General features: G+C 46.3%; 44 protein-coding genes and 1 pseudogene (1 of these 45 only partly in view). 34 read left to right on the forward strand and 11 right to left on the reverse strand.

The annotated features are described in order from the left end of the window. The first annotated feature begins 98 nt into the window (after positions 1-98). Positions 99-1,133, forward strand: a complete 1,035-nt coding sequence (locus tag QUB56_RS08185) for a class I SAM-dependent methyltransferase (protein ID WP_332954641.1) — start codon at positions 99-101, stop codon at positions 1,131-1,133. 503 nt (positions 1,134-1,636) lie between these two features. Here the strand turns inward: QUB56_RS08185 and QUB56_RS08190 are convergent. Continuing rightward, positions 1,637-3,748, reverse strand: a complete 2,112-nt coding sequence (locus QUB56_RS08190; protein ID WP_332954643.1) for a cytochrome c peroxidase — start codon at positions 3,746-3,748, stop codon at positions 1,637-1,639. Between the two features lie 723 nt (positions 3,749-4,471). Here QUB56_RS08190 and QUB56_RS08195 point away from each other — a divergent pair. After that, positions 4,472-4,868: pseudogene (locus QUB56_RS08195) on the forward strand (transposase); the annotation flags it as partial. Positions 4,869-5,373: 505 nt separating this feature from the next. Next, the gene (locus QUB56_RS08200) at positions 5,374-11,283 is read left to right on the forward strand and encodes a Calx-beta domain-containing protein (RefSeq protein ID WP_332954644.1); all 5,910 of its coding nucleotides are present in this window, start codon (positions 5,374-5,376) and stop codon (positions 11,281-11,283) included. Positions 11,284-11,539: 256 nt separating this feature from the next. Here QUB56_RS08200 and rlmN read toward each other — a convergent pair whose 3' ends face one another. Then, a complete protein-coding gene (rlmN, locus tag QUB56_RS08205) occupies positions 11,540-12,649 on the reverse strand; it encodes a 23S rRNA (adenine(2503)-C(2))-methyltransferase RlmN (protein ID WP_332954645.1) in 1,110 nt (369 codons plus the stop codon). A gap of 111 nt (positions 12,650-12,760) precedes the next feature. Further along, entirely contained in the window at positions 12,761-13,828 is a 1,068-nt protein-coding gene (locus QUB56_RS08210) for an acyltransferase (protein WP_332954647.1), read from the reverse strand. 169 nt (positions 13,829-13,997) lie between these two features. Between QUB56_RS08210 and QUB56_RS08215 the strand changes: the two genes are divergently transcribed. From QUB56_RS08215 to QUB56_RS08270, 12 genes are all read left to right on the forward strand, one after another. After that, on the forward strand, positions 13,998-14,249 hold the full coding sequence (locus tag QUB56_RS08215) for a hypothetical protein (protein WP_332954648.1): 252 nt from the start codon (positions 13,998-14,000) through the stop codon (positions 14,247-14,249). A 1,201-nt stretch (positions 14,250-15,450) separates the two neighbouring features. Continuing rightward, positions 15,451-16,344, forward strand: a complete 894-nt coding sequence (gene lgt, locus QUB56_RS08220) for a prolipoprotein diacylglyceryl transferase (protein WP_332954699.1) — start codon at positions 15,451-15,453, stop codon at positions 16,342-16,344. Positions 16,345-16,463: 119 nt separating this feature from the next. Beyond that, on the forward strand, positions 16,464-17,264 hold the full coding sequence (cobM, locus tag QUB56_RS08225; RefSeq protein ID WP_332954649.1) for a precorrin-4 C(11)-methyltransferase: 801 nt from the start codon (positions 16,464-16,466) through the stop codon (positions 17,262-17,264). Positions 17,265-17,672: 408 nt separating this feature from the next. Next, positions 17,673-18,509: a dienelactone hydrolase family protein gene (locus QUB56_RS08230; protein ID WP_332954650.1), complete on the forward strand. Its 837-nt coding sequence runs from the start codon at positions 17,673-17,675 to the stop codon at positions 18,507-18,509. A gap of 329 nt (positions 18,510-18,838) precedes the next feature. After that, positions 18,839-19,321, forward strand: coding sequence for a flavin reductase family protein (locus tag QUB56_RS08235; protein WP_332954651.1), 483 nt, complete (start codon positions 18,839-18,841; stop codon positions 19,319-19,321). A 505-nt stretch (positions 19,322-19,826) separates the two neighbouring features. Then, positions 19,827-20,417, forward strand: a complete 591-nt coding sequence (locus tag QUB56_RS08240) for a DUF4347 domain-containing protein (RefSeq protein WP_332954652.1) — start codon at positions 19,827-19,829, stop codon at positions 20,415-20,417. Between the two features lie 194 nt (positions 20,418-20,611). Further along, a complete protein-coding gene (locus QUB56_RS08245; protein ID WP_332954653.1) occupies positions 20,612-22,636 on the forward strand; it encodes a HEAT repeat domain-containing protein in 2,025 nt (674 codons plus the stop codon). Next, a complete protein-coding gene (locus QUB56_RS08250; protein WP_332954655.1) occupies positions 22,633-23,634 on the forward strand; it encodes a MoxR family ATPase in 1,002 nt (333 codons plus the stop codon). The genes QUB56_RS08245 and QUB56_RS08250 overlap by 4 nt, the downstream gene beginning before the upstream one ends. After that, the gene (locus QUB56_RS08255; protein WP_332954656.1) at positions 23,631-24,875 is read left to right on the forward strand and encodes a DUF2201 family putative metallopeptidase; all 1,245 of its coding nucleotides are present in this window, start codon (positions 23,631-23,633) and stop codon (positions 24,873-24,875) included. The genes QUB56_RS08250 and QUB56_RS08255 overlap by 4 nt, the downstream gene beginning before the upstream one ends. Before the next feature lie 47 nt (positions 24,876-24,922). Then, positions 24,923-26,251 (forward strand): tetratricopeptide repeat protein, encoded by a 1,329-nt coding sequence (locus QUB56_RS08260; RefSeq protein ID WP_332954657.1) that lies wholly within the window; start codon positions 24,923-24,925, stop codon positions 26,249-26,251. Between the two features lie 37 nt (positions 26,252-26,288). Next, the gene (locus QUB56_RS08265) at positions 26,289-27,704 is read left to right on the forward strand and encodes a tetratricopeptide repeat protein (RefSeq protein ID WP_332954658.1); all 1,416 of its coding nucleotides are present in this window, start codon (positions 26,289-26,291) and stop codon (positions 27,702-27,704) included. Between the two features lie 19 nt (positions 27,705-27,723). Further along, positions 27,724-29,028: a tetratricopeptide repeat protein gene (locus QUB56_RS08270; protein WP_332954659.1), complete on the forward strand. Its 1,305-nt coding sequence runs from the start codon at positions 27,724-27,726 to the stop codon at positions 29,026-29,028. 154 nt (positions 29,029-29,182) lie between these two features. On the opposite strand, the gene QUB56_RS08275 is transcribed toward QUB56_RS08270, so the two are convergent. Continuing rightward, positions 29,183-29,710 (reverse strand): pyroglutamyl-peptidase I family protein, encoded by a 528-nt coding sequence (locus tag QUB56_RS08275; protein ID WP_332954660.1) that lies wholly within the window; start codon positions 29,708-29,710, stop codon positions 29,183-29,185. Between the two features lie 46 nt (positions 29,711-29,756). On the opposite strand from QUB56_RS08275, the gene hisH reads away from it, so the two are divergent. The 11 genes from hisH (at position 29,757) to QUB56_RS08330 (ending at position 43,524) form a co-directional block, all read left to right on the forward strand. Next, entirely contained in the window at positions 29,757-30,392 is a 636-nt protein-coding gene (gene hisH / locus QUB56_RS08280) for an imidazole glycerol phosphate synthase subunit HisH (protein ID WP_332954662.1), read from the forward strand. A 150-nt stretch (positions 30,393-30,542) separates the two neighbouring features. Continuing rightward, complete coding sequence (gene rsmD / locus QUB56_RS08285; RefSeq protein WP_332954663.1) at positions 30,543-31,085, forward strand: 16S rRNA (guanine(966)-N(2))-methyltransferase RsmD; 543 nt, start codon at positions 30,543-30,545, stop codon at positions 31,083-31,085. A gap of 255 nt (positions 31,086-31,340) precedes the next feature. After that, complete coding sequence (glmM, locus tag QUB56_RS08290) at positions 31,341-32,801, forward strand: phosphoglucosamine mutase (RefSeq protein WP_332954665.1); 1,461 nt, start codon at positions 31,341-31,343, stop codon at positions 32,799-32,801. Between the two features lie 449 nt (positions 32,802-33,250). Next, on the forward strand, positions 33,251-33,913 hold the full coding sequence (locus QUB56_RS08295; RefSeq protein ID WP_332954667.1) for a hypothetical protein: 663 nt from the start codon (positions 33,251-33,253) through the stop codon (positions 33,911-33,913). A 371-nt stretch (positions 33,914-34,284) separates the two neighbouring features. Beyond that, the gene (locus QUB56_RS08300; RefSeq protein ID WP_332954700.1) at positions 34,285-34,359 is read left to right on the forward strand and encodes a DUF3574 domain-containing protein; all 75 of its coding nucleotides are present in this window, start codon (positions 34,285-34,287) and stop codon (positions 34,357-34,359) included. After that, positions 34,356-34,550, forward strand: a complete 195-nt coding sequence (locus QUB56_RS08305; protein WP_332954701.1) for a DUF3574 domain-containing protein — start codon at positions 34,356-34,358, stop codon at positions 34,548-34,550. The genes QUB56_RS08300 and QUB56_RS08305 overlap by 4 nt, the downstream gene beginning before the upstream one ends. 24 nt (positions 34,551-34,574) lie before the next feature. Beyond that, on the forward strand, positions 34,575-34,928 hold the full coding sequence (locus QUB56_RS08310) for a hypothetical protein (protein WP_332954668.1): 354 nt from the start codon (positions 34,575-34,577) through the stop codon (positions 34,926-34,928). A 324-nt stretch (positions 34,929-35,252) separates the two neighbouring features. Next, positions 35,253-35,762, forward strand: coding sequence for a hypothetical protein (locus tag QUB56_RS08315; RefSeq protein WP_332954669.1), 510 nt, complete (start codon positions 35,253-35,255; stop codon positions 35,760-35,762). Positions 35,763-35,932: 170 nt separating this feature from the next. Then, positions 35,933-37,954 carry an ABC transporter ATP-binding protein gene (locus tag QUB56_RS08320; RefSeq protein WP_332954670.1) on the forward strand — a complete coding sequence of 674 codons (2,022 nt, stop codon included), beginning with the start codon at positions 35,933-35,935 and terminating at the stop codon, positions 37,952-37,954. Between the two features lie 650 nt (positions 37,955-38,604). Continuing rightward, positions 38,605-42,018, forward strand: a complete 3,414-nt coding sequence (locus QUB56_RS08325) for a PAS domain S-box protein (RefSeq protein WP_332954671.1) — start codon at positions 38,605-38,607, stop codon at positions 42,016-42,018. 201 nt (positions 42,019-42,219) lie between these two features. Beyond that, entirely contained in the window at positions 42,220-43,524 is a 1,305-nt protein-coding gene (locus QUB56_RS08330) for a cytochrome P450 (RefSeq protein WP_332954672.1), read from the forward strand. A gap of 328 nt (positions 43,525-43,852) precedes the next feature. Here QUB56_RS08330 and QUB56_RS08335 read toward each other — a convergent pair whose 3' ends face one another. Further along, positions 43,853-44,458 carry a chorismate lyase gene (locus QUB56_RS08335; RefSeq protein WP_332954673.1) on the reverse strand — a complete coding sequence of 202 codons (606 nt, stop codon included), beginning with the start codon at positions 44,456-44,458 and terminating at the stop codon, positions 43,853-43,855. Positions 44,459-44,501: 43 nt separating this feature from the next. Then, entirely contained in the window at positions 44,502-44,654 is a 153-nt protein-coding gene (locus tag QUB56_RS08340) for a hypothetical protein (RefSeq protein WP_332954675.1), read from the reverse strand. A 6-nt stretch (positions 44,655-44,660) separates the two neighbouring features. On the opposite strand from QUB56_RS08340, the gene QUB56_RS08345 reads away from it, so the two are divergent. Continuing rightward, complete coding sequence (locus tag QUB56_RS08345; protein ID WP_332954676.1) at positions 44,661-46,265, forward strand: NAD(P)/FAD-dependent oxidoreductase; 1,605 nt, start codon at positions 44,661-44,663, stop codon at positions 46,263-46,265. 108 nt (positions 46,266-46,373) lie between these two features. Here QUB56_RS08345 and QUB56_RS08350 read toward each other — a convergent pair whose 3' ends face one another. Genes QUB56_RS08350 through QUB56_RS08360 form a run of 3 tightly spaced genes read right to left on the reverse strand, consistent with a single transcriptional unit; the run spans position 46,374 to position 48,727 of the window. Then, complete coding sequence (locus QUB56_RS08350) at positions 46,374-47,525, reverse strand: transposase (RefSeq protein WP_332954677.1); 1,152 nt, start codon at positions 47,523-47,525, stop codon at positions 46,374-46,376. Between the two features lie 58 nt (positions 47,526-47,583). Continuing rightward, on the reverse strand, positions 47,584-47,730 hold the full coding sequence (locus QUB56_RS08355) for a hypothetical protein (protein ID WP_445243320.1): 147 nt from the start codon (positions 47,728-47,730) through the stop codon (positions 47,584-47,586). Between the two features lie 7 nt (positions 47,731-47,737). Further along, the gene (locus QUB56_RS08360) at positions 47,738-48,727 is read right to left on the reverse strand and encodes a transposase (protein WP_332954678.1); all 990 of its coding nucleotides are present in this window, start codon (positions 48,725-48,727) and stop codon (positions 47,738-47,740) included. A 51-nt stretch (positions 48,728-48,778) separates the two neighbouring features. Here QUB56_RS08360 and tnpA point away from each other — a divergent pair, with 51 nt between their 5' ends. Further along, a complete protein-coding gene (tnpA, locus tag QUB56_RS08365; protein WP_332954679.1) occupies positions 48,779-49,177 on the forward strand; it encodes an IS200/IS605 family transposase in 399 nt (132 codons plus the stop codon). Between the two features lie 212 nt (positions 49,178-49,389). Here tnpA and QUB56_RS08370 read toward each other — a convergent pair whose 3' ends face one another. Continuing rightward, complete coding sequence (locus QUB56_RS08370; protein ID WP_332954680.1) at positions 49,390-49,941, reverse strand: acireductone dioxygenase; 552 nt, start codon at positions 49,939-49,941, stop codon at positions 49,390-49,392. A 319-nt stretch (positions 49,942-50,260) separates the two neighbouring features. Here QUB56_RS08370 and QUB56_RS08375 point away from each other — a divergent pair, with 319 nt between their 5' ends. From QUB56_RS08375 to QUB56_RS08395, 5 genes are all read left to right on the forward strand, one after another. Beyond that, positions 50,261-51,226, forward strand: a complete 966-nt coding sequence (locus QUB56_RS08375; RefSeq protein ID WP_332954681.1) for a M48 family metallopeptidase — start codon at positions 50,261-50,263, stop codon at positions 51,224-51,226. A gap of 488 nt (positions 51,227-51,714) precedes the next feature. Next, on the forward strand, positions 51,715-52,140 hold the full coding sequence (locus QUB56_RS08380; protein WP_332954682.1) for a DUF4359 domain-containing protein: 426 nt from the start codon (positions 51,715-51,717) through the stop codon (positions 52,138-52,140). 227 nt (positions 52,141-52,367) lie between these two features. After that, positions 52,368-52,934, forward strand: a complete 567-nt coding sequence (locus QUB56_RS08385; protein ID WP_332954683.1) for a TerD family protein — start codon at positions 52,368-52,370, stop codon at positions 52,932-52,934. Between the two features lie 33 nt (positions 52,935-52,967). After that, positions 52,968-53,168, forward strand: coding sequence for a hypothetical protein (locus tag QUB56_RS08390; RefSeq protein ID WP_332954684.1), 201 nt, complete (start codon positions 52,968-52,970; stop codon positions 53,166-53,168). A 658-nt stretch (positions 53,169-53,826) separates the two neighbouring features. Then, entirely contained in the window at positions 53,827-55,794 is a 1,968-nt protein-coding gene (locus QUB56_RS08395) for a TerD family protein (RefSeq protein ID WP_332954685.1), read from the forward strand. A gap of 73 nt (positions 55,795-55,867) precedes the next feature. Here QUB56_RS08395 and hpsP read toward each other — a convergent pair whose 3' ends face one another. Then, positions 55,868-57,088 (reverse strand): hormogonium polysaccharide biosynthesis glycosyltransferase HpsP, encoded by a 1,221-nt coding sequence (gene hpsP / locus QUB56_RS08400; protein ID WP_332954686.1) that lies wholly within the window; start codon positions 57,086-57,088, stop codon positions 55,868-55,870. Between the two features lie 9 nt (positions 57,089-57,097). Between hpsP and QUB56_RS08405 the strand changes: the two genes are divergently transcribed. Next, positions 57,098-57,671 carry the 5' end (the start) of an ATP-binding protein gene (locus QUB56_RS08405; RefSeq protein WP_332954687.1) on the forward strand. The gene runs 761 nt beyond the window's last position, so 574 of the gene's 1,335 nt are visible here — the first part of the coding sequence; its start codon is at positions 57,098-57,100; its stop codon lies beyond the right edge, outside the window.

The following is a 57,671-nucleotide window of genomic DNA, read 5'->3' on the forward strand; positions in this document are numbered from 1 at the left end:
TAAGTGGTGAAGAGATCAAAATTTTAGAGTCTGGTTCAAGCTCCCAGATTCAATGCTGCAAGTCAATCTAAAATCTAAAATCTAAAATCTAAAATCGAATGAGTGACTCCAATCGCCTGAAATTAATTCTCAAAGAAAGGCTCAAAAAGAGCATCGGCATCAAGGGAGAATTCTATCTGCCTTGCTTGCCATCAATGCTAGACGACTATCTTAAATTTCTCTCAGACTTCTTAAAACTTCTCGGGCAAAACCTCGAGGCTGCCCAAATCGAAAACTTGCGAACATTAATTGCCAACGCCTTAGCAGAAGGATTCAAAAATTCTCCCCACTCTAATCTAATAGTCTCATACTTTCCCGCCAATTCCCAAATCGGTTTAGCCGGCGGCATTACTCTGGATACCAAGATTCAAGTCGAATCAATAGCCCAGAAATATCATAGCTGGCCCGAGATTCGCCCCGAACCTTTATTCGGCAGCCATCCCGATGCCAAAGTCATCGCCATTGCCGCCGAATTAGGTGAACCCCCAAAAGTACCTATTTTAGATGTGGGTGCCGGTCCTGGGCGCAATAGTTTGCCCTTAGCAAGGTTAGGGCATCCCGTAGATGCGATCGAACTAACACCCATATTTGCCGAGAAACTATCATCCGCAGCCACCGCCGAAAACTTGCCGATAAATGTCACCCAAGGCGACGTTTTAGACCCATTATTGAGGATGAAAACTTATCGGTACAAATTAGCCATTGCTACCGAAGTTCTCTCTCATTTCCGCTACCCCGAACAAGTCCGCCTGTTCCTCGGCAAAATGTCCGATGCCGTTTTAAGCGGCGGGTTTATCTTATTCAGTGCTTTCTTAGCTGTAGATGGGTACGAACCCGACGAGATGGCAAAACAAATGTCTGAATTGTGTTGGTCTTATCTGATTACCAGACAAGAATTGCAAGCAGCAATAGAGGGTTTGCCGTTAGAAATTATTTCCGATCAATCGGTGATTGACTACGAACAAAAACATTTGCCTGATTCGGCGTGGCCGCCGACACCTTGGTTTGTCAGTTGGGCCAGCGGCCGGGATTTATTTCCGGTGGAACAAACACCACCGTTAGAGTTGCGGTGGATACTTGTTAAACGCTTGTAGAGTTTATTGTTTTGGCTCAACTTTTAGGTAAAAATTGTCTAAATTTGTCCGATGTTTGGGCGAGGATACTTTTGTTTGGGAAATGGGGGAGGATTTGATATTATCTCTAATTTTGTTAAAGATCAGAATTTTATATACGGCTTGCTGAATAAAGTAAAAAAGGAGCTGCTAATTTGGTTGTCTGACCGAAAAAAGGTGGGGGAGTACAAAAAAAATAGCGATATAATGCCTCAAAACCCTTGCATCATCGGCGATCGTGTACCGAAAAGTTGAGCAAGCTCTTTGTGGCTCCTGCTCTGGCTCCTTGGAGCTCCACACTCAAGCGATGAATACAAAATCCCCAACCTCTTTAAGAAGTTGGGGATTTTAACGGTTAAGTTCACGACTCAAAGGGGATTACGATAGATTTGACGTCGCGGCATGGGTTTGGTTTTCTCCGGCTTCAACCGCGAAAATCGCCTGCTAATCCCCTTTAAAGCGGTGTTCAATACCGCAGGAAATCATTACTTGCAGATATATCCTCCCTTCACAAACTTAAGTTTTGAGCCTGGTGGACAGTCTTGGTCAGTAATGCTTCCCTTAAGTGGAGTCGCTGATGATGGCGCAGGAGATGGCGGAGTAATCGCTGACGGCGATAGCTGCGAGGAAACGCCCAAGAAGTTTGGTGCAGGAGTATTAGTCCCGTTGGTACCCACCGCAGGCAACTCTATCACTGTTGTGGTCGCTTGCCCTGTGCCATCATTGGTCACGGTGTACTGATCTCCGGGATGCCCATTCGTCACAAACAGTTGTGGATGATCGAACGGGGCACGCTCATAGCGAACGCGATCGTCAGTCAGAGATAGAAGGAATGCGACCAAAGACGTTTTCTGTTCCTCGGTGAGGTTTAGGTTGCGGATCCCAATATCGAGATTGTCAATGTTGTTCTCAGCAAAATCCCCGCCTCGATTGTAGAAATCAACGACATCTCGCAAGGTGAGTTCCCCACCGTTGTGGAAGTAGGGAGCAGTCAACTCCACATTCCGCAGTCCAGGCGTTTTGAATGCACCGTCTGCTGTAATGCGTTCATTTGCAGCGACGGGTATATTTGGAGTTGCATTTAGTAATGACTGAAAGAGTCCTTGCTGAGCTAGCCGCGATTCTGAAAGGGGATGGTTGAAAGGATCTTTGCCGCCCACGCCCAAGTCTTCCCCAGTGGGTCGAACGCCAATATTGTAGAAGGCATTGTCATAGATAGCTTGTGCACCATTTCCCACCCTCATCCGTTTGAGCCGTTGATTCTCCACATTTTTGACGGAGGCGTTGGTAAATTCAGGCCCACCGTGACACCCGGCACACGCTTGGTTAAACAGAGCCATGCCTTGCTGTTGCTGTGGAGTCAGCGCGTTGCTGTTTCCCTCCATAAATCGATCGAAGGGTGAATCGTTAGAAATCAAGGTGGATTCGTAGAGTTGAATCGCTAATCCGAAAAACAATGAGAAGTTGTAGTCCATCAGTGAAAACTCATCAGTTGCCCTGGGTCCCTGCGGCTGCCTGACATACTGAGTTCCTCCTGTAGAATCAACCTTGATGATGTACTGCGAGTCCCACCACTCCGGCTTAAACGCATCCTCAATCATTTCTTCGTAACTTTTGTCTTTGAGTCCGGGCTGGGGCGAACGGCTCAACCTGCCCAGAACGCTGTCTTGGGGATGCACAAGCTGTGTGCCAAGCGGCCGTAGCTGTTTGAGCTTTTTACCCGTCTCTCTAGGCAGCTTTTTGATTTTAATCCGATCGAACTTCTGCCCGATATCAGGAAGTATCCGACCCGTTGCCGATTCTTCCACAGAGCTTAGGGGTGGGCCCACTGCCTGGGACGCCAGCGCTGAATTCTTCAGGCTAATTTTCACCTTCTCCGGACGGTCTTGCTTTCTGAGTGATTTCAGGACAAAGGCATTTGGGTCTCTTGACCCAAACGGATTCACACCATTAAATTCGTTTTGGGCGCGTCCGTCCCAAAAGTTGCGGAAGTTAAACACAGCGTTAATTGTGCTGGGCGTGTTGCGCTCTGTTACCTGACGCACGTTGATGCCCCCGACGTTAAAGACCGGATCTGGCTGAACCTGTACCTGATCGACGGCACTACCAGGGACAATATCGATGAATTTTGTCAGACTTACCCCTTGAGAGCCTGCAACATCGTTCGTGTCACGTAGAACTTGCGAGGAGCGCAAGTTCGGGTCTGCCAGCTTGTGGAACGGATAGTCCGCTGGCAGCAGCACAGAGTTGGGACCCTTACCTGCATTAAACGTAACGTCTGGATCTGCCCCACCGGTGGCATTTACCCGCAACAGCCCTGGGCTGAGCTGGTTCTTAGCACGACTATCAACTCCTGCGTGAAAGTGGCAACTGGCGCAAGACTGCTGTCCGTTGCTCCCCACCTGCAAATCCCAGAACAGCGCTTTTCCTAAGGCAATTGCAGCCGGTTTGTCTTTGACGAAGTCTCCTAAGTTTGATGGCTCAGGGACTGGTACGGTTTTAAGCGAAGCCAGTGGATTAGCTGGTGGAGGACCGACTTGAGCCGATACTGTGTGTCCGGCTAAGATGGCAACAGCGACAACTGTAGCGATTGCCATAATGTGGCTTGTTCGCTTAAGCTGCGTTGCTACCAACCGAAATAGATTAGTTAGATGCATCCGACTGAAATTTTTCAACATTTTACTTATTTGTTTGGCTCCTACATAGAGTTGTCCAAAACAGATTCCTCAAGTGCTTGAATAGCATTCTGATTGTAAACTTGAGACGGCGGCGGATATGTTGGTTGAATAACTTATCTTACTCTAATTAAATTAGCACGCACACCCCTGTGAATTGTATTGGATGCTGCAAATAGCCCCAGGCACCAATTATCAACCAAACTCGAGCCGTATTTCTGGTTCAGGATGCTTTGTTACGTTGTATCGCACATTACGCAGGTCTTAATATTAATTGGGGATTTTTTGGTACGAAATGGCTGTAATTCTTTGTCTACAAGCATTCCGCTGATATGTAGAAATATGAGTTTTTATTAAGGAGTGTTTATGGGTTCTCAATAGTCATTATTTATCGAGAATATGTTGGCGATTAAATTCCTAGGATGACGTTTGATCGTCAACATATTTTTGAGTATGTTAAGAAGTGCGGAATGTGGGTTGTATGTTCTGGTTGTTGGAGCGTGGACTGCGTAACTTTATATAGGGCTTGCGGTATAAATTGAAAAAGCAGACGCCCGGTTGGGCTGTCTGACCGAAAAAAGGTGGAGGAGTGAAAAAAAAAACCCCACCTAATGGCTCAAAACCCTTGCATCACCGTTGGTCACCATGTACCGAAAAGTTGAGCCAGCTCCCAGCCCACCCTTCGATTTTGAATTCTCCTGAGAAAAAAAGCTGGCAGAAGATAACCGCTGGACGATCGCGCCTAGGCTCATCCTGCGGTCATAATTTGAAGCAGAATATGCTCCCAACTTCGCGGAGGGAAATGGGTACACCTGCCAAATCGTTTCGGCTGGTGTTGGGGGCGTTAATTCTTAAGGAAAAATTCGGAATTAGCGACCCTTGAAACAGTCTCGAAAATTCGCGATCGCCCCTATTTACAATACTCGCTCGGCTAGGAGACATACAGCAACGAACTGCCATTTGATTCAGGGATCGCTGCTATTTCACGCTTAGGCAAAGAATCAGCGTGAGCCTATTCAACAAAGTGAATCTAAAAATGGTATTGTTTGGATATCGGAGTTCAAGCAGTTATCGATAACTTTGAACGATCGCAAGGCGCGGAGTAAATTTAAGGTAAGTGAAGAAGTAATTGGTTGGTTGAGAGCAGTCACCGCCTGCTTAATGGGTATTGACGATTTCCGAACTATTTGAGGCTAAATACTCTAATTCAGGTGCAACAACACAAGATTACGATCGCACCGATCGCCCTTATGACCGCGGAAAATGCTAGAAAATTGTAGGGCGCCCGCAGTAAGGTAGGGGCAGATTTTACTAGCGAGAGCTCGCAAGAGTGGATATTTCGTTAGAGGTGCGGTGGGGCGATCGGCTGACACTTGTATTGTTGAGATTGGCCCGATTAGCTATAATTTGGCAAAGAATCGCGTAAATAATTTTTAATCGGTACTTATTAACTGTTACTTAAATAAACAGTTACTATTTCTTAACTTTAGCGTCGTAGTATCGGTTTTTGGGAGTAATAACGATCGCCAGCTAGGGAAAAAAGTGTTATGGCAGCAAAATTAGTGATTTCCGGCTACATGGCAAATCCAGCCGGTACAGATAGCCCTTACGAGTATTTGCAGGTAATTGCTACAGAGGATCTCGACTTTGCAGCGACTCCATACACGGTGGTGTGGGCAAATAATGGAACTGCAAATCCCAACGGATGGGTTAGCGGGGCTGCTTTAACTTACGGTTTCAGCATTAATTCAGGTACTCTCACTCAGGGACAAGTTGCTTATATAGGGGGTTCTGGCAAATTAATTAACGGTGCCGCCACTACAGATATTTCTGCGGCAAATTGGCCCAAAACTATCAATACAGGCACAACTGCGGGTGATGGTTTTGGATCTGTGAACGCTACCGGGGTGCTAGGAAATGGAGGCGCTAATGCTGACGGTATTGCGATTTTTGACGTTCCGGTTGCCAGCATTACTAGCGCAACTGTTCCGATTGATGCTGTATTTTTTGGCACGGGTGTAGGGACTGCAAATCCTGCTACGGGTGGTTATGTATTGCCCACAAATGATATCTACAATAATGCACAGGGAACTTTTGGGGATGGCACTAATACAACTATTTTTCCCGATCCTGCTGGCGGGGCATTTACTAAGTTAACTGGAACTTACAATGCCAGTACGGGTACTTGGACGACTCCGCGCACAGCTACGACTGTGACTAATCCTACTGCACTAACAGATATTGCTGCTGCCGTGACGATCGCCACAACAACTCCTTTACCCGACTTAACCATCACCAGCAGCGCCCCTGCGACAGCGACGGTTAACACTCCCTTCAACTACACGCTGACATTAGCTAACAGCGGTACTGCTGCTGCGACAGGACTTAGCGCCAACTTCACTCTGCCGGAGGGGGTGACATACAATTCGGCTAGCGCTGCCGGTTATACCGTCAGTCAAGCGGGTGGATCCGTTACATTTTCAGGAGGTGCGATCGATCCGGGCGGCAGTGCAATTCTGACTGTTAATGTGACTGCGACTGCTGCGGGTACTGTCACCAGCGCTGCTGGGGCCTCCGTTGCCGATCCGGGAAATACGATCGCCGAAAGCAACGAAACCAACAATTCCTCTACTGCAGCTGTCACTACAACTGTTGCAACGACTGCTAACACTCCTCCCACGATCGCACCGAGTGCAGCTTCTACATTTTTAACAGTTCCTAGCTTGTCTGGGGTTATCAACGACCCCACCGATCCGGCGAAAAACTTCGGTGTCAACTTTACTTTAGCCGATGCGGAGACTGCGGCCGGCAGCCTGACATTAACCGCAACCAGCAGCAATACTGCTGTGGTTCCCAACGCCAATTTAGCCCTCAGCGGTACCGGTGCCAACCGCAATCTCAAAATTACTCCTGCAGGTGTCGGCTATGCTGATGTGACTGTCACCGTTAGCGACGGAACAAGCACAACATCTACCGTCCTCAACTACGCTGCTTCTGCTGCTTCGGGCACTCCTGGGACCAGCCGCTTTCTCACCGGGACAAGCGATGCGAGTACGGCGATCGCGATCGACTCCAACTATATGGTAGTCGCCGACGACGAAGACCAAATTATTCGTTTGTACGATCGGGCCAATTCCGGCTTACCAGTCAAAACCTTTGATTTTACCAACTCTCTCGGCTTGAGTGACTTATCCGGCGGTGTTCCCAGAGAAGTTGACATCGAAGCTTCAACCCGCGCCGGCAACCGAATTTACTGGCTGGGTTCCCACAGCAACGCCAGCGGCGGCAATTTGCGCCCCAACCGCTACCGCTTGTTTGCGACGGATATCTCCGGTACCGGTGCGGCCACAAATCTCGCTTACACCGGCCAGTACAACAACCTGCGAAATGATTTGATGGCGTGGGGAGATGCTAACGGTTTCAACTTTACCGATAGCGCGGCCGCGGGCAAAGTGCCGGAAGCAGCCACCCTCGACGGTTTCAATATTGAAGGCTTGACATTTGCCCCGGACAACACTACTGCTTACGTTGCATTCCGGGCACCGCAAGTTCCGACAACCGATCGTACTAAAGCTTTGATCGCACCGATTACTAACTTTGCCAACTTGGTAACGGGGACGGCTACCAGCGCTACCATAGGCGATCCGATTGAATTAGATTTGGGCGGCCGCGGAATTCGCAGTATAGATCGCAATGCTAGCAACGAATACCTAATTGTCGCCGGCCCTGCTGACAGCGCTACGGGTACGGCCCCGAAAGACTTCCGGCTGTATACTTGGACTGGAAATGCTGCTGGTGCACCGATCTTGCGATCGGCGAACTTGACAGCTTTGAATGCAGGCGGCAGTTTTGAATCAATCGTGGAAGTGCCGAGTACCTTAACCGATAGCAGTCAGATTCAGCTATTAGTTGATAACGGCGACCATGTGTGGTACGGCGACAACATTATCTCGAAAGATTTGCCGCAGGACAACTTCCAGAAATTCCGCAGCGATACCGTAACTTTAGGTAATTCTCCGGTGCGCATCCGCAACATTCAAGGCGCAACTCACACATCATCTTTAGCCACTCAAACTGTTAGCAATGTTCCGGGTGTAGTGACAGCGGTAATAAGCGCTGGGGGCGGTCGCGGTTTTTATATGCAAGACCCGACTCCCGACACAGGGCCTAATCCAGATTCTACATCGGAAGCGATTTTTGTGTTCCTGGGAAATTCCGCGATCGCGAATCCGACAGTCGGACAATCGGTACAGGTAACTGGTCGAGTGGACGAATTCCGCCCGGCTAACAACGCCACCAATCTTACCACTACCCAAATTAATGCTACGGTTTCTGGGGCTGCGGTGGGGGCGATCGCCTCTCTCGGTACAGTTACTCCAACTATTATCGGCAGCGGCGGCCGCACTCAACCTACAACCTTCATTCAAAATGATTTTACTGCTGCGGGCAATGTAGAAACTGGCGGCGATTTCGACCCGACAACGGAAGGCATCGACTTCTATGAAAGCTTAGAAGGAATGCTCGTACAAGTCAACAATCCAGTAGTTGTCGGCCCCACAAATAACTTGGGCGAATTCTACGTTTTGCCAGATAACGGTGCAAACGCTACGGGCAGAACTAATCGCGGTGGCATTGCCATTTCTGCTACTGATTTTAACCCGGAACGCATTCAAATTGACGACACCTTGCTCAATCCTCCCAGCGGTGGCAGCCTATCGCCTGTTACCAACGTCGGCGACAATTTGAGTGAAGTCTCAGGCATCGTCGGTTACACTTTCAGCAATTACGAGGTTTTAAATACCGCTCAAATTCCTCAATCCAGCGTGACTTCCGGCGGCTTAGCTAAAGAAGTTACAAACCTAACTGGAAATGCCAATCAACTGACAGTCGCCAACTTCAACGTCGAGAATTTAGACCCAAGCGATACCGCCAAATTCCCAGCCCTAGCCAGCCGAATAGTCAGCAACCTCCAAAGTCCTGACATTATCAATTTGGAGGAAATTCAAGACAACAACGGGGCGATTAATGACACTACTGTGGCGGCTGACATAACTTACAACACCTTAATTTCCGCCATTGAAGCAGCGGGCGGCCCGACTTATGAATTCCGGCAAATTAATCCTGTAAACAACCAAGACGGCGGCGAACCGGGGGGCAATATTCGAGTCGGATTTTTGTTCAACCCCAGCCGCGTTACTTTTGTCGATCGCCCGGGCGGCACTCCCACAACCCCAACAACAGTTAACAGCGTCAGTGGCGCGCCCGAACTGTCAGCAAGTCCCGGCAGAATTGACCCGACTAATGCAGCATTTAATAGCAGCCGCAAGCCTCTAGTCGGTGAATTTCTCTTCAACGGGCAGCAAGTATTTGTGATTGCCAATCACTTCAACTCAAAAGGCGGCGACCAACCGCTTTTCGGTCCCAGTCAACCGCCTGTCCTCAGCAGCGAAACTCAGCGCCTCCAGCAAGCACAAATTGTCAACGATTTTGTCGATAGCATTTTGGCAGTCGATGCCAATGCGAATGTGATTGTTGCTGGAGATTTAAACGATTTCCAATTTTCCGAACCGCTGAATGTTGTGCGGGGAATTCCGGGCGGTATCGGCACACCTGTGCTGCAAAACTTAATTGAAACTCTGCCGGAAAATGAGCGTTACACTTATAATTTTCAAGGCAACGCGCAGGTTCTAGACCACATTTTAGCTAGCAATAACTTAGCTAGTAACTTAGCCGGATTTGATGTTGTTCACATCAACTCAGAATTTGCCGACCAAGACAGCGACCACGATCCGACTGTAGCCAGGTTTAACATTGCCTTACCGACGGTAACTATTACTGCGACAGACGCAGCAGCAGCCGAATCTGGTACAGATCCGGGTACTTTCCGCATCGCGCGATCGGGCAGTACCAGCCTGCAGCTGACAGTAAATTATACAATTGCTAGCGGTACCGGCTTTGCCACCAGCAATGATTACACGCCGGATTTAACGGGTAGCATTATCATTCCGGCAGGTCAATCTTTCGCAGATTTTACTATTACCCCCATTGACGACAGCCTTGTGGAAGGTAGCGAGGCTCTGAAGCTAACTTTAGTGGGTGGGGCTGCTTACAATTTGGGGCCTGCTGGTACTGAAACTGCCTCAGTGGCGATCGCCGATAACGACATAGCAGCGCCGGGAATTTTTAATTTCAGTAGCGCCACTTACAGCGTTAATGAAAACGGCACAACCCAAACAATTGTAGTTAATCGTACAGGTGGAACAAATGTCTTCGCCTCTGTGAGTTACGAAACTGCTGACGGTAGCGCCACCGCCGGAAGTGATTACACTGCTACGTCGGGTACCCTAAACTTTCTCTCTGGCGAAACTAGCAAAACTTTCACTATTTCTATCAGTGAGGACACCTTAGTAGAAGAGAATGAAACTGTCAATCTCAGTTTGACAAATGCCACAAATAATGCTAGTTTGGGAAATCAAAATACGGCGATTTTGACGATCGTAGACACAACGCCAACTCCCACGCCCGCGCCCACGCCAACTCCCACACCAACGCCCGTACCCGATCCAAACTGCATTGGCGATCGCATTGAACGACCAAACCTCGATCGACCAAATCCAGTCGATAACATTATCAACGGCAATTCTGGCATCCTAATTGGTACTTCCAAAAATGACGGTTATTTGGGCAGCAACACTCCCAATATATTCGATGCCAAAGCAGGTAACGACAACCTAATTGGCGGCAACAGCCCAGACATTTTCAACGGCAATGAAGGCAACGATTTCCTCAACGGAAAGGGCGGCAATGACTTCCTTATTGGCGGCAAAGGTAACGACCTCGTACTAGGCGGTGGAGGCGACGATATCATCTCCGGAAATAATGGGAACGATTCGATTAACGGTGAAGATGGCAATGACTTCATTTATGGCAATGAAGGCGCTAACTTTATTGATGGTGGCAAAGGCAACGATATCCTCACCGGCGGCCAAGATAACGATGTCATAGTCGGAAGTCAAGGCAATGATTCTATCTTCGGACAATCAGGAAATGATACCCTGTGCGGCGATGCGGGCAATGATTTACTCGGTGGCAATGAGAATAATGATTTGATAGATGGCGGTGCTGGAAATGATACAATTTATGGGGGTGGAAACAACGACACTATCCTCGGTTGTACTGGCAAGGATTTATTGTTCGGAGATTTAGGAGAGGACAGCTTGATTGGCGGGATTGGTAATGACACTTTTGCGATCGCAAGTAATCTCGGACTTGATATTATTTCCGATTTTGTTCAAGGCGAAGATCTGTTAGGATTGTCTGGCGGTGTGACTTTTAATCAATTAGAAATTAGTCAGAGTAACAACAATACTTTGATTAAAGTGAATGGAATTGCGATCGCCTCTTTAATCGGAGTCAACGCTTCGCTAATTAATGTTAACGATTTCCGAACAGTGTAAGCACAGTCGGACTCGATCTAATTCATCTGCGTTAATCTGTGTTTATCTGCCTGTATCTGCGGTTAAAAAAAGATAATTTCTTAAACGCAGATGACAATGGATTGACGCTGATTCACGCAGATGCAGAAAATGATGTTATAATTTTGATGCTACCGGATTTGATATGAGGTGCGTCAGAACAGAGTTTCTCAATTATCGAGAAAATAAGGCTATCGGGACACACCCTACGACAATTTTTAGCAGTAAAAATCCCATTCTAAACCTCGGATGCCCGCAATTGTCCGCAGGCAGCATCTGCTTCTAAGCCGCGAGAATACCGCACGCTAACTGCAATTTTCTTTTCCTTCAAAACCGAAACAAAACTGTTAATTCGATTGGGAGTTGGTCGCTGATAATCAGCTTCCTGAATCGGATTGTAAGGAATCAAATTGACGTGACACTGAAAACCGCGCAAGTGAGTTGCTAACTCGGCTGCGTGTTCTGGCAAGTCATTCACATTAGCTAAAAGCACGTATTCAAAACTCAATCTCCGCCCAGTCGATCGCACATATTCCCGACATTCTGCCATTAATTCACCCAAAACATAAGGGCGGGCGCTAGGAATTAACTCTTCGCGCAATCTTTGATTGGAAGCGTGGAGGCTGACGGCGAGGGTAACTTGCAGTTGATGTTCGGCTAGTTGGCTGATGCGATTGCGAATTCCTACTGTGGAAACGGTGATGTTTCGCTGTCCAATTCCTACGTCTTGATTCAAACACTTGACAGCAGCTACAACATTATCGAAATTCAGCAGGGGTTCGCCCATTCCCATAAATACGATGTGGCTGACTCTGCGGCCGAAATCTTGCTGTACAGTCAAGACTTGATCGACGATTTCGTGTTTTTCTAAATTGCGCTTGAAACCGCCTTTTCCGGTAGCGCAAAAGTCGCAGCCCATCGCGCAGCCAACTTGGGATGAGACGCACACAGTCAGGCGTTTATCGGTGGGAATGCCTACTGTTTCAATGATTTGACCGTCTGCTAATTTTAAGAGATACTTTACGGTGGCGTCTGGTGCCACCGATCGATAGTGAATGGTCGAGCGCCCGATCGGAATTTTAGCAACAGTCTCGCGCCACTGTTTCGAGAATACAGAAATGTCAGAGATCGATCGTGCACCTTTCTCATAAATCCACTGGTACAACTGCTTTCCCCGATAAGCTGGTTGTCCCTGCTGCTGGACCCACTCAGTTAACTCAGCTAAACTCGCCCCCAGCAAGGGCGGAATGTTACCCGACTCAACAGCCAAAGCAGCAGTCTTGCGAGACTGATTCGCACCCTTGGAATTACCAGAAGAGTACACCTGAGAAACGGAAGTAGGAGACATAGGTCATCAGAAAATTTAAAGCCACCCTCTATCTTAAAACTTCTCGACCAAAGCTGCCGTCGATCGGTGACGAAATTGGCGAAAATAGACTTAGGAACTATTTTCTGGCACTTAACTTGATGAAGAGGAGAACTGCTTGCGTAGCTTTCCGCATGGCACCTCTATATACCTATACATTGCATAGGCTAATATAAAGCAAATCAGCATACTTATCGCTCCTTGCAAAACCACAGAAATTTGAGGTAAATAAAGAGCCACCGCTTGAATTACTGTATCGTGTACTAAATAAAGCGAGTATGAAAGCAGACCAATAAACCGCATCCAACTCCAATTAAGAATTTGAAATACTCCCCAATCTGGAAAACGGATCGCAGCAATAAAAAGACCATATAGCGCAATACCTTGAATAGTGAAACGCAATGTATTTTCAAATTCAGGATAACGACATAGAAACGAGAAAATAAGTATAGTAATTCCTCCGGGGACTACGAAATACTTCCACATTCTATCCGAGCCATAGGGAGGATCTAATACTGGGTTGCCATAGACCGCTAATGCACAGCCAAACAATATACTATCTATTCTCGTATCTGATAAATGATAGATGCGATATTCATTTGCTCCCATGCCAAACACTAGAACACATCTCCAAATTAGAATAGCTAAGCAAATTCCCAAAATAATTAACATTTGCCTTTTGGGACTCACACGCATTTTGACTAAACGTATGTAGAGAAAAGGGAAAAGACAGTAGAAGTGTTCCTCCACCGCCAGAGACCAATATACAGAAGTACCAGGAGCTATTCCATAGCCACCAGCAAAAGCTTCATAATAGTTATAATAATGTAGAACCTGGCTTAACAAACCTGGTAGTTGTATTTCCCCTTCAAGTACACCTATCAATGTCAAGATATATCCTAGGAATAAGACTAGATAAAAGCCAGGCCAAATTCGCAGAATGCGTCGTAAATAAAAATGTTTTAAATTAATGACTTGGTTTTTTTCATATTCACGTCTCAGCAAAGTTGTGATCAAATATCCACTTATAAAGAAAAATACTGTTACACCAAAGCCTCCCGGGACAATATGAGTAGCCCCTGCATGAGATAAAAAGACAATGACAAAAGCAATCGCCCTCATTCCGTCCAAGGAAGGAATGTAAAATTTGGATGGTGTCATAATAATTTTTAGGTTAAGAACTTGGTTTTTGATGATTCCATATTACCACCAATAGTTTTTATATGTCCAGCCCCACTAACGCTGATACCAATTGCATACAATAGTGTTAGAGTTAATTTCTGGAATTTTAGTAATTTATTACCCAAAATGAGAGCCAAGGTCAGGGGGTGTGAAGATTAATCTTACTCAAACAGAAGAAGAACTCAAAGTTCTTTTGGGGAAAGTTAAAGATGCACACCGCCAGGAAAAACTGCCAGCGCTGTATTGGCTGAAAACCAAAACTGTAGAAACTGTATTCTCAGTTACATTTTTTATTTTGGAAAGATCGTACCCAGGATCCAAAGATGGTTATCTAGCTATCGTCAAGGAGGAATCACAGAATTATTATCCCATAAATCGCCTTCGGGAAGGCCAAAAATAATCAATCTAGAAACGCTCTCAAGATTAGAGAAAAAACTGCAAGGCCCTGAAGGATTTAATAGCTATAAAGAAGTGCATCGGTTGACAAGCTGTTATAAAGTAGAATTGTGATAGTGGACAGTACATAAGTGGGGAAAATATCGGATGAAATGAAAATTAAAGATGCCGCGATGGGTCAGGTACAAACAAAAAAAAGGGGTAGTATAAGAATAAAAAAACTGTCATTCCCGATCGAAGCCAGCATGAGTAAGAGTGAGAGCTTTTTATAATGAAAAACTGTGCAACATTGCAGTCAGAACGAAAGTCGAATGGTGTTACACACAATTCAAATAATTAAATTAAGGGTAAAAGGAATTTCTGTTCACGAAAAAGTGCAATTGGAATTTGTATATCTGTGGTTAGAGGTCGTAGTATAACCTCAAACAGAAGAGGGAATTTATTATTAAATACCCATACACAGTGGGTTTTGAGAAGTTTTTAGAGCTATTTGTCGCCGCTTATCGAGATGATTTGCAGAGAATTAAACTAGACAAGGGAGGATTTCATAGTTCACTAAACCTGAATATACCAGAAAACGTGATTTTACTCTTTGGGCCGGCTTATAGTCCGGAAGTGAATTTAATAGAAAGGCTAGGATAGTAGAGCGAGGAACTTTTGAAATGGTTAAGATTTGATGGCATAGAAGAATTGAGAGAAGCGGTACAAAAAGAGTTAAAAAAGCTGACTATAGCCTTTCGAGCGTAACATGAGGTACTATCTGGCATAGGGCATAAGGCATAGGGCACAGGGCATAGGCCTCCGTGGGCATACCTCACCACGCGATCGAACCGCTATATCTGTAGCAGGAATTTAATAAAATGGTATAACAGCGTATCCCAGGTTTATGAAGTGCTGTATGGAAACGGCAGTGTCTTGTCCCGACGGGAATTGATCGATAAGGGGAGGTACTTCATAAACCTGCAACCTGCTGTATATTCCTGGACGCATTTCAAGGTAATTCTGTGATTCTGAGTGTAGCCCTTCAGTCCGTTGTGCCACCTCAACAAGGTTGCAATAACAGAAATCTCGACAACAAAGTTAATTTTTGGCAAAATTCCACAAAAATTGCGTATAAATGACCGCAGCAACCTAAAATAAACTCTGTAGTTTGTTAAAGGGTATGCAAAATTTAACTGTTTTCCATGACAATTAATGCAACTTTTATGGTGCTAAATATTCTGGCGCTGCCCCTAGCGTTTCAATTTACATCCCCAGGCCCGATTATCTTTCAACTCGGCCCCATAGCCATCCGCTGGTACGGGCTGTTGATAGCTTCTGCTGTCTTGATTGGGGTCAGTCTGTCCCAATACTTGGCCCAAAAACGCCGCGTCAACCCGGAATTGCTGGGCGATTTGGCAATTTGGCTGGTCCTGGGCGCTATTCCCTGCGCTCGAATTTATTACGTGGCTTTCGAGTGGCAGCAATACGCCCAGAGGCCAGAGGATATTATTGCGATTTGGAAAGGCGGAATTGCCATTCACGGGGCGATTTTGGGCGGCACGATCGCAGCTTTAATTTTTGCGAAAATTCAGCGAGTTTCTTTTTGGCAATTGGCAGATTTAATCGCGCCTTCGGCAATTCTCGGTCAGGCGATAGGACGCTGGGGAAATTTCTTTAACTCCGAAGCTTTTGGCAGTCCTACGGATTTGCCCTGGAAACTCTATATTCCCCCAAACAGCCGCCCGCCCGCCTACGCTAATTTTGAATACTTCCACCCCACATTTCTATACGAATCCCTTTGGAATTTGACAGTATTTGGGTTGCTTCTGACTTTGTTTTTCCGCGATTTGCAGGGCAAAATTCGCTTGAAAACTGGTGCTTTGTTTTTGGTTTATATCGCAGCTTACAGTTCTGGTAGAGTCTGGATTGAAGGATTGCGAACTGATAGTTTGATGTTCGGAGCGCTGCGGACGGCGCAAATGGTAAGCTTGACTGGGATTGTTTTAGGGTTGGGCGGGTTGGCTTGGCTTTATTTGGTCGATCGACCTTTACCAGATGTTATTTCCCCCAACGGCGATCGGGCAAATATCGCTCACAAATCCCCAGAGGATCAATAAAAAACCCCAGAGAGGTTAGTCTCTAGGGTTCAAACCAGGGTGCATCTACCATCCCTTACTTCCAACCAACACAGGTGCATCCGGAAGCGCTAGTAAATTTAGAAAATTTTTTAGTAGCCATGAGTTTGACAGAGATTGAATCCCTAATTCCAGGGGTATACATTGTAGGTGCAGGCCCGGGAGACCCGGACTTGTTAACTGTTAAAGCCCAAAAATTATTGGCTGCAGCCGATGTCATATTATTTGCTGATTCGCTAGTCCCAGAGCAAATTTTGCAGGGGGTACGCGCGGATGCTGAAGTGATCCAAACTGCTGATAAGACTCTCGAAGAGATTGTACCTTTGATGGTGGAACGAGTGCAGGACGGAAAAAGCGTCGTCCGCCTCCATTCGGGCGATCCCTGTCTCTACGGGGCTGTCGGCGAACAAATGCAAGCTTTGGCCGACGCTGGAATTGGTTTTGAGGTAATCCCGGGGATTAGCGCTTTCCAACTTGCTGCAGCTAAGCTTAAAATTGAGTTGACAGTTCCCGGAGTTGTGCAGACAATTATTTTGACGCGAATTAGCGGTCGAACCGAAGTACCAGAACGCGAAGAATTGGCGAGTTTAGCGGCTCATCAAGCGAGTTTGTGCCTGTATTTGAGCGCCCGCCATGTCGAACAAGCTCAAGCTAAATTGATGGAACACTACCCATCAGATTTACCTGTAGCTATTTGTTATCGGTTGGGCTGGCCCGATGAAAAAATTGTCCTAGTTCCCCTTGACAAAATGGCAGTTGCTACCCGCGAAAATAATTTGCTTAGAACGACAATGTATGTGATTAGTCCGGCGTTGGGAAAAGAAGCGCAAGGGCGATCGCGCTTGTACCATCCAGAGCACGATCGGCTGTTCCGAAAAAAATCAAAAACGGTAAATAAGTAGTCGTTACAAATCCTATCAATTCCGGTTACACTGTCCGTGATTGTTGACTGTTGACTGTTGAGTGTTGACGGGCGGGTGGAAAAACTCAATGGTTGAGTATTAAATGTTGACTCGATTTTATTATTGTGATGCAACCGGAAACGATATCAATATCACATGGAGAGGGCGGCTTTTGCACTCATCTTCTCGGTTGTATAGGAGTGATTCTTAGCTAAAGAGCCCCCGACAAATACTATATTTTTTTCACGCTCTACTTAGCTAATTATTCAAAATTCAGAATTAAATCTAAATCTGATAAAATTAATCTTGTAGGGGCGGGTTTAGCAAGCAATATCAGATATACTGCGCACCATCTCCGTACAAAACCCGCCTTCTTTTTCCTTCCTTCTTACTTTTTCCTTTTTCTCTATGAAAGATTTAACTCGCCGACAATTTATTACTGTCACCGCATTAAGCGCGGGATTTGCCTTAGCAGTTCATCCTATTGCGGCTGCCGTTATCAATACGGATGCTGCTGGTTTAATAGCAGGTGAGGTAAAAATTCCCGTAAAAGATGGCTCAATTCCAGCCTACAGAGCAATGCCAGCCAGCGGCAGCAATTTTCCAGTAATTTTAGTAGTTCAAGAAATCTTCGGAGTTCACGCACACATTCAAGATATTTGCCGCCGTTTGGCCAAATTAGGTTATTTAGCGATCGCCCCAGAAATGTTTGCCCGTCAAGGTGATGTTTCTAAAATCACCGACATTCAAGAAATTATTAATAAAGTTGTCTCGAAAGTTCCTGACGCTCAAGCTATGTCGGATTTAGATGCTACCGTAGATTGGGCACAAAAGTCAGGAAAAGGCAATATTAATAAGTTGGGAATTACAGGATTTTGCTGGGGTGGCAGAATGGTTTGGCTGTACTCTTCCCACAACCCGAAAGTCAAAGCAGGAGTGGCTTGGTACGGGCGTTTGGTTAGCAATTCTACGGCTTTAACTCCCAAACACCCGATCGACCTTGCAGCAACTTTGAAAGTGCCTGTATTGGGGCTGTACGGCGGCAAAGACGAGTCAATTCCCAACGATACAGTCGAGAAAATGCGGGAAGTTCTCAAAACTGGCAGCAGCGGTTCCGAAATTGTGCTTTATCCAGATACGCCCCACGGTTTTAACGCCGACTATCGCCCCACTTACCGGGAAAAAGAAGCTAAGGATGCTTGGAAACAGTTGCAAGAGTGGTTTAAAAAGCACGGAGTTGCATAATAGTTTTGAGTTAAAACTTACCCTCTTCCCGCTTAAAGAATGCCTGTCTAACGAACCGCGAAGACGCCAAGAGGGGGAAGTCAATCGATTTTAGATTTTAGATTTTAGATTTTAGATTGACTCCACGGATAAATGCGGCGGCTTGAGGATTTTCGAAAAGGGATTGATTCCACGGATAAATCACGTGGGGGGTACCACCTTTGAAATTCGCTTGTCAGAGAAAGAAGAGAAAAAGGCAATATTGGCGATCGCCCTTAAGACAGTTGGGTTGTGGGCTCTCCAAAAGGTAAACTGAGCGATGTAGAATTATCGATCGAACAGGTAAGCCCGTGCTAGACGAACAAGCTAAAAAGACCATCTTGCGGAAAATCCCTCACGGATTGTACATCTGCGGTGTCAAAGACGGGGAGGAAGTCAACGGTTTCACCGCTAGCTGGGTGATGCAATCTTCCTTTACCCCTCCCTTAGTTGTCAACTGCGTCAAGCAAGACTCCAAATCCCACGCCATGATCAAAGCTAGCGGTGTTTTTGCTCTGAGTTTCCTAGAAGAAGGACAGAAAGACTTAGCCCAGAAATTCTTCAAGCAGCAGCGCCGCGTTGGCAATAAATTTGAGGATGTAGAATTTTATCCCGGCGCGGAAACTGGTTGTCCGATTATCTCGGACTCTCTGGGTTACGTCGAGTGCAAAGTTGTCGGTACTGTGGAACACGGCGATCACACGGTTTATGTGGGAGAAGTTGTGGCGGCAGGCGTCCACCGAGAAGGCAATCAGTTGCTGCTAGAAAACACCGGTTGGAATTACGGCGGCTAAAGACTTGGCAGTTGGCAGTTGTTAGTAAAAAAAACTAACACTGAGAAACCCGGTTTCTTTAAAAGTCCGGGTTTCTGAATACTAAACAAATTTTTATGTTGAATTAGAGCGACGTTAAAAAGTTGCAGCCGCCAACCATTGAATCAGTTTAATTGTTTACGAGATGCGACGGCATTGCGGTACCCGGCGGGGGAATCGGCGAAGGACAGATAATTTGTATCCGATTGAAAATTGTAGCAATACTTTTGAAAATTAGTATAATGATACTTGCTATTGAAAGATTTTTGGGTTAGCTGAGCCACCTGGCGCTGGCTCATCCGTAATATTAGTTAATAATTTTCCCCATCTTTATCAAAACTTTAATTAAAAAACTGTTTATAAAGAAAAGTTTATATAGATTTTCTCAAAAAACAGTTATGGTTAATACAACCTTCAGAAAGAGTTTCCGATGCGAGTCGTGAAACAGGAGAATCATTGTCTTTTTTTGGCTATGAGTAGGTGCAGTATGCCAATTTTAAATAATCGAGTTTCACCAAGTGCGATCGCCTTTATCGATCCGAAAGTTGAAAATTATCAAAGTTTGATGGCCGGGGTAAAATCGGGTACGGAAATAGTCGTTTTGGATGGGAACCGGGATGCGATCGACCAAATTACTGAAATTTTAGGCGCTCGCAGCAATATTGACAGCATTCACATCATTTCTCACGGCAGTCCAGGCAGGTTGCAACTCGGCGACGGTAACGTGAGTTTAGATGATATAGAGTGCGATCGGGATTCTCTACAGCAATGGTTTTCCCCACAAACCGACTCACTAGGCAAAATTGGTTGGTCATTTGCGCCAGAAAGTCTCTGCGTTTTGCTCCACCCATTTTTGAGGCTGCCAATCTCAAGTCTTCGATTTGCTCAACACTTAAATTCCTTTTGTCATTTTGAGGGTTTTCCAACTACTTCACACTCTCTCTGCTTTTCCCACCTTTATTTTAAATCTTTGAGTACCTTCTTTTGTAGGAATCACCTAAACTCCAGTTATCGCGAACTGGTGTCCTCGCCAAAAAAGAGTGACAAGCGAATTTCAAAGGTGGTACCCGCCACGTGATTTATCCGTGGAATCAATCCCAAATCGATTTTCGAAAATCCTCAAGCCGCCGCATTTATTCGTGGGGTCAATCTAAAATCTAAAATCTAAAATCTCAAATCGATTGACTTCGCTAAGCAACAGAATGATTGGCAACAAGACTTCAACAATTAAAACATGAAATCATAGATTGACTTTATCTCTAGGAGCAGAACATGGAAGTTAAGCCCTCTGAATGTCTGAACTACAAACAAGAAGCAGCAAAGGAAAGTACACCACCACAACGTCTCATTGAACTCGCAACAGTTAGTACAGAACTAGCACAAATAGTTGCTAATAACACCAGTGCGCCCGCCAATTTGTTACGAGAATTAAGTGTTAGCAGCGATGCTACTACCCGCGCTCATGTAGCAGCAAACCCCAATAGCCCGACTGAAGTGTTGCTGGAGTTAGGAAGCGAATTCCCAGAGCAACTGCTAGGCAACCCTATCTTCTCTTTATTGTTGCTAGAGAATCCGAATCTAGTCGAGCAAATTCCTTTAACTACCTTGCGGAGTATTCTCCGCGTAGAAAGCGTGCCAGGATTTTTCCTGGAGTGGGCAGCGACTCACGCGGATTCAGAAGTAAAGTTAGCTGTAGCAACGAATAGCCAAACTCCTAAAACCGTATTGGAAAAGCTGATTCAAAGCCAAAATTCTGTATCAGTAGAAGCCTCGCCATCCTATATAAACTGGGCAGGAGAGCTAGTTCACAGCCTGGAGTCTCAAATAGCAGAGGCATTGCGGCTGCACGTGAAATTAGCAGGAGAGATGACTCAAAGCTGGGATGAAGCAGCTCGTGAAATAATTCAGAACATTACTCTACAAGTATCCCAAGAACAGGATAGAGGCTACGCACTACTTGAGCTGCAAAAAATTGGCTTAATTCCCGATTTTATTATCAAGCACCTGTGCGCCACAAAGCATTTTTCAGGTAAAGTGCATTACTGTTATCAAGTCCTTCTGGATGCCGCTAAATCTGCGAATACTCCCACTAGCGTTTTGGAGCAATTAGCGAAGCAGGAGAAGTTTCGCGAGGCGATCGCCTGGAACCCCAACACGCCTTTTAACTTGCAAGAAGAATTAGCAACAGATGACAATAATCTTGTCCGCACCAATATTGCCCTCAGTCCCCACACCCCAACTCCGATTCTTTTGCAGTTAGCGCAGGATAAGGATGCAGAAGTTCGCCAACATCTCGCCTGGAATTTCAACACACCTGACACGATACTACAGCAGTTAGCCGGAAAGTTAGCTTCTTTGAATTACAGCTACCTCCATACCCTTGAGGTTAACGGTTACAAAACTCCTGTGACACTGATCGAGCAAATGGCGATCGACAAGAGGAGTGAAGTCCGTAAAGGTGTTGCTAAATATAGCAATACACCAGCGAAAATTCTAGAGAAGTTAGCTCTAGATGAAGAGGCTAGAGTTCGCCGAATGGTAGCTCTGAATGTCAACACGCCTTGGGGCGCCCTGTTGGGACAGTTGGCTCATGATACAGATGTGGGGGTTCGCTCTGCTGTTGCCATTAGGCTCAACGCTATAAGTGTCAGCCCATTTTCTCTTTTGTCAGCAACACAACTCCCCGAAATTCTTTCGAGTTTGGGGGAAGGCACCCCAGAGAGCCTGCTTCAATTATTAGCTCACCATGAAGATAGCTCTGCCCGCCGTTTCGTGGCTCAACTTCCGGATGCTCCTTTAAACCTCTTGGTAGAATTGGCCCAAGACAACGAAGAGAATGTCCGATTGGGCGTTGCCATGAATCAAAACGTACCTGTGAGTCTTCTAGAACAGTTAGCTAAGGATCAAACAGATAAGATTCGTCGCTGTGCGGCAAAACATCCCAACACCCCTTTGAGTATTCTTGAACAGCTATTTGACGATCGTAAATCGAGTGTTCGCCGAGTTGCAGTCGAACGCTACCTGGAGCTTCACCCAGAAGGTTTACCTGTGGTGCTAGAGCGCTACGCCAAAAACGCTCTGCCATTTTTTACCCGTCTCCTGATTTTCCTCCACCCGAAAACTCCAGCGAACATCCTCGCAGAAAACTGTCGGTCCAAAGCTTGGCTGGAGCGTTATGCCATCGCCCAAAATTCTAATACATCAATTAATACCCTCACGGCTTTAGCTGTTGATATTAACCGCATTGTCCGTGCTGCTGCTGTCGCCAACTTACAACGTCACGCTCAACAATCATGACCCCTACTGCTCTCAAAACATACCTCAATAACCTGGTCCAAAATAGCCTACAAATCAGTACCATGATCTGGGGAGCTCCCGGCATTGGCAAATCCAGCATTGTTGCTCAAGTCGCCAAAGAACATAAGATTGACTTTGTGGACGTGCGCCTCTCTCAACTGGCTCCTACTGACCTGCGCGGCTTACCTGTTGCAGAAGATGGTATTTCCAAGTGGTATCCGCCAGAATTTCTGCCTCACTCCGGCAGAGGCATCCTGTTTCTCGATGAACTCAATATGGCTCCGCCGGCGATGCAGGGGATGGCTCAGCAGTTAATCCTCGATCGGCGGGTTGGTTCCTACGTGGTACCGGAAGGCTGGTACGTCTGGGCAGCAGGCAACCGCAAAGAAGACCGGGCTGCCGTCTTTGATATGCCGACTCCCCTCGCCAACCGCTTTTTACACCTACAAGTAGAACCAGATTTTGATAGTTTCAAAGCCTATGCCCTGGCGAATAGAGTGCACGAGCAAATCATCGCCTTTCTATCTTTTCGCTCTAACCTGCTCCACAAGCTAGACCCTCAGCAACCGGCTTGGCCTTCTCCCCGCTCTTGGGTAATGGCAAGCCTTCTGCATCAAGCTGGACTGGACATTACACCTGCCATAGGAAGCGAAACCGCAGCCGAGTTTGCAGCTTTTATTAAACTCTACGAGACCTTGCCTGAACTGACGCGCATTCTCAGCAATCAAGGTGATGCCATTCCTTTTCCTGATGAGCCTTCAGTCCGCTACGCCACCACGATTGGTCTGGCTGTGCGAGCGAATGATGCTCTCCAAGCTGACAATGCTTTCACTTGGCTCAGTAAAGTAGCTGCTGCGGAGTGGGTGCAGCTTTTTGCTGTGGATTTGTTCCGGAGTATGCGAGCCAAAGAACAAATAGGAGCCTTGGCAACTCTGGTACAAAAGAACCCGCAGCTTCAAGGTTTTCTGAAGAACTTTCAAGGATTGGTGGCTCTATGAGACTAGCACCAGAGATGGAACGGCTCATCAGTGGTTCGCTGCTCCGGCTGCGAATGAAATCTCCTTTTTTCGCCACCCTGGCACTGTTTACCCACTTCCTACCCACTCAATTAGTAGCCACTGCTGCTACGGACGGTTGGGATATCTTCTTCAATCCCGACTTTTTGCGCTCCCTGCCTCCAGCCCAGGTCGATGGTCTGCTGCTGCATGAAGTCTTGCACGCGGCTCTGTTGCACGTACCGCGCCGGGGTGAGCGGAAACCGGAGCTGTGGAATGCTGCCGCCGACATTGTGGTGAATGGGATGATTGCCCAACAGGGGTGCTTTGAACTGCCCTCCGATGCTCTGCGCGACCCAAAACTAGAGCTTTTGAGTGTGGAGGAAATTTATGAAATCCTGCTACAACAAAACCCCAATTGCTCTACCTGTCAACCCGACTTGTTAAGTCAGTCGCCCTGTGATGCTTCAGGAGAAGGTCAGTCGGAGATGGGAGAGGGGGAGAGGTGGCAAGAGGCAGAGGATAAGGCAAGAAGCCAGGGAGCAGAGGGGAATTCCCCATCCCAAATAGATAGTGGTAGTCTGGCACAAGCAAGGCAGGCTGCTTTGGAAGCTCACTGGCGAGATGCCATGCAGCAAGCCCTTGCCATAGCCCGCTCTACAAACAGTCAGGGCAGCGTACCTGCTGGAATGCAGCGGGAGCTAAGGGCATTAACCCAGGCCAAACTGGACTGGCGCTCCTACCTCTGGCGCTATCTGGTGCAGACACCTACTGACTTTATGGGTTTCGATCGCCGTTTTATCGGTCGCGGGATCTACCTGGAAGCTCTCCAAGGCGAATCTGTACAAGTTTTCGTAGCTGTGGATACCAGTGGCTCGATCGGAGACCAGCAAATGCAACTGTTCCTTAGTGAAGTTCAGGGGATTCTCAAGGCTTACCCTCACCTAACTTGTGACTTGTACTATGCTGACGCGCAAGCCTATGGGCCTTATCCTCTGGAAGCTGATAGCGAGATACCCAAGCCAGAAGGGGGTGGTGGTACGTCCTTCGTTCCCTTTTTTGAGAAAGTTAGCGTGAATCGTGACTGGCACAGTAGCGGGGTGTGTGTCTATCTCACCGATGGGTACGGCACCTTTCCGCAGGAACCGCCTGTGCTTCCAGTTTTGTGGGTTGTGACTCCGGGGGGTTTAGACGCGGAGCAGTTCCCTTTCGGAGAAACTGTGCAGTTACTGTCAAACTTCTAAGACTTGTTAACTTTGAGTGTGTTTAGTAACGTCAGAGGATTGGAAAAATGAACAATGCCCGTGAAGTACAAGCGGATAGATTGTTGGAGCAAGGTAAGGAACAGTATAAGAGTAAGGAATTTGAGGCAGCCTTGCCGTTTTTACAACAGGCAGTAGCTATTTATCGAGAGATCGGTGTTCGCCAGGGAGAGGAAGACGCTCTGCATAAAATGAGAGATGCTCTGCGCGAGATGCGACTTGTTTACGAGAGTTCAGGCGATTATGCCAAGGCGCTTGAGGCCCTCAATCAGAGCGTGGTCATCACACGAGAAATTGGCGATTATACTAAAGACCCGTGTAAGTTATGCAAGTTGGGCCAAGCTTACAGTTCCCTGCACGAGTACGGCAGAGCAATTGAGTGCCTCCAGGAGTGTGTAACCATCGCACGAACAATTGGTAATCTCGATCGGGGGAGTTGCGCTTTGTGCGCCCTGGGAATTGCTTACTCTTCCCTAGGCGACTATCTCAAGGCAAGAGATTGCCACCAGCAGTCTTTGACAATGGATCGTGAGAAGGGCGATCGCTTGGGAGAGGGGACTGCTCTGGTTAATATAGGAATTGCCTGCAATAACCTAGGTGAGTATACCAAAGCCATCGAACACTTACAGCAGAGCTTAGAAATTACACGAGAAATTGGCTATGTCTTGGGAGAGGGGTACAGTTTGCACTGTTTGGGAGGTGCTTTCTGGGGTTTGGGTGACTATGCCTTGGCGATTGATTGTTCAGAGCAAGCTTTAACCCTTGTACGGATGGATAACCATATCGAGGGACAGGAGACAGCGCTAAGCTATCTAGGCGATGCTTACCTATCTGTGGGCGATTGTGCCAAAGCGATTGAGTATTATCAGCAGAGTTTAGATCTCAGCAAACAGAGAGGCGAGCGTCGTGATAAGGGACACACTCTAAGGGCTATAGGCAATGCCTACTTGTCCTGGAACGACCCTGAAAAAGCAATTGAGTATTACCAACAAAGCTTAGAGATGGCACGAGAGATTCGCCATCGCTGTGAGGAGGGACGCGCTCTGAGTAATTTGGGCAAAGCTTACTTGACCCTAAGCAAATATGACAAAGTAATTGAGTGCTGCCAGCAGAGCTTAGACATTGCCCAAGAAAGAGGCGATTACCTCCAAGCGCTCCTAGATATCGAAAAACTGGCTAAAACTTTCTTGAAAACACGCGACTATACCAAAGCCGTTGATTATTCCAAGTCGTGGTTGGCTATCGTGCGAAAAATTGGCGATGCCCAAGGGGAGGAGGTAGCTTTGGGTATTTTAGACCAAGCCTTGGAGGGTACTGTCAAGTTAGCTAAAACTGACGCAATGGCCGCACATCCTTGAAGAGAGATTGTTTTGTAACGCCAAGGAGATGGGAAAAATGAACAATGCTCGTGAAGCAGAAGCCGATAAACTGTTTGAGCAAGGTAATGAGCAGTATCAGGGTGGGCAACTTGAGGCAGCCTTGCCGCTTTTAGAACAGGCAGTAGCTATTTATCGAGAAATTGGCAATCATCAGGGGAAGGAAAAAACTCTACACCAAACTAGAGATGTTCTGCGCGAGATGGGACTTGCTTACAAGCATTCAGGCGATTATGCCAAAGCAGTTGAGTATCTTCAGCAAAGTGTGACCATCGGGCAAGAACTTGGTGAACGCGAGCAGAATCCTTGCGTTTTGTGCAACCTAGGACTTGCTTACCAAGAACTGAGAAACCATACCAAAGCGAGGGATTGCTTTCAACAAAGTGTGACCATCGCCAGAGAAATTGGCAATCGCACTGAAGAGAGGTGTGCTCGGACCAATCTAGGGAATTCCTACTATTACTTAGGTGAGTTTGTCCATGCAATTGAGGTCTTTCAGCAGTTTTTGGACATCGAACGTGAGAGTGGCGATCTCTATAAGCAGAAGTCCGCTCTATTCAATCTAGGGGGTCCCTACCGTGCCTTAGGTGACTACGTGCGTGCAATTGAGGTCTCCCAGCAGTGTTTGGACATGGCACGCGAACTTGGCGATCGCCGTGATGAGGGAGGCTCTCTGGTCAATCTGGGAATTACTTACGATTGCATGGGCAACCATGCCTTGGCGATCGATTACTATCAGCAAGGTTTGGCGATTCTCCAGGAAATTGGTTATAGTCGCCTTTGGGAGATAGAAACTCTCAGATGTATGGGAAAGGCTTACGATTCTACGGGCGACTCGGCCAAGGCGATCGATTACTACCAGCAGGGTTTAGACATCGCACGCGAGACGAGCGATCGAGCCACGGAGGCAGAGATTTTGAGCAGTTTGGGAACTACTTTTTATAACTTGGGTGACTGTGCTCTGGCGATCGACTGGCACGAGCAGAGTTTAGAGATTGTACGCGAGTTGAGCGACCGCCGTGAAGAGGGACAAACTCTAGGGCGTTTGGGAATTAATTACTATAACCTTGGTAACTATACTAAGGGGATTAATTACCTCGAACAAAGTTTGACTATTGCACAAGAGCTTGGCGATCGCTCTTGGGAGAGCTTCGCTCTTTCGCATTTAGGTACTGCTTACGATGCTTTGGGAGAATCGGCTAAGGCGATCGAGTGCTACCAGCAGAGTCTAGAGCATGGCAAGCCGAGTCAGGATACTCGGACTCTGGAAAATTTAGCTAAGGCTTACTTGTCCTTAGGTGATTGTGCTCAGGCAGTTGAATACTCGCAGCAGTGGTTGGCGATCGTCCGATCGAGTGGTGACACCAAGGGGGAGGAGGCAGTTTTGAACATTTTGGATAATGCCCTGGAAGACTACCCCAAAACGATTGAGTAAACCCTGGAGGATTGGAAAAATGGAAAATTCTCGCAAAGCAGAAGCCGACAGACTGTTTGAACAGGGTAAGAAGCAGTATGAGAGCGATCGATTTGAAGCAGCCTTGCCGTTTTTGCAACAGGCACTGGTTATTTATCGAGAAATTGGCAATTCTCAGGGGGAAGCAGCAGTTTTGCACATGCTCAAAGATGTTTTGGACGAGCTATTAAATAATTGCGATTCCCAAAAAGAACCTGCCAAGGCAGTTGATTATCTAAAGCAGAGCGCGAGCGTCGCACGGGAAATTGGCGATCGCACTTCTGAGGTGTGTAAATTATGCTGCCTAGGAAATGCTTACTGGTTTTCAGGGGACTATCCTAGGGCGAGTGAGTCCTGGCAGCAGAGTGTCAAAACAGCACAAGAAATTGGTAATCGCTACAAGGAGAAGTGCCCTCTGAGCAAGCTGGGTATTGTCTACTCTCGCTTGGGCGAATATACCAGGGCAATAGAATACCACGAGCAGAGTTTGGCAATCCTGCGTGAAATGGGCGATCGCAGTGAAGAGGGAATGACTCTAATCGGTTTGGGATGGGCTTACACTCATCTGGGTAACCATCCTAAGGCGATTGATTACTACCAGCAGAGTTTAGACATTGCACGAGAGTCTAGCGATCGCCACCTGGAGGGGTTTGGTCTGTTCAATCTGGGAGGTGCTCTCAGGGATGTCGGTGATTATGCTAGGGCAATTGATTACCCAGAGCAGGGTTTAACCATCCTGCGGAACAGTGGTAATCGCGAGGGTGAGGGGTATGCTCTAGTGCATCTGGGCAAGACATACAGTTGCCTTTTCGACTATACCAAAGCAATTGAGTGCTACGAGCAGAGTTTAGAGATTGCACTAGAGAACGGCAATCGCTATGAGGAGGGGCGCGTTCTTGGCTATTTGGGCGAGGCTTACAATTCCCTAGGCGATTATACAAAAGCAATTGAATGCTGCCAGCAGAGTTTAGAAATTGCACTCCAGCTTGGGAACCACTACAGGGCAAGCTGCGCTCTTTTGAATCTTGGTAAGGCTTACGATTCCCTGAAGGAATATAACCAGGCAATTGAATGCTACCAGCAGAACTTAGACATTGCCAAAGAAAGAGGCGATCGTCGTGAGGAGTCTCTGGCTATGTCCAATCTAGCGAAGGCTTACTTGTCCCTAGGCGACTCGGCTCAGGCAGTTGAATACGCCAAGCATTGGTTAAATATTGCACGTCAACCGGGCGATACCGAAGGGGAGGAGGTAGTTCTAGGCATTTTGGACAATGCCCTGGAAGACTGTGCCAAAACAATTGAGTAAACCCTTGAGGATTGGAAAAATGGAAAATTCTCGCCAACCCGAAGCCGACAGACTGCTGGAACAGGGTAAGAAGCAGTATGAGAAAGATCGATCGATTTGAATCGGCATTGTCCTTTGTCTATGAGTTTTCTCACCTTCGGGACGACGAAAACGGTCAGGACGTTACTGCAGTAGCTTTTCTTAGTCTAGACTCCAGTAATAAAAAATCGGTGACAATCTTGTCAAGGTTTTCATCAGTTAAAATTGGGACGTGTACAAAAATACATTTAGTGGCAATTGGCGAATCATAAATATGCTTTAATACTCTATAATATAGAGCCTCGCAAACAAATTTGCCAGCATCGTGACTGATTTCAGTGATGGCTAAATCAGCAACTAGGTGTTCGAGATAAACTGTGGTTTTGATAATGTCGCTATCGCAACAAGCGCAAGATTCTACGGTTAATTTTTGCCGACTTTCTGCCATGCCGCAGCAGATAATAGTGTCGGGTTGGAGCTGGTTGATTTGGGCGATCGCTAAATTAGGTGCTAGCTGAAAATCTACGGGCAGTTTCCTCAAAAAAGTCAGGGAATCAGGCAAAGATTGGATTTGGGAAATCTTGGCTAATAAGTCGTCAGAAGAGTTGGATTTCTGATGGGGAAGCCAAGTATCAAATGAGGTTAGCAGGATTTTCGCAGTCATATTTGTGCAATAATACTGATATTGATAATATAAGGCAAGTAAGTCAATGTCTGTCATTGCAGTAGTGGACTATGACATGGGCAATCTGCACTCGGTCTGTAAAGGCTTAGAAAATGTGGGTGGAGTGCCAAAAATTACGGATTCTCCTGCTATCATCGAGCAGGCTGATGCGGTGGTTTTACCGGGAGTGGGTTCGTTTGACCCGGCGATGCAGCATTTACGATCGCGCAATTTGATAGAACCGATAAAAAGGGCGATCGCCTCGCGAAAACCTTTTTTAGGCATTTGTTTGGGTTTGCAAATTCTGTTTGAAAGTTCCGAAGAAGGTATAGAACCGGGATTGGGCGTTATTGCGGGAAAAGTGCGCCGATTTCGCTCGGAACCGGGTTTGACAATTCCGCACATGGGATGGAATCAATTGCAATTTACTCAGCCGGATTTGCCGCTGTGGGAAAAATTACCGTCCGATCCTTGGGTTTATTTCGTGCATTCTTATTATGTCGATCCAGTTGATTTGGAAGTGCGATCGGCAATTGTGACTCACGGTAGTCAAAACGTGACGGCGGCTATAGCTAAAGACAATCTGATGGCCCTGCAATTTCACCCGGAAAAGTCTTCGAGTACGGGATTGCAAATGCTGTCAAATTTTGTCAGTCAGGTGAGAACAAAAGTCGCCGCTTAGGGGATTTGTGCAAAACCCGGTTTGTGGTATAAACCGGGTGTTTATAGTTTTATAATGATACCATTTTCAATAAAGAATGCAACTGTAAGTCTGCACCAAATTTATATTGAGTCAGTCATCCCCAATCTAAAATCTAAAATCTAAAATTGTATGAGCCTGAGAATTAGTGGCAATCGCCAAATCAAAACTCTGCCGGGACTCGCAACTCGCCCTACACCTTCGCGAGTCAGAGAAGCTTTATTTAATATTTGGCAAGGGACGATCGCAGATTGCAGGTGGCTGGACATTTGTACGGGCAGCGGTTCGATGGGTGCAGAAGCTTTGTGTCGTCAAGCCGCAAGTGTCACCGGTATCGAACAGTCGGCGAAAGCTTGTGCGATTATTCGCGAAAACTGGGAGCAAATAGCAGACTCGTCCCAAACATTCCAAATACTGCGAGGAAACGCGACGGCGAAATTGGTGACACTAGCAGGGCAGCAGTTCGATCGCATTTACTTCGATCCGCCCTACGCCAGCGACTTGTACGAACCTGTGTTAAACACGATCGCCAGCCAAGAAATGCTAGCACTCCTCGGCGAAATGGCCGTCGAACACAGCCCGGAGCGATCAACACAACCGATTTCCGGTCTAGAAATTTGCCGCCATAAAATATACGGCAATACAGCATTAACCTTCTACACACGCAGTGGCTGACAGGCTCAAACAGTAGCAGCCTCACTCCGACGCAGAAAGAAACCGGGTTTCATGGCGTTGGCGCGGCCGGGACTATAAAGTTTTTCCCTTGCATACAATACAAATTTTTCCGAAGAAGTTAAGCTTTGTGCGTAGGTTGTCAGAGCAAGTTGCCTCGGCAATCAACGAAATAAATGGAGTTTAGTCTGAAAATAAAGACTTTCAGTTGTAACATGAACCCAAAGTGTGAGTGTGAATATTCCTAAAGGAGTGAATATGGTTCAGACACCTTCGCGCCATCGTGGCAGCGAGTTTCAAGCTGTTAACTCGGTACAGCCAGCCAAACGCGAGACGATTCTGCTGGGAAATAGCCTCTCCCTGCCAAACACAAAACTCTTCGGCACAGACGGCATTCGCGGGAAAGTTGGAGAATTGCTGAATGCACCCCTAGCCCTGCAAGTTGGCTTCTGGGCTGGACAAGTTCTCCGCCAAAATACCCCCAACCAGGGACCTGTGATTTTGGGGCAAGACAGCAGGAATTCCAGCGATATGCTGGCAATGGCACTGTCAGCGGGTTTGACAGCCGCCGGTTTGGAAGTGTGGAATTTGGGATTGTGTCCCACTCCCTGCGTTGCTTATCTGGCAAGCGTTTCGGATTCTGTCGGCGGAGTGATGATTTCGGCCAGCCACAATCCCCCAGAAGACAACGGCATTAAGTTTTTCGGCTCAAACGGCTCGAAGCTGTCGCAGCAGTTGCAGGAACAAATCGAAGCGGGAATCCGGGAGGCAAAGGTTCAGGTTGCTAGCTTGGGTTGGGGACACCACTACCATCGGTCTGAGTTGGTTAATGATTATGCCTCTTCGCTGTGTAATTCGCTGCAAGAGATGAATTTGCAGGGAATGCGGATAGTTTTGGATTTGGCTTGGGGGGCGGCCGCGGGTTTGGCGCCGGCGGTGTTCGCGCAAATGGGGGCGGATGTGATCTGTTTGCACGACTCTCCTGATGGATCTCGCATTAATGTTAACTGCGGTTCTACTCATCTCGACATTTTGCAAGCGGCGGTTTTGGAACACAATGCCGATTTGGGATTTGCTTTTGACGGCGATGCCGATCGAGTTTTGGGTGTTGACAACCAAGGTCGAGCGATTGACGGCGATTACATTCTTTATCTGTGGGGCCGGCAGTTGCGCGACTCCGAACAGTTACCCTCCAATTTAATTATTTCTACTGTAATGGCTAACCTCGGCTTCGAGCGAGCTTGGGAAGAATTGGGCGGCAAACTAACTAGAACGAACGTGGGAGATCAGTACGTTCACGCTGAAATGCAGCGCACCGGTGCGATGTTGGGCGGCGAACAATCGGGACACATTCTTTGTCCGCATTACGGTGTCAGTGGCGACGGTTTGCTGACAGCTTTGCATGTGGCTTCGCTGGTGCGACAGTCCGGGGAATCTTTGGCACAATTGGTAAGTGGCAGTTTCCAAACTTATCCGCAGTTGCTGCGAAATATTCGGGTGGACGATCGCGAAAAACGCCTGAAATGGCAGGAGTGCGAGGCAATGCAAAGGGCGATCGAACGTGCTACAACTGCAATGGGAGAACAGGGACGGGTTTTGGTTCGCGCTTCTGGCACTGAACCGCTAATGCGAGTTATGGTGGAAGCTGCTAGCGCCGAATTGGCTCATTTCTGGACGGAAAATTTAGTTTTAGCCGTTCAGCAACACATAGCTATCTGATGGAAATGGGGAATTAATCTCAAGGAAGAAGGAAGTTCGGCAACGGATTATCTAACGGATTTAACGGATGTAACGGATGTCAGGAAGAAGGAAGAAGGAATAAGGAAGAACCCTCTTTAAAAAGATAGGGGATATTGAAACCCATTTCTCATTCTTTATCCCCTCATTCTTTATTCCCTCTCTTCTAAATAACTAAATCCTTCTTTCTTAATTTCCCCATTTCTGATTTGCTGTTCCTCAAATCAATTTAATATGGGTGGCGGCCTTGAATTTCGTTAAAAGTTTTAATGGTCGTCATATTAATAACGGGGATATTTTTTCGTTTGACTCGCCCTGGATCTCAAAGTCTACTCTTTCGACGAATCTCTCACCTCACTGCGAATTTCTGGCTACACCTGGACGTAAATAATGCAGCAAGATTTTCCAAGCAAAACAATTAGTGTCGAAGATTGGCTGGGAAATACCAGCATATAAATCCCGAAAAAACTTGGTTGGATACTGTTAAAGGTTTACCTACAGCAGAACCTCAACTGTCGCCACTGTATTTTATTTTAGCCAGATTTTGGGTGCAGTCGTTGGGCCCGCAAGTGGCGGCTGTCAGAAGTCTTTCAGCTTGGATTAGTTTGTTAGTTTTTCCCAGGCTTTATTGGCTGTGCTGGGAATTATTTCGATCTGCATCTGTGGGAGGGATGGCTGTGACAATCGTCGCTGTGGGACCCTTTCACGTCTTGTACGCGCAAGAGGCAATACCCTACATGATTTTTGCAGCCCTCGTCTTGCTGTCGAATGCAATTCTGCGGCGGGCGATCGCCCTACAAAACTCTCCCGCCAGATTTAAATATACCTCTAAATTGAGCAAGGCTGTTTGGTCTATTTATGCGATCGCCCCGAGTTTAAGACTGTATTCTAGTTTATTATTTTTTTTAGTAACATTCGCCCACTGCCTCTATGTAATTAGAACGAAAAATTGGCGTTTCAGCAAAATATTAATTGCTTATTTACTAGCTTCAGCGGCAGCAATAATTCTTTTGGCTGCTGGGATTTTTGTATTAATTTATCACTTAAAAAAAATGAGGCAACAGTATGCTGTCCCCGTATTTTTATGTCTTTGATGTCTTCACTTAAACCTTTAATTATCCTCACCTCTAGAATTTTTATCGACAGGCATTGGGCGGGCGGAAGTATCAAATTTGGTTCGAGCCATAGGGCTACAGATTTAATCAGACAGATTGTATAGCCTTTCTCAGTAACATGAAGTAGTATCTGGCCCACGGGCCCACGGGTTCACGGGCCCACGGGCATACCTCACCACGCTTGAGTACCGCCATAGTAGCCGTATAGCTGTTAGCGATCGCACATTCATCTTACCTGTCGGGCGACAATTGCCCGCCCTCAACTTCCCGAAACTTCGGATAATAATGCCCAAACAAATCTCCTCAAAGATGAACTGTATTTTGGCTAAACTAAACCCGGAGGCGAGACAATTTCTGAATCAGAATGGCAGGAGTTTGTCAAGGCCGTTATTACCCCTCGCTTTCGGCAAGGGCTAACGGTATGAGACGGCTCCGGGCAGTTTCTCAACAAAAGAGAGAATTCAGAGCAAGAGAAAACTCTAAAAGAGTTATTTTGATTTATGAAAGTAGCCCGGAAAAAAATCAAGCTATTAATGAAATTATCGCTCCTTACAAGGGCACTTTCCAGCAAGAGTCAGTGCTGCGGGCCACCAGCGAAGAACCGATTTCTTTCTGATGCGGTTATTGAATCAGTAGATTTATGATATTATTTGTGGTAATCAAGGTCATATCCTCAAAGATCAGTAGGGTGCGGGTGCAAGAAAAATCACAATTTGTGGGTATCGATCGCACACTGGAACAAGTCGCTAGAAAAACCTGCCCGGGAGAAAACAAAAACATGACGAACGACGGCAACCAAAAAGCTGAACCGCCGGAAAGCGAAATTTCAAAAAATTTGTCCGGCATGGCGAAAGCTTTTCTTGTGAGCGTGGCTTGGTCTTACGCCGAGGCATTGGAGCGAACGAAACGCTCGCAAAATCCACAGGTACCCGCGCCGGAAACTCCGACAGAATCTCCGACAGAACAAGTCCATCGCAATCCTGAAAGCAATTAATCAAAGACCATTAATGCGCTCGATGTGCCAAATTATCAGTGCGATCGCACGCAGTCGTCAGTTAGCTGTTTTCAGTTCAGAACAATCAACTCAGGAAAGCGAACTGTACAATTAAATCAGAATGGGTAGTGGATTTTACAAAAAAAAAGTGAAATCCCCGTGACCCTCCAACAAGCTCAGGACAAGCTTTAGTCCGGGGACTAGAAGTGCGTTGCAGGTTTGAACCTCAACCTATGTCTATCCCTAAAAGCGATTTAAACTAAACAAAGTACGGTTTTACCGCTACAGTGTACAAAACAAATAACCACTTTTTAGCTCGGTCTCATGTCTAATTCACAAATGATTGGCAAAGCGATCGCAGGTAGCCTTTGCTTCGGCATCCTCGCCAGCTTCAACGCCTCACTCAACCCTGCATCCGCAGCAGCACCAATAATTGCCGAAGCAGCCGCCCCAGCCGCTAGCAACCTCGACCAGCAACTCCTAGGTCAATGGCAAGGTACAGTCCCCTCGGGTCAGTCTTTCACCTTCGTCTTTGCCCCAGAAGGCAAATTGTTTCTCATGGCTAAAGGCCCCGACGGAGCCGCCCGCGCCAAAGAAATGAGGTACAAAGTTAATCTCGGTGAAAAACCGATGCACCTTGATGTCGGCCTCAGCAGGACAGAAACCGTTGAGACTGTTTTTGAGTTGACTGCCGAAGGTCAAATGCGCCTTCAGTTGCAAGGCACCAATCCGGGACAGGCGAGACCTGATTCATTAAACGATCAGGCAACCGTGTTTAAAAAAGTCTCCGAGGCAACTGTACTGCCTGCTGACACTCAGGTCATCGGTTTTTGAGGAAAATCGCTCTCGGGCAGAAGGCACTCGAGTAGTTGTGAGTCTTGAGTTAAAGAATTTAAACTTTAAAATTCAAAACTTAAAACTTAAAACTTTCCCCCTACCTTCTGCCTTCAACACGCCCTGCTACAATCCACTTAATCTCCCTTTAACTTTTGCCATAGACCTCCATGAGTGAAACCGTCCTAGAAGTTCGCAACCTGCGGGTTGAATTTCAGTCGGCAGACGCAGGCGATGCGTCTGCAAAAGTCAAAGCTGTTGACGGCATTTCCTTTGAGGTCAAGCGAGGGCAAACTCTGGGAATCGTGGGAGAGTCGGGGTCGGGAAAATCGGTAACATCCCTGGCTGTTATGGGTTTGCTTTCGAGTTCGTCAACGAAAATCGAGGGCGAAATTTGGTTTTATTCGACAAAAAACGGCGCTGGCAATCGGGCTGTGAATCTGCGGGAAATCCCGGACAGGGAAAAACAAACATACCGGGGCAGCCAGATTGCGACGATTTTTCAAGAGCCGATGAGTTCGCTAAATCCCGTTTATACGATCGGATTTCAACTCACAGAAGCCATTTGTTTGCACCAAAAGGTGTCGCAGACAGAAGCGCGGCGCAAAGCTGCTTCTCTGCTGCAAGAGGTGAAGCTGCTACCGGGGGACTCGGAACTCGGGCAGCGGTGTTTGGCTTTGCGGCAAGAGGATACCCGGGCTGCTGCGGGGAATCAAGCAGTTATAGAGGACGATCGCGATTTGATGCAGCTCGTCAACCGCCAAAAACAAGCTATGCTCGATCGCTACCCCCACGAACTCTCAGGCGGTCAAATCCAGCGCGTGATGATTGCAATGGCCATTTCTTGCAATCCAACTTTATTAATTGCTGATGAACCGACAACAGCTTTGGACGTAACCGTGCAGGCAACTATTTTAGCTTTGCTGCGGGAGTTGCGGGACTCTAGAGGCATGGCAATGATTTTTATTACCCACGATTTGGGCGTCATTGCTGAAATAGGCGATACGGTAGCAGTGATGTACCGAGGCAAGATTGTTGAGTGCGGCGCGATCGAACAAATTTTCAGCAATCCCCAACATCCTTACACAAAAGGTTTATTAGCTTGTCGCCCAACTCTCGAGAGGCAACTGCGCCGCTTGCCGACAGTTTCCGATTTTATGGATGTCACCACAAATGCTAGCGGCGAATTAGTAATTGTCGAGAAAAATGCCGATTTAGATGGCGACATCAGCGGGGGAAATCCCGCTTTTGCAACCGGAAAACCGCCTCGGCTGCCGAATATTTCCGAGCCTTTGCTGGCTGTTAATAACTTGCGAGTCGGTTTTCCGGTGCAGGGAATGTTTGGCGAAACTAAACGCTTGTTTATGGCGGTAAACGATATTTCTTTTGAGGTTTACCCGGGCGAGACTTTGGGTTTGGTGGGCGAGTCTGGCTGTGGCAAATCAACTTTGGCGAGAGCTTTGCTGCAATTAATTCCTGCAGCCAGCGGTAAAGTGTTTTTTGAAGGTCAAGAAATTACACCTCCTGCGAAAAGTAGTGCGGCATCGCAGTGGATGGCTAACTATCGGAGGCAAAAAGAGTACGATCGCAAATTGCGGTGGCTGCGGCGCGATATGCAAATTATTTTTCAAGACCCTTTTAGTTCTCTCGATCCGCGCCTAAATATTGGGGCGGCGGTGATGGAACCGATGGTGATTCACAGCTTTGGTAAGAACCAGAAAGAACAGCGCGACCGCGCGGCTTATTTGTTGGATAGAGTGGGTTTAAATCCCGATTTAATGCAGCGCTACCCTCACGAGTTTTCCGGCGGACAGCGGCAGCGAATTTGTATTGCTAGAGCTTTGGCTTTGAATCCTAAGTTTATTATTTGCGATGAGTCGGTTTCGGCATTAGATGTGTCGGTGCAGGCGCAAGTTTTAAATTTGCTCAAGGAGTTGCAGACAGAGTTTGGACTGACTTATATTTTTATTTCTCACGATTTGAGCGTGGTCAAGTTTATGAGCGATCGGGCGATCGTCATGAACAAAGGTAAAATCGAGGAAATTGGTACTGCCGAGCGCATTTACCGCCAACCGCAGCAAGCTTACACCCGACAACTTATAGCTTCTATTCCAGCAGGGAATTTGGAGCGAATTCGGCAACAGCAATTAGGTCGCCAAGCTGCCTGGTTCCCATCGCCTGCTGATGAATAGAAGTTTGATATCTAGTGTTTGAAACTGGTATTAATTACCAATTACTAATTAGCCCGCTCGGCGCGAACATATCGTGCCACGAAAAAATGCTACCAAGATTTATTTTTTTTATCTTCACAAATCAGCAGTTTATCATTATTTTAAATTCATAATTTATGGTCAAATTCAACCGGGTTGAACATGACTAATATTCCGGGTTGTTCAACTCACAGCCAGGGGGATCCACGCAGTATTTTCGCACATCAAACCCAGTAATTACTGGACGCAAAAAGTGGTAGAACACGCTACTAAGAGCGCGGTAAGCGGCTTCAAGTGCAGCTTATATAATTAAGTTCTGCGTCCAGGAATGCCAGTTTCTGCGTCCAGGAGTAGGGAGATTAGGCCAAATGTCCAATGCCTAACAGCAATATGTAGCGTAGTATTATAGATAGACTCTCTCTATGAGTCGGAAAGATTAAAAAATGCGCACCCCAGCTAAAAAGAGATTGCTCGCTAATTCCGTAAATACACTTAATTCTCTTGCCGGGTTGCGTAGATTTACGCAAATTTAAAAAGGCTAGATTTCCCAAGGTAGGAAAATCTTACAATATTTAAACATCTTTATTGTAATTTTGAGTCACCACAAGTAAAACGGCATCAAGAGTAAAAAAATGAAGTTCTCTGTTCATATTGAAGAACCAAAAAGCACTAAATTATCGAACTTACTGCAACTGTTGTTGAGAAAAATTACGGCAGCAGTCACCAGAAGAGAAAAGGCATTCGGTAGCAAGCAATATGAAAAAAAAATTAGCCTAGCGACGATCGCTGCTGGCAGTTTATTCTCAATTTTGATAATTGTACTGCTGGTGTTAAACGGGTGGTTCGTAGGTGGCAGCGGTGATAATTTCTACGCTCGCCAAATCGTCCTGGGATTTTTGGGAATAGCAAATATTGTATTTTGGGGGGTATGGGCGCGCTCAAACGCCTCTTGGGCCCTCGCGGGAAACGATCGCCCATCCAGCGAACCCGACGGGGGCGATCGCTTTTTTAGCCTCTCGCTAGATCTGCTGTGCGTCACGGGTTTTGACGGTTATGTAAAACGCATCAACCCAGCAGCAGAAAAAATACTCGGCTATTCCCCAGGAGAAATAATTGGCCAACTCTTGATTGAATTCGTGCATCCAGACGATCGCGAAACTACTTTAAAAGAAGCTGAAAGTATTGCTGCGGGGAATAATACCGTTGGGTTTGAAAACCGCTGGCGCTGTCGAAACGGTTCTTACAAGTGGATAGCCTGGACTGCTACCCGTTTCTGGGAGGAAGAATTGATCTATGGTGTCGGCCGCGACATTACCGAGTACAAACAAGCAGAAGCAGCGCTGCAAGAGAGCCAGCGTTTTGTTGAGCGAATTGCCAATACCAGTCCGAATCTTCTCTATGTTTACGACGAAACCGAGCAGCGAAGTGTCTACAGCAACCGCGAAATCACTGATACCCTCGGCTATACGAGCGCAGAAGTTCAAAACATGGGCAGCAGATTGCTGCCCACCATCATCCACCCTGACGACTTAGCTAAATTTCCCGAATACTTTCAGCAATTAGAAAATGCTCCCGACGGCGAGGTTGTTGAGTACGAATTTCGGGTACGCGATCGACAAAATTGTTGGCACTGGTTAGTCAGCCGAAATATTGTATTTAGCAGAACAGAGGAAGGAAAAATTAAGCAGCGTCTCGGTGCTGCTACGGACATTACAGAGCGCAAAATAGCAGAACAAGCTTTAGCAGAACAATTGAAACTTTCTATATTCACAGCAGATGTGGGAATTGCTCTAACTCAAAACCAGACTTTGGTTGCAACTTTGCAATATTGCGCCAATGCAGTTGTGCGCCATTTGGAGGCTGCCTTGGCTCGGATTTGGACGCTGAATGAAGAGGGAAATGTATTGGAACTGGAAGCAAGCGCGGGGATATATACTGGCATTGACGGCGCTTACAGCCGCATTGCTGTCGGCGAGTTCAAGATTGGTTTAATCGCCCTGGAGCGACAACCTTACATCACTAATTCTGTGCAAACAGATCCCCGACTCCACGACAAAGAATGGGCATCACGAGAAGGAATCGTGGCTTTTGCTGGATATCCGCTAATTGTTGACAATCAGTTGCTGGGAGTAATCGCGATGTTTGCTCGCCAGGAGTTGAATGAATCAACGCTGGTTGCTTTAGCCTTAAGTGCCGATGCGATCGCCCTGGGGATTAAGCGCAAACAAACAGAAATTGCTCTCGCCACACAACAGCAAACTTTGAGGGCAATTATTGACAACGCTCCGATCTGGGTTTGGATGGCAAATGCTAGCGGGCGGATGTTATTAGTTAACAAAACTTTCTGCGAAGATGTGGCTATTCCCGAATCCAGATTTTTAGCAGCATCTCACTATTGCGAAGTTTTGGGATTAGAAGCATCTGCTAACCGCATGGAATCTGACGCACAAGCCTGGAGCCAAGATATTCCTTGTTACGCAGAAGAAGTGATGCAGCTTGCTGATGGTAAAGAACATTATTTAGAGACAATCAAAACTCAGGTCAAAGATGATGAGGGTAACCCGATCGGCTTAATCGGTCTGGGTTTGGACGTTACAAAACAAAAAGAAGCTCAAAGACAGTTGCAAAAGTCGGAAACGAGATTCCGTAAATTAGCAGAGCAGGAAGCGCTGCTGAACCAGCTAGCTAGCAATATCCGCGAATCTCTGGATTTAGATACTATTTTGGCAACAACTGTGCAGCAGATTCGCGACTTGCTGCAACTCGATCGGTGTCTGTTTATTTGGTATAAGCCAGACGCCTCGCAGCCTGTTTGGGCCGTGCAATACGAGGCGAAAAATGCCGATTTGCCTTCGCTGTTGGGTGTAGTTCCTGCTAGTGTGACTGGTTCTCATGCCGAGCGGATTGCCAATTTGGAAATTATACGGATCGATGATTTTGAGACTGTCACCGATCCAGAAGAGCGGCAATTTTTCAGGTATGTAGGATTTAATTCTATGCTGGACATTCCCCTTCAAACATCTGGCGGTAAAATTGGGTTAATTTGCTGTAGCGCTACTAGGAGCGTGCGGTGTTGGAGCGATGCAGAAGTGGAACTGTTAGTCGCAGTGGGCAACCAATTGGCGATCGCCCTCAATCAAGCAGAACTTTACACTCAAAGCGTCGATTCAGCCAGGATAGCCCAAGAACAAGCTGCCAAACTCGAAGTAACTCTGTGCGAGCTCCAGCAAGCTCAAACCCAGCTCATTCAAGCAGAAAAAATGTCGAGTCTCGGTCAGATGGTAGCAGGAATTGCCCACGAAATCAATAACCCAGTCAGCTTTATTTTCGGCAATCTTACCTACACAGAAGAATACACTGGAAAGCTGATGAAACTGCTGCAAATGTATCGAGATGAATACCCTGAGCCTTCTGCATCTATTCAGGAGGCAATAGAGGTGTTCGAGCTGGATTTCTTGCTAGACGACTTGCCAAAAATGCTGTCTTCGATGCAGGTGGGAGCGACTCGCATCCGGGATATCGTGCGGAGTTTGCGGAATTTCTCTCGCCTCGATGAATCAGACATGAAAAAGGTTAACATTCACGAAGGCATAGACAGCACATTGATGATTTTAGAACACCGCCTGAAAGTTCAGCCCGATCGCCCAGCCATTCAAATCGTTAAAGAATACGGACAATTGCCACTGGTGGAGTGCTACGCCGGACTGTTGAATCAAGTGTTTATGAATATTATCGCTAACGCTATTGACGTTTTACAAGAACCGCTCGAAAATCCGGGAATTATCCGCATTCGTACAGAAGTAGAAGGTACTCTCGCTGTGATTAGAATTGCTGATAACGGTGCAGGTATCACCGATGGAGTCAAGCAGCGGATATTTGACCCGTTCTATACTACAAAACGGATCGGTTCTGGAACGGGGATGGGTTTAGCGATTTCCCATTCAATTATTGTCGAAAAACATAAAGGTGAAATCAAGTGTTTCTCGGTGGTCGGGAAAGGCACGGAATTTAGGATCGAGATTCCGATTCAAAGAACAGAAAATTAAATGGGTTGGTCGGCAAAATTAGTAAGGTGCGTCAGTTGGAAAAACCAGCGTGTTTCCTACTAACCTTAAGACTGACACACCTTACAGGCGACAAACAGATAAAAGTTATTTTACCAGAAATTGGTCTGGTGCGTATTGCCCACCCGAAAACTACAATTGATATGATATTAAAAATCACAAATCACCAATCACAAATCACAAATGGCATTACCTCCCGGCAGTTTAGGTTTACCCCTAATTGGCGATACCCTCAACTTTTTGCAAGATTCCGACTTTGCCAAAAAACGCCACCAGCAGTACGGGTCTATTTTCAAAACCAGCATTTTCGGACAGCCTACCGTGTTTGTGCGCGGCCAAGAGGCTAGTTTGTTTGTTTTAAGCAATGAAAACCAATATTTTGTTGTGGCTTGGCCTGCGAGTACGAAAGCGCTTTTAGGGCCGCTTTCCTTGGCGCTGCAAACGGGTGCTAACCACCAAAATCGGCGCAAGTTGCTGTACCAAGCGTTTCAGCCGCGAGCTTTGGCGGGCTACATCGGCGGGATGGAAAATATCACTCAGCGCTATTTGGAAAAATGGGCAAAAATGGAAACCGTGACTTGGTACCCTGAACTGAGAAATTATACTTTTGATGTGGCGGGTAAGTTGTTAGTAGGGATTGAAAATGGTTCGGAAACGGCGTTAGGACATAATTTTGAAACTTGGTGCAATGGTTTATTTTCGATTCCTTTAGATGTGCCTTGGACTCAGTTTGGCAAGGCGAAAAAGTGCCGCAAGCTGATGTTGGCAGAACTGGAAAAGATTATTCGCGATCGCCAGCAAGGAACCCCTAGCGGCAATGATGCTTTGAGTTTGCTGATTTCGGCTCGCGATGACGAGGGAAATAGTTTGAGTTTGGATGAGTTAAAAGATCAAGTGCTGTTGCTGCTGTTTGCGGGACACGAAACTTTAACTTCGGCGATCGCCTCTTTTTGTCTTCTCCTAGCTCAAAATCCCGATGTGATGGCAAAAGTCCGCGCCGAACAGCAGCAGTTCCCCGCTACGGAACCGCTAACCCTGGAACAGCTCAAACAAATGACTTATTTAGAACAGGTTATGCGAGAAGTGCTGCGGTTGGTTCCGCCAGTGGGAGGCGGTTTTCGGAAGGTAATTAATGCTTGCGAGTTCGGCGGCTACGAAATTCCCAAGGGTTGGATGGTACTTTATCAAATCAATCAGACGCATCAGGATAGTCAACTTTATCCTGAACCCGATCGATTCGACCCCGATCGATTTAGCCCGGAGCGCTCGGCTAAACCTTTCAGCTACGTGCCCTTTGGCGGCGGTTTGCGAGAATGTTTGGGCAAAGAATTTGCCCGATTAGAGATGAAGTTGTTTGCGGCAAAGATTGTTCGGGAGTTGGAATGGGAGCTTTTACCCGATCAAGATTTGAATTTAATCACAGTACCGACTCCCCATCCCCGCGACGGTTTGCGAGTGAAATTTCGGCGAACAACTATGAATAGGTAGAAAATCCAGCTCCCCGACAACTTCTGCGAAGTCGGGGAGCTAATACCAAATCCGCCTGTATACCCTCCCGATTTATCTTCCTCTTCTTCTTGGTGTCCTAGCGCTTACGCGCCGCTTCGCTAACGCGTCGAAAGCGGTTTATCAAAAAAGACTAAGGCAAGCGTGTCACAATTAGTAAAGTGCGTCATATCAAATCCGTTAGCATCGGAATAGTAAATTCGAGTTCACTGTTGACGGTTGACGCCGTGAACAGTCAACAGTCAACATCACGGACGGTGTAACCGTCCATGATATCAGATGCCAAAACCCTCGATCGGCAGATAGCATCTCAATCAACATCCAATTGCATCGGCCCCAAATACTTAGTTAAATAAGGCGAAAACACCTCATAAATCAGCGTCAGCGGCTTCCCGTGATGCCAAAACAAATAGTGTCGCCCCCAAAAAGGTCCCGACTGTTCAAAAGCTGACTCCAAAGCCACCGAATCACCGAAATAAATGCCCTGCACATCGCGATACAATTCTGTCCGCAGCCGCGCTAAACTGGCCCAAATTGGCAAAGATTTATTTTGTAAATATTCATCTACGTGGCTCGCTTCCCACCAAGAAGTAGCATAGGCTAAACGCTGTCCAGAAGCTGTTCGCAGCCACACTTGTCGGCGCAGGCGCGGTCCGGGAACCGCGACAATTTGCTGTGGTGCGCCGTCTGCGTCTTCGCCCACTAAAGACATATCGATGACATCTACTTCTGTGGGTTCCCCTGTCAGCAGTTGCAGGTGACGGGTGGGGGAACCGTCGCCCAGGAGCAGTATTTGCCACGCCGGTGCGAGCTTGGTGTGGGGTAAACCCTTCTGTACTGCGTCTTCTGCTCCTTGCCACAGGGGGTTGAGAGCGTGCCAGGTGCGGCTGTTTTTGGGTGTAAATGTTGCAGTCAAGGGTCTTTACAAAACTTAATTTTTTGCTTATTATAACGTTTCTTCAATCTAAAATCAAAAATCGATCGACCGATGACGCTCGCGAGCGAGGATGTCCAGTGAAATAGTTATAATACTTTTGTTCGGGATTTTTATTCTTCCTTCTTCCTTCTTCCTTCTTCCTTCTTCCTTCTTCCTTCTTCCTTCTTCCTTCCACTATAATATGTTACGAATAACCGAAATAAAACTCCCCCTAGATCATCCTCAAGATGCGATCGCCAGCGCCATTATCAAAAAGCTGCAAATTCCCCCGGAAGAATTGCTCGGCTATTCCATCTTCAAGCGCAGCTACGATGCTCGTAAAAAAGCAGAAATCCTCCTTGTCTATATTGTGGATGTAGAGACGACACAGGAAAAGCAACTTTTGGCGCGCTTCAAAAAAGATCCTCATGTGATGGTAACGCCAGACACGAGTTATCGCTTGGTAGCCAAAGCCCCCAGCAATTTGACGATTCGCCCCATTGTGATTGGTACAGGGCCTTGCGGTATGTTTGCAGGTCTGATGCTGGCACAAATGGGATTTTGTCCCATCCTTTTAGAACGCGGAAAAGCAGTGCGCGATCGCACGGTTGATACCTTTGGATTTTGGAAGAAAAAAGCAGAATTCAACCCGGAATCTAACGCCCAGTTTGGCGAAGGTGGCGCGGGTACTTTTTCCGATGGCAAACTCTACAGCCAAGTTAAAGATCCTCAGCATTACGGGCGGAAGGTGCTGACGGAACTTGTGAATGCGGGAGCTTCACCGGAAATTTTATATATTAACAAACCGCATATTGGCACCTTCAAACTGGTGGGAATTGTCCAAAGTCTTCGCGCCCAAATAGAATCATTAGGCGGAGAAATTCGGTTTCAAAGTCGTGTGGAAGATATCCACATCGAAAAGGGAAAAGTGCAGGGACTTACCCTCGCCAGTGGAGAATATATTGCTAGTAATTATATAGTTCTGGCGGTGGGACACAGCGCCCGCGATACTTTTGAAATGTTGTTTTCGCGCGGGGTTTACATCGAGCCTAAACCTTTTTCCATTGGTTTTCGGGTGGAACATCCGCAGAGTACGATCGATCGCTGTCGTTTTGGCGATCGGGCCGGCCATAAGCTTTTGGGTGCGGCCGATTACAAACTGGTTCACCATTGCGAAAACGGTCGTTCTGTGTATAGTTTCTGTATGTGTCCCGGCGGTTTGGTAGTGGCGGCTGCGTCAGAACCGGGGCGAGTTGTCACTAATGGGATGAGTCAATATTCTCGCAATGAACGCAATGCTAACAGCGGGATTGTGGTAGGTATCACGCCGGAGGATTATCCCGGTCATCCCTTAGCAGGAATTGAGTTTCAGCGTCGCCTAGAAGAACGGGCATTTGAGTTAGGAGGTGGCACTTACAACGCCCCTGGGCAGCTTGTGGGGGATTTTTTGGCGAATCGCCCTTCCACGGCGCTAGGCGCGGTGCAGCCGTCTTATACGCCGGGAGTTGTGATGACTGATTTGAGCGAAAGTTTGCCAGATTATGCGATCGCAGCTATCCGCGAAGCACTTCCGGCTTTTGACAAACAGATTAAAGGATTTGCGATGGATGATGCGGTTTTGACTGGGGTGGAAACGCGCACTTCTTCACCAATTCGGATTAAACGCAAGGAAGATTATCAGAGTTTGAATACAGAAGGTCTTTATCCTGCTGGGGAAGGTGCAGGATATGCGGGTGGAATCCTGTCGGCGGGGATTGATGGGATTAAGGTGGCGGAGGCGGTTGCTTTGAGCATCTTGCAATCATGAAGCTCGCCCCACCTTTTTAGAGGTGGGGGTGTCTATGCTAATCTGGAACTACCTACAGTCCACAGATCGCATAAGCAAGCCCAGCTTCTAGGCAAGCGTCCAGATGTTTTACGCTCGACGCTTCTCGTAGTCCTTTCGGCTATCGAGTTTTTGCCAGCCTCTAGCGGCGATATTGTACGAACCGTTTAGGTCGCAATTGTATTTTTTGCCGCTAGAAAACGTGGCTAAAGCATAATTCTGTTTGTCGCGCTTAACCAGTCCAGACCCGTCATAGGCTAGCTTGGACGTGTAAGCGGCAATAACGGTGACGGTTTTCCCGCCCCATTCAGCCCACTTTCTTGGTGTGAGCTCCACAATCAGGCTTTTGAGCCACCCATGGAAGCGCTGTTTCAGGTTTGACCGTTTCTTGCCGCCCTTAGGTTTCCAGCCTTTGAGATCCTCAAACACAATCGCATCAGCGCTATAAGCCTGAGCAATCATGGTGATTCTCTTTGAGACGAGATGACGGATCTGTTGGTTGATATTTCGACACTTGCGATAGGTGTTCTTGCAAAAGCCCTTACCGAGCCTACCACCTTTACCCATCGTCTTTTTAGCGCGTTTAGAAACCGATCTCAGGCGCTGATCGCGAAAGTCTATGTATCTTCCAGGGTGAATGAATTCAGGGTGGATTACAGTACCGTCTCGACTCACTACTGACACGGTGGCAGTTGTGTTAATCCCCAAATCGACCGCGACCACAAGCCCTGAGCCTTTCACTTTTTCAGGGTGACACTCAAAAGGCACTGACAAATGACAATTCCGGTCATTGACAATCAAGGATGGGGACTTCATTTGATTGGTCGCGACCAAGTGGCGCTCACGCTTTGAGACGATTGGCATGGTAATCCACACCCAATCAGTCCCCGTGAAGACCTTGATCTCTACTTGCTCAAATCCATGCAGCTTGAAGCACTGCCCTTTGTAAAGGGCGGGATAACAACCTGAATCAGCATTGAGTGTAGGCGGTTGTGCGTCTCGCCGATTGCGACTGTGACCGGACTGCCAGTCCCGGTATCGAGTTATGTAGCTACTCACTTGACCAGTAGCAAACACGATCGCCGCCCGCCTTAAGTAACTGGGGAATTTGTGGAAGGACTGACCGATTTGAGGGTATTTGATGGCAGGGTTTTTAGCAGTTGCATGAACCAATCTTTCTACCGCTGGTATCAAGTTGTCGTTCGACAAAACTCCCAATTGTGGCCAGTGCGTAGCAATCACCTTGAAATACTCACCGTCCTCTTATGAGCGGTGATTCTTGACGCTTCATCGGGTTTTGCTAACCGTTGCTAGTCTGACAATCCCTCTGCGCCCGTTTTGAGTCGTGGCGATTCCCCATCCCGACTTTCTCTATCATTCTAGAAGCATTTCGATCTCTGTCTTGCTCAGTACCGCAACTGGGACAAAGCACTGAACGAATAGACAAATCGATTTTACCCCATTTTAAACCACAATCCGCACAAACGAAAGCTAGTAGGTTCCCACCTACTAATTACTTGAAACTCTCTGCCAAACTTCTCAGATTTAGCTTCACAGAGAGTTCTAAATTCTCTCCACCCTTGCTGACTAATTGCTCTCGATAGTTTCCGGTTTTTCACCATGCCCGACACGTTTAAATCTTCCAAAATAATCACTTGGTTTTCCTTGACTACTTTGGTTGATAACTTGTGCAGGAAATCTTTACGGGTGTCGGCAATGCGGTTGTGTAACTTGGCAATCTTGATTCGTGTTATATTTCTCCTTTTAGAGTCTTTCGGCTGGCGGGCTAATTTACGTTGAAGTTTCCGAATTTTCCGGTCTAACTTTTTGTAATTAGGACTTTCAGCTTTTTCGCCATTACTCATTACTGCAAAAGTTTTGATTCCCAAATCGATTCCGATACTTTGGTTTTTCGCCTCAGATGAAATGGGTTGAACTTCTACAACAAAACTCAGGAAATAACGATTTGCACAATCTTTGATTACTGTGACCGAACTAGGCTCAGATGGTAGTGTCCTTGACCCGATTGGCTTAACAATACCAATTTTGGCTAAATAGACACCGCTATTTTTCAGAGAAAAACCTCCAATCCTAAATCGTGCTGACTGGCTGTTTCCTCTTTTTTTGAATTTAGGATAACCAACTGTACGACCTTTTCGCTTTCCTTTGCAGGAGTCGAAAAAGTTCTTGAAAGCCGTTTCCAAGTCCGCCACGGATTGCTGTAGCGGAATATTGGAGACTTCGCTTAGCCAAGCTCTTTCTTCAGTTTTTTTCCCTTGGGTGATCGCGATTTTTTGCAGTTGGGCCGAACTTGGCTTTTTCTCGGACTGCTTGCAGAGAGCTAGGCTATCGTTCCAGACCTTCCTCACACAGCCAAACAGCCGAGCCAAGCTCTGCTTTTGGTCTGTCGTTGGATAAAATCTGTACTTGAATCTTGCCTTCATGGTTATACTGATATTGGTCTGTAGGTTTGATTACATATTGGTTTGCAAGCAATGACAACTGTTTACCGCCGTGAGCGACATTCTGTTACAGAACTTAAAATGCACTTGGTCTGCGTAACAAAGTATCGTCGGTCTGTGTTTACGAGCGAAAGTCTTGATCTGATTGAAAAATCGTTTAGAGATGTAGCCCAAAAAATGAACTTTCAAGTGCTAGAGTTCAATGGCGAAGACAATCATGTTCATGCGCTGATTGAGTATCCGCCTAAATTATCAACATCTCAAATTGTTAACGCATTGAAAGGCGTTTCCAGTCGTCGGTACGGACAGGCTGGACATGAAAAACCCCACAAAGAAGCTTTATGGAGTCCTAGTTATTTTGCTGTTTCTGTAGGAGGTGCGCCTTTAGAAGTTTTGAAGGAATATATCAGAAACCAAGAAAAGCCGTCCTAAAAGGACGGGGCTTGTATCCCATTTTTTTAGTCATCAACTGTCAACTGTCAACCGTCAACTGCGGGACTTACGCATCGAAACCTTCACCACCTTAGTTTTTTGTCCGTATCTGCAGGCTGCATGGCGTCTTCTAAGCAAAAAAACCCGGTTTCTGACCACCCGTGCCTCCAGGACTAAACTTTCAACCGTCAACCGTCAACCGTCAACTTTGTTCAAACAGTAGCTAAGCGCGATCGAATTTCAGTATCTGTGTACTGCGGCGTCCAGCCTTCTGTGGTGGTAAAATAGCGCACCGCTTTAATTTTCCGGGCTGCTGTCAAATAAAACCAGTGTTCTGTATTCGCCGGCACGTTGATAAATTCTTCCGGCTGCACTGTGAGTTCGACTTGACTGCCGTCGGGACGCACAAAACCGAAAATTCCCTCTCCTGCTACGATATAGCGGACTTCATCATCGGCGTGGATGTGGCACTTGTTGAATTTGGACAGCATGGTGTCGAGGTTGGGAATGTCTGGGTGCAGTACGATTAAGTCGCGATGCTGATAGCCTGCACTTTCCGACAACTGTTGAAAGTAGCCGTCGAGGGCTTGCAGCACTTGCTCTTTTTGATTGTCGTCAAGAGCATCTTTAGCTAACAAATTTTGAATTTCAGCGCTGTCACCCACGGGCCAGCGGTTGAGTTGAATGTTTAAGGGAGCGAGTTCTCGGGCAATGTCGCTCTGTTGAGTGTAGGTTGTACCGTTTTCGAGTTGCAGGATAGCCATTTTTGCAGGTTCCAATTTTTGGGTGAGGCGATACACAGGCACTGTCAAAGATGTTTGTCGATCGCGTCTTTGACAGAATCACAATTTTAACGTTAATTTTAACAGGACTTACAGGAGAGCCTAGAAACCGGGTTTTTTTAGGCAATACTTCGTTACACACCGTAGATTCGGTAAAAAACCCGGTTTCTTAGTCGGAGTGCGTCCATGACTGACGAACAGTTAAATAGTTGTCAAGATAAGATTGATAAGTCAGGCGCCAGCTAGCACCCGCAGCGACCGGCAACACTGAGATATTTTAGATGTAATTTTTGCAACTACCATGCCTACTTATACTGGAATTTCTAGCGAAGCATTTCAGCATCCCCTCGATCGCCAAGCTGAGGAAGCGCTGCGCAGCGTACCTGGATTTGACTTAATTGCCAGCAAATTTGTAGAATTTGTCTACGAACGGCCGCAATTCGTTTACCTAATGGGAAATAGCATTCAAGTCGGGCCGCGCCAATATGCCAGTATTTATCATATATTTCGGGAGTGCTTGCAGGATTTAGATGTTTTTCCAGAACCGGGTTTATTTGTTTCTCAGAATCCCTCAGTTAACAGCTATGCCCTGGGTAAAAACCAGCCCTATGTAGTATTAAACACTGGTCTTTTAGACTTGTTGGACGAGGCGGAACTGCGGGTAGTATTGGCTCACGAGTTGGGACACATTAAATGCGGCCATCCTATTTTAAATCAAATGGCGATGTGGGCGATGAGCGTCGCCTCGACAATTGGCGAGATGACTTTCGGGCTGGGAAATATGGTCGGCAGCGGTTTAATTTACGCTTTTTACGAGTGGCGCCGCAAAGCTGAATTATCGGCAGACCGGGCGGCTTTGTTGGTGACCGATGACTTAAACAGTGTGATGATGACGATGATGAAACTTGCCGGAGTTAGCAGTAAATATGCTAGCCAATGCAGTTTGCAAGAATTTATCCGCCAGTCTGACAACTATCAAGAACTCGATCGGGACAACCTCAACCAAGTGTATAAATTTTTACTTTACAACGGCGGGCAAGGCGTGATGCTGAGTCACCCTTTCCCGGTGGAACGCCTGCGGTATTTGCGAGACTGGGCAAGTTCCGAGGAATACCGCCAAATTAAGCTAGGGAACTACAAGCGGGCTGTAGCTGAGGGTGCGGTTGATGTAAAGTCCCAAACGCCTAACAGCGAGACGGAGGCTTTGCGCCGTCAGATTGAAGAGTTGCAGCGCGAGATCGAGCGGCAAAAATCAAAGCGAAACTAAGTTTCCTCGTCCCCAGGCTCCTCGTCCCCAGGCGCCTCGTCCCCAGGCTCCTCGTCCCCAGGCTCCTCGTCCCCAGGCTCTGCCTGGGGATGCAGATCCAGAGGCTCTGCCTCTTCTTCGCCAGGATTAGCGAGGCTCTGCCTCTGGATCTCGGTTCTCAGCCAGAGCCTAGGAACCAGCTAAATGTTTTACCGGATTTCCTCGTCCCCAGGCTCTGGCTGGGGATGCAAATCCAGAGGCTCTGCCTCTTCTTGGCGAGGATTAGCGAGGCTCTGCCTCTGGATCTCGGTTCCCAGGCAGAGCCTAGGAACCAGCTAAATGTTTTACCGGATTTGAGGGAGGGAGAAACGTAAAAGGAAGCTAGGCCAGTCAGAGACTTACTCGCAACTGGCCTCCAATCTAAAAACTGTCCCCTCCCTTCTGAAATCTGTTTCTGAGGGGGTGTAGTTTAAATCAAGAGAAGCATATAACTCAAGGGAGCTAAAAAAATGATTATTGATAAACCAATGAATACTCACAAGCCAACTTCTAATTTTTTCGGCAATGTCGGAAAAGTAGCGATCGCCCTGACTCTTCTGGCCGGCGGCATGGCATTTACAAATCCTGGGAGAGACAAATACCTAACTTATGCTTCCGGCCAACTCCAAACCGAGTTGGAAAGCACTGTGTGCAAAGATTCTCGCGTGCCGAAAGCTTTGAGCGGCATTACAGATACTTTGATCGGCAGTTGCAAGAATTTGCTGACTTCGCAGCGCAACACTATCGAAAGCTTGCTCGACAATACAACGCAGCGTCAGAATTTAGGCGTTGTCAGCATTTATACAACTGAACTGGGCAAAAAAAGCTATCAAACCGTTGGAGCTTTTGGGAATTTCGTGACTCTGCCACCTAGTTCTGAAAATCCTCAAAAGTAGAGTCAAATTAAGTTCCATTGTAGAAACCGGGTTTTGTAGAAAGCCCGGTTTTTACTTACGTAATTCTCTCTAATGAAACCTAAATAAATTCGGATACAGCCAGCACATATTTTTAATCAAGCCCGCTAATCCCAGCCAAAAATTAAGTTTTATTAAAAACAAAAAGTTATAGTGCCACTTAATATTAACATAAACACTATAAAGTTTTATCTTTAACAAATAAGCAGATGGCAGTGCAATTAAGTAAGGGTGAGAGATTTAATATCTCTAAAGAAGCGCCGGATATAAAAAAAATGGCGATCGCCCTGGGTTGGCAGGTGACAGAGGCAGGACAAAGCTACGATATAGATGTCTCTGCATTTATGCTAGGTGCTGACGGCAAAATACCTAACGATCAATATTTTATCTTTTACAATAATCTGCAATCCTTTGACAGTTCGGTACTGCAATCGATTCCTGAAAAAAACAACGGCTCTCAAGAAAATAAGACTATTTACGGCATTATCTTACAAAGAGTTAATCCGGAAATTGAGGAAATAACTTTTGTGGTCACTATTCACGAAGCCGAGAAAATTAATGCAAATTTTAGCAATATCAAAAATGCTTTTATCAAAATTAGCAATTTGGATACAAAAAGCGAACTTGTTCGCTATGAATTAAAAGAGAATTTTTCGCGAGAGACTGCCGTAGAATTTGGTCGTTTGTATAGAAAGAATGGAGAGTGGAGATTTCAGGCAGTAGGAGCAGGATATCAGGCAGGATTGCAGAGTTTTGTTGACAAGTATTGCAGCTAAAATAGTAATAATGTTGCTCCAATTACTAAGGAGTTGGCAGAGGCAACCGCAGATAATTTGCAGTTGCCGGCTTGGGAGTTAGAGGTGGAGTCAGAATCGGAACCTTCCGGGGAGACGAACTCGGTGCGATCGCAAATTAACACTCAAGTTAATTCCCACAGCCGCAAAATACTGCTAGCTTTAACGGCAAGTTTAGGGGTTTTGGTGTTGAAGACAGGTGCAGCACCGCCTTAATGCGATCGGGAAATGAAACCCTGAAACAAGCGAAAACACTGGCAGTTGAAACGCAGAATGCAGCGAAATCAACCGATGTCAATCTGCTACTTCGATCGGCAGTTGCAAGAATTTGGTGACTTCGCAGCCCGACATCATCGAAAGCTTGCTCGACAATACAACGCAGCGTCAGAATTGAGGCGTTGTCAGCATTTATACAATTGAACTGGGCAAAAAAATCTATCAAACCGTTGGAGCTTTTGGGAATTTCGTGACCAAAAATTTCAAAGGTGGTACCCGCCACGTGATTTATCCGTGGAATCAATCCCAAATCTCAAATCGAAAATCCTCAAGAAAGAGCATTTATCTCGCGCAAGTCAATCTAAAATCTAAAATCTAAAATCTAAAATCGATTGACTCTGCCACCTAGTTCTGAAAATTCTCAAAAGTAGAGTCAAATTAAATTCCATTGTAGAAACCTGGTTTTGTAGAAAGCTCGGTTTTTACTTACGTAATTCTCTCTAAGTAAATCTCCATAAATTCGGATACAGGCAGCACATATTTTTAATCAAGCCCGCTATTAGCAGCCAAAAATTAAGTTTTATTAAACAGGAAAAATTCTAGTGCCATTTAATATTAACATGAACAAAATAAAGTTTTATCTTTAACAAATAAGCAGATGGCAAGGCAATTAAGTAAGGGTGAAAGATTTAATATCTCTAAAGAAGCGCCTGGTTTAAAAAAAATGGCGATAGGCCTCGGTTGGAAGGTGACAGAGGCAGCACAAAGCTACGAGATAGATGTCTCTGCGTTTATGCTAGGTGCTGACGGCAAAATACCTAACGATAAATATGTTGTTTTTTACAATAACCCCCAATCCTGTGACGGTTCGGTACTGCAATCGATCCCTGAAAAAAACAAGCGAAGTCAAGATAATAAGTGTATTTACGGCGTTATTTTAGAGAAAATTAATCCGGAAATTGAGGAAGTGACTTTTGTGGTCACTATTCACGAAGCAGAAAAAATTAATGCAAATTTTAGCAATATCAAAAATGCTTTTATCAAAATTAGCAATTTGGATACAAAAAGCGAACTTGTTCGGTATGAATTAAAAGAGAATTTTTCGCGAGAGACTGCTGTAGAATTTGGTCGTTTGTATAAAAAGAATGGAGAGTGGATATTTCAGGCGGTAGGACAAGGATATCAGGCAGGATTGCAGAGTTTTGTTGACAAGTATGACAGCGGAAATAGTAATAATATTGCTCCAATTACTAACGAGTTGGCAGCGGGAACAGCAGCAGATGATTTGCAGTTGCCGGCTTCGGAGTTGGAGGTGAACCCAGAAGCGGAACCTTCCGGCGAGACGAGCTCGGTGCGATCGCCAATTAACAATCAAGTTAATTCGGGAAGTCGCACAATACTGCTAGCTATAGCGGCAAGTTTAGGGGTTTTGGTGTTTGGGACAGGTGCAGGAGCGATCGCCTTAATGCGATCGGGAAATGAAACGCTGAAGCAAGCGAAAATACTGGCAGTTGAAACGCAGAATGCAGTCCAAGCCACCGATGTAAATCTGCTCAGAAGTTTCGATAAACGACTTAAAGAAACGATCGCGAATTTAGAGAAAATTCCTAACTTCCCCGGCTTTGGGTATCAACAAGCAAGAGCTGATTTGCTTAAACTGCGCCCGAGTTTGGTTCCTGTACAGCAACACTTACAGGCGGCAGAAAGTCTAGCAACGGCTCAAAAATTGGCGATGGAAGCTGCTGTGGTTGTGCAAAAACCGCCTCATCCGATCGAAGTTTGGCAGCAGTCGCAAAGTAAATGGCAACAGGCGATCGCACTTTTAGAAGCGATTGATTCACGTACACCTGTTTATACTCTAGCTCAAAATAAGTTATCTAATTACCGGGCAAATCGCGCTGTTATCAGGCAAAGAGTTGCGATCGCTCAAAAAGCTGCAAATTTTAGCAACCAAGGTTCTTTGAAAGTTCAAAAGGGAGATGTTCCGGGGGCGATCGCCAATTTTACTCAGGCTTTAGTGCTGAATCCGAACATACCTCAAGCTTACCTCGGATTGGGGATTGCTACTTCAAAACAGGGAAACAAGCAGCAGGCAATTTACAATTACGATCGAGCGCTGCAATTTAATCCTAACTTAGCCGAAGCTTATTTCGGTCGCGCTCAAGCATACTATGAATTGGGAAACAAGCAAAAGGCGATCGGCGATTACGAACAAGCTATTCGCGTTAATCCTAATTATGGTTTGGCTTATTTGGAACGAGGTGCTATTCGCTGTATGCTGGGAACAAAATCGCAAGCAGTATCAGATTTTAAACAAGCGGGAGAACTTTTCTTAAAGCAGGGAGACGGAAATAATTACAAATTAGCACAAAGCTTTATTAATGATTGTCAAGAACCGATTGCAGAGGCTGCAATCTGCGATTATCGAAGGAACATAGACTCCTTGGGCCGACCCTGCGGTCGCTCTCTTAATGTTCCGATTATAATTAGAAGAAAATCCACGACTGCTACCTCAAATTCTGACTCTACTGCTGTTAAAAGCAGTAGCAGCGTTGAAAAAATCTCGCCTGCAAATTCTGATAGCAGCAGCACAAGAACTCGCAGCAGGAGAAGAAGTAGAAGGTAAACGGCTGTTGCATTAGTCAATATAGCAAGCGCCAAGACGGTTAGGACGTTGTTAATGGATGAAACGATTGATTTTATTGCTTCTTCCTTCTTCCTTCTTCCTTCTTCCTCCTTCCTTCGGCTATAGATGACAAAATCTGCTGGTAAGCATCGATAGTTTGCTGGGCGATCGCCTCCCAATTATAATGCTTTTTTGCATACTCTTTGCCATTCAATCCCCGCCGCTGGCGCTCCTGCGGATTGAGAAGTGCTGATTTGATTGAATTGGCGATCGCCCCTACCTCCAAAGGCTCCACCCAACCAGCTTCTGCTTGCTGTATGTCTTCCGCAATATGTATGCGATCGGAAATTACGACAGGTACACCGGCGGCCATCGCTTCTGCTACAGCAATGCCAAAGTTTTCGTAATAAGAAGGCAATACAAATAAGTCGGCTTTAGTTAACAGTTCAACTTTTAAATTACCGCTCACAAAGCCAGTTATTGTTGTGTATTTTGCTAAGCTTGAATTATGAATTTGTACTTTAATTTGTCTTTCATAATCAGCATCTTGGGGATTTGAACCCGCTAAAATAAAGTGAAACTCTATCCCCGATTCTAAAATACTTTCTAAGGCAGGAATTAGCAAATCAAGCCCTTTTTTAGGTGCAATTCGCGACATAAATAAGATGATTGGCACTTGAGATTCTCCCAATCTCTTAGAAAACAAACCTGCTGTCACCCCCAATGGAATCACCAAATCCCGTGGCACAGGCATCTTGCCTGTGCTGCCCAAACCAAATCTTTCTGAGATTTTAGCCTCTTCTTTACTTGTGAAATGAATTGCGGCTGCCCCTGCTAAATTAGGGCGTTCTAAAAGCGTGGCATAAATCTGTTTCAAGAGCTTTTTTTTCTGCAAGTCGGCGGGGTCAAGCATACCGCAGGGACGGATAATGTACGGCAAATGATGATATCTTGCAATTGTAGCCGCGAGGGTAGTTACTGGCGAAAAAAGAGCGTGAAGGTGAGCTAGGTCAAATTGTCGCGCATTTTCATTCAACCACTGCAATAACGAGAATGAAAATTTATATCTGCGCCAGGGATAACAGCGGAAATAAATAATCTGATAGCCGTTTTGTTGTATTGGTTGATTTAGAGGAACATCTAAGGGAAGTTGACCGATATCTCCGTTAGAATCTGTGGTGATAATTGTCACATCAATGTTTTTGGCAGCGAGGGCTGCAGAAAGTCCGAGCACCATTTGACTCGGCCCGCCGTAGACGAGGGAAATTGAGGGAATAATTTGGAGAATTCGCATGGTTAGCACTTGCTATTAGCTGAGGTAGCTGGTTGTGTTATCATAGAAAGAATTGCAAAATTTGCACATTATACTAATTTAGGCGATCGGAGGCAAGTTATGCTGATTGGATTCAGCGTCGGCAACTACAAATCTTTTAAAGAAACTGTCACCCTCAGTATGGTAGCCTCGTCAATTACTGAGGAAGACAAAGAGCTGAACGAAAATAATGTATTCCCAATTAATGATAAGTTAAGCTTAGTCAAAAGTGCTGCTATTTATGGAGCTAACGCCAGTGGTAAGAGCAACCTTGTTGCTGCTATTAACTTTATGAAATGGTTTGTCCTCAATTCATCCAAAGAAACGCAAGTTTCAGACGCGATCGATATTGAAGCATTCAGGCTAAGTACGGAGACAGAAAAAGAGCCGTCTTTGTTTGAAATCGTTTTTCTACTAGAAGACAAAACTTTTAGGTACGGTTTTGAGGTGAACGCGCGGGAAGTTGTTTCTGAGTGGCTATTTCAAGCTGATGACACTGAAGAAAAAATGCTTTTTGAACGGGATTTTGATAATTATACATTAGATGATTTCCCCGAGGGACAAG

The organism is Microcoleus sp. AR_TQ3_B6 (genome assembly GCF_036702785.1).
Classification (GTDB): domain Bacteria; phylum Cyanobacteriota; class Cyanobacteriia; order Cyanobacteriales; family Microcoleaceae; genus Microcoleus.

Excerpts from the sequence above, each read along its gene's own strand:
- QUB56_RS08185 (WP_332954641.1), top strand. The coding sequence starts at position 99 with ATGAGTGACTCCAATCGCCTGAAATTAATTCTCAAAGAAAGGCTCAAA.
- QUB56_RS08190 (WP_332954643.1), bottom strand. The coding sequence starts at position 3,748 with ATGGCAATCGCTACAGTTGTCGCTGTTGCCATCTTAGCCGGACACACA.
- QUB56_RS08200 (WP_332954644.1), top strand. The coding sequence starts at position 5,374 with ATGGCAGCAAAATTAGTGATTTCCGGCTACATGGCAAATCCAGCCGGT.
- rlmN (WP_332954645.1), bottom strand. The coding sequence starts at position 12,649 with ATGTCTCCTACTTCCGTTTCTCAGGTGTACTCTTCTGGTAATTCCAAG.
- QUB56_RS08210 (WP_332954647.1), bottom strand. The coding sequence starts at position 13,828 with ATGACACCATCCAAATTTTACATTCCTTCCTTGGACGGAATGAGGGCG.
- lgt (WP_332954699.1), top strand. The coding sequence starts at position 15,451 with ATGGTGCTAAATATTCTGGCGCTGCCCCTAGCGTTTCAATTTACATCC.
- cobM (WP_332954649.1), top strand. The coding sequence starts at position 16,464 with ATGAGTTTGACAGAGATTGAATCCCTAATTCCAGGGGTATACATTGTA.
- QUB56_RS08230 (WP_332954650.1), top strand. The coding sequence starts at position 17,673 with ATGAAAGATTTAACTCGCCGACAATTTATTACTGTCACCGCATTAAGC.
- QUB56_RS08240 (WP_332954652.1), top strand. The coding sequence starts at position 19,827 with ATGCCAATTTTAAATAATCGAGTTTCACCAAGTGCGATCGCCTTTATC.
- QUB56_RS08245 (WP_332954653.1), top strand. The coding sequence starts at position 20,612 with ATGGAAGTTAAGCCCTCTGAATGTCTGAACTACAAACAAGAAGCAGCA.
- QUB56_RS08250 (WP_332954655.1), top strand. The coding sequence starts at position 22,633 with ATGACCCCTACTGCTCTCAAAACATACCTCAATAACCTGGTCCAAAAT.
- QUB56_RS08255 (WP_332954656.1), top strand. The coding sequence starts at position 23,631 with ATGAGACTAGCACCAGAGATGGAACGGCTCATCAGTGGTTCGCTGCTC.
- QUB56_RS08260 (WP_332954657.1), top strand. The coding sequence starts at position 24,923 with ATGAACAATGCCCGTGAAGTACAAGCGGATAGATTGTTGGAGCAAGGT.
- QUB56_RS08265 (WP_332954658.1), top strand. The coding sequence starts at position 26,289 with ATGAACAATGCTCGTGAAGCAGAAGCCGATAAACTGTTTGAGCAAGGT.
- QUB56_RS08270 (WP_332954659.1), top strand. The coding sequence starts at position 27,724 with ATGGAAAATTCTCGCAAAGCAGAAGCCGACAGACTGTTTGAACAGGGT.
- QUB56_RS08275 (WP_332954660.1), bottom strand. The coding sequence starts at position 29,710 with ATGACTGCGAAAATCCTGCTAACCTCATTTGATACTTGGCTTCCCCAT.
- hisH (WP_332954662.1), top strand. The coding sequence starts at position 29,757 with ATGTCTGTCATTGCAGTAGTGGACTATGACATGGGCAATCTGCACTCG.
- rsmD (WP_332954663.1), top strand. The coding sequence starts at position 30,543 with ATGAGCCTGAGAATTAGTGGCAATCGCCAAATCAAAACTCTGCCGGGA.
- glmM (WP_332954665.1), top strand. The coding sequence starts at position 31,341 with ATGGTTCAGACACCTTCGCGCCATCGTGGCAGCGAGTTTCAAGCTGTT.
- QUB56_RS08305 (WP_332954701.1), top strand. The coding sequence starts at position 34,356 with ATGAGACGGCTCCGGGCAGTTTCTCAACAAAAGAGAGAATTCAGAGCA.
- QUB56_RS08310 (WP_332954668.1), top strand. The coding sequence starts at position 34,575 with ATGATATTATTTGTGGTAATCAAGGTCATATCCTCAAAGATCAGTAGG.
- QUB56_RS08315 (WP_332954669.1), top strand. The coding sequence starts at position 35,253 with ATGTCTAATTCACAAATGATTGGCAAAGCGATCGCAGGTAGCCTTTGC.
- QUB56_RS08320 (WP_332954670.1), top strand. The coding sequence starts at position 35,933 with ATGAGTGAAACCGTCCTAGAAGTTCGCAACCTGCGGGTTGAATTTCAG.
- QUB56_RS08325 (WP_332954671.1), top strand. The coding sequence starts at position 38,605 with ATGAAGTTCTCTGTTCATATTGAAGAACCAAAAAGCACTAAATTATCG.
- QUB56_RS08330 (WP_332954672.1), top strand. The coding sequence starts at position 42,220 with ATGGCATTACCTCCCGGCAGTTTAGGTTTACCCCTAATTGGCGATACC.
- QUB56_RS08345 (WP_332954676.1), top strand. The coding sequence starts at position 44,661 with ATGTTACGAATAACCGAAATAAAACTCCCCCTAGATCATCCTCAAGAT.
- QUB56_RS08360 (WP_332954678.1), bottom strand. The coding sequence starts at position 48,727 with ATGAAGGCAAGATTCAAGTACAGATTTTATCCAACGACAGACCAAAAG.
- tnpA (WP_332954679.1), top strand. The coding sequence starts at position 48,779 with ATGACAACTGTTTACCGCCGTGAGCGACATTCTGTTACAGAACTTAAA.
- QUB56_RS08370 (WP_332954680.1), bottom strand. The coding sequence starts at position 49,941 with ATGGCTATCCTGCAACTCGAAAACGGTACAACCTACACTCAACAGAGC.
- QUB56_RS08375 (WP_332954681.1), top strand. The coding sequence starts at position 50,261 with ATGCCTACTTATACTGGAATTTCTAGCGAAGCATTTCAGCATCCCCTC.
- QUB56_RS08380 (WP_332954682.1), top strand. The coding sequence starts at position 51,715 with ATGATTATTGATAAACCAATGAATACTCACAAGCCAACTTCTAATTTT.
- QUB56_RS08385 (WP_332954683.1), top strand. The coding sequence starts at position 52,368 with ATGGCAGTGCAATTAAGTAAGGGTGAGAGATTTAATATCTCTAAAGAA.
- QUB56_RS08395 (WP_332954685.1), top strand. The coding sequence starts at position 53,827 with ATGGCAAGGCAATTAAGTAAGGGTGAAAGATTTAATATCTCTAAAGAA.
- hpsP (WP_332954686.1), bottom strand. The coding sequence starts at position 57,088 with ATGCGAATTCTCCAAATTATTCCCTCAATTTCCCTCGTCTACGGCGGG.